The 57,671-nt window shown below is 64.8% G+C and carries 52 protein-coding genes and 2 tRNA genes (2 of these 54 cut by a window edge); 31 read left to right on the top strand and 23 right to left on the bottom strand.

The annotated features are described in order from the left end of the window. On the top strand, positions 1-623 hold the 3' portion of the coding sequence (locus MOV80_RS01290; RefSeq protein WP_118266897.1) for a helix-turn-helix transcriptional regulator. 133 nt of this gene lie to the left of the window's left edge; 623 of the gene's 756 nt are visible here — the last part of the coding sequence; its start codon lies off the left edge, out of view; it ends in the stop codon at positions 621-623. A 133-nt stretch (positions 624-756) separates the two neighbouring features. On the opposite strand, the gene MOV80_RS01285 is transcribed toward MOV80_RS01290, so the two are convergent. Beyond that, positions 757-2,160, bottom strand: a complete 1,404-nt coding sequence (locus tag MOV80_RS01285) for an FAD-dependent oxidoreductase (protein ID WP_118266895.1) — start codon at positions 2,158-2,160, stop codon at positions 757-759. Positions 2,161-2,310: 150 nt separating this feature from the next. On the opposite strand from MOV80_RS01285, the gene MOV80_RS01280 reads away from it, so the two are divergent. Continuing rightward, on the top strand, positions 2,311-2,877 hold the full coding sequence (locus MOV80_RS01280) for a GNAT family N-acetyltransferase (RefSeq protein WP_107731785.1): 567 nt from the start codon (positions 2,311-2,313) through the stop codon (positions 2,875-2,877). 150 nt (positions 2,878-3,027) lie between these two features. Next, complete coding sequence (locus MOV80_RS01275; RefSeq protein ID WP_118266893.1) at positions 3,028-4,617, top strand: hypothetical protein; 1,590 nt, start codon at positions 3,028-3,030, stop codon at positions 4,615-4,617. Between the two features lie 33 nt (positions 4,618-4,650). On the opposite strand, the gene MOV80_RS01270 is transcribed toward MOV80_RS01275, so the two are convergent. The 11 genes from MOV80_RS01270 to MOV80_RS01220 all read right to left on the bottom strand — a co-directional run bounded on the left by MOV80_RS01270 (position 4,651) and on the right by MOV80_RS01220 (position 13,004). Then, positions 4,651-4,950, bottom strand: a complete 300-nt coding sequence (locus MOV80_RS01270; RefSeq protein ID WP_019103245.1) for a putative quinol monooxygenase — start codon at positions 4,948-4,950, stop codon at positions 4,651-4,653. A 264-nt stretch (positions 4,951-5,214) separates the two neighbouring features. Then, a tRNA-Pro gene (locus MOV80_RS01265) sits at positions 5,215-5,291 on the bottom strand. Positions 5,292-5,321: 30 nt separating this feature from the next. Next, on the bottom strand, positions 5,322-5,675 hold the full coding sequence (locus MOV80_RS01260; RefSeq protein WP_019103244.1) for a MerR family transcriptional regulator: 354 nt from the start codon (positions 5,673-5,675) through the stop codon (positions 5,322-5,324). Then, the gene (locus tag MOV80_RS01255) at positions 5,656-5,958 is read right to left on the bottom strand and encodes an integration host factor subunit alpha (protein ID WP_019103243.1); all 303 of its coding nucleotides are present in this window, start codon (positions 5,956-5,958) and stop codon (positions 5,656-5,658) included. Before MOV80_RS01255 ends, MOV80_RS01260 begins: the two co-directional genes overlap by 20 nt. Positions 5,959-6,033: 75 nt before the next feature. Further along, the gene (gene pheT / locus MOV80_RS01250) at positions 6,034-8,391 is read right to left on the bottom strand and encodes a phenylalanine--tRNA ligase subunit beta (protein WP_118266891.1); all 2,358 of its coding nucleotides are present in this window, start codon (positions 8,389-8,391) and stop codon (positions 6,034-6,036) included. 21 nt (positions 8,392-8,412) lie between these two features. Further along, positions 8,413-9,396 (bottom strand): phenylalanine--tRNA ligase subunit alpha, encoded by a 984-nt coding sequence (gene pheS / locus MOV80_RS01245; RefSeq protein ID WP_019103241.1) that lies wholly within the window; start codon positions 9,394-9,396, stop codon positions 8,413-8,415. 152 nt (positions 9,397-9,548) lie between these two features. Continuing rightward, on the bottom strand, positions 9,549-9,908 hold the full coding sequence (gene rplT, locus MOV80_RS01240; protein WP_019103240.1) for a 50S ribosomal protein L20: 360 nt from the start codon (positions 9,906-9,908) through the stop codon (positions 9,549-9,551). A 12-nt stretch (positions 9,909-9,920) separates the two neighbouring features. Further along, on the bottom strand, positions 9,921-10,118 hold the full coding sequence (gene rpmI / locus MOV80_RS01235) for a 50S ribosomal protein L35 (RefSeq protein ID WP_019103239.1): 198 nt from the start codon (positions 10,116-10,118) through the stop codon (positions 9,921-9,923). Between the two features lie 167 nt (positions 10,119-10,285). Then, positions 10,286-10,810, bottom strand: a complete 525-nt coding sequence (infC, locus tag MOV80_RS01230; RefSeq protein WP_081556240.1) for a translation initiation factor IF-3 — start codon at positions 10,808-10,810, stop codon at positions 10,286-10,288. 41 nt (positions 10,811-10,851) lie between these two features. After that, positions 10,852-12,753, bottom strand: coding sequence for a threonine--tRNA ligase (gene thrS / locus MOV80_RS01225; protein ID WP_019103237.1), 1,902 nt, complete (start codon positions 12,751-12,753; stop codon positions 10,852-10,854). A gap of 174 nt (positions 12,754-12,927) precedes the next feature. Then, positions 12,928-13,004: transfer RNA gene (locus MOV80_RS01220), tRNA-Val, on the bottom strand. Between the two features lie 160 nt (positions 13,005-13,164). On the opposite strand from MOV80_RS01220, the gene tgt reads away from it, so the two are divergent. From tgt to MOV80_RS01175, 8 genes are all read left to right on the top strand, one after another. Next, the gene (tgt, locus tag MOV80_RS01215; RefSeq protein WP_019103236.1) at positions 13,165-14,280 is read left to right on the top strand and encodes a tRNA guanosine(34) transglycosylase Tgt; all 1,116 of its coding nucleotides are present in this window, start codon (positions 13,165-13,167) and stop codon (positions 14,278-14,280) included. Positions 14,281-14,411: 131 nt separating this feature from the next. Continuing rightward, positions 14,412-14,738, top strand: a complete 327-nt coding sequence (gene yajC, locus MOV80_RS01210; protein WP_019103235.1) for a preprotein translocase subunit YajC — start codon at positions 14,412-14,414, stop codon at positions 14,736-14,738. Between the two features lie 68 nt (positions 14,739-14,806). Beyond that, positions 14,807-16,654 (top strand): protein translocase subunit SecD, encoded by a 1,848-nt coding sequence (gene secD, locus MOV80_RS01205; protein WP_043591625.1) that lies wholly within the window; start codon positions 14,807-14,809, stop codon positions 16,652-16,654. 9 nt (positions 16,655-16,663) lie between these two features. Further along, positions 16,664-17,599, top strand: coding sequence for a protein translocase subunit SecF (gene secF / locus MOV80_RS01200; protein WP_019103233.1), 936 nt, complete (start codon positions 16,664-16,666; stop codon positions 17,597-17,599). An 81-nt stretch (positions 17,600-17,680) separates the two neighbouring features. Next, positions 17,681-18,325, top strand: a complete 645-nt coding sequence (locus MOV80_RS01195) for a DedA family protein (RefSeq protein WP_039756039.1) — start codon at positions 17,681-17,683, stop codon at positions 18,323-18,325. A 212-nt stretch (positions 18,326-18,537) separates the two neighbouring features. Beyond that, positions 18,538-20,439 (top strand): DNA mismatch repair endonuclease MutL, encoded by a 1,902-nt coding sequence (mutL, locus tag MOV80_RS01190; RefSeq protein WP_039756038.1) that lies wholly within the window; start codon positions 18,538-18,540, stop codon positions 20,437-20,439. Positions 20,440-20,442: 3 nt separating this feature from the next. Next, a complete protein-coding gene (locus MOV80_RS01185; protein ID WP_019103230.1) occupies positions 20,443-21,264 on the top strand; it encodes an MBL fold metallo-hydrolase in 822 nt (273 codons plus the stop codon). 356 nt (positions 21,265-21,620) lie between these two features. Beyond that, positions 21,621-24,002 (top strand): glycosyl hydrolase family 18 protein, encoded by a 2,382-nt coding sequence (locus MOV80_RS01175; protein ID WP_019103229.1) that lies wholly within the window; start codon positions 21,621-21,623, stop codon positions 24,000-24,002. Here the strand turns inward: MOV80_RS01175 and MOV80_RS01170 are convergent. Then, a complete protein-coding gene (locus MOV80_RS01170; protein ID WP_019103228.1) occupies positions 23,990-24,193 on the bottom strand; it encodes a hypothetical protein in 204 nt (67 codons plus the stop codon). The two genes, MOV80_RS01175 and MOV80_RS01170, sit on opposite strands and share 13 nt — an antisense overlap. A gap of 89 nt (positions 24,194-24,282) precedes the next feature. Between MOV80_RS01170 and sgrR the strand changes: the two genes are divergently transcribed. The 4 genes from sgrR (at position 24,283) to MOV80_RS01150 (ending at position 28,305) form a co-directional block, all read left to right on the top strand. Continuing rightward, a complete protein-coding gene (gene sgrR / locus MOV80_RS01165; protein WP_118266889.1) occupies positions 24,283-25,962 on the top strand; it encodes an HTH-type transcriptional regulator SgrR in 1,680 nt (559 codons plus the stop codon). 128 nt (positions 25,963-26,090) lie between these two features. Further along, complete coding sequence (locus MOV80_RS01160; RefSeq protein ID WP_019103226.1) at positions 26,091-26,636, top strand: MarR family transcriptional regulator; 546 nt, start codon at positions 26,091-26,093, stop codon at positions 26,634-26,636. After that, positions 26,633-27,841: a cyanate transporter gene (locus tag MOV80_RS01155; RefSeq protein ID WP_118266887.1), complete on the top strand. Its 1,209-nt coding sequence runs from the start codon at positions 26,633-26,635 to the stop codon at positions 27,839-27,841. Before MOV80_RS01160 ends, MOV80_RS01155 begins: the two co-directional genes overlap by 4 nt. A 47-nt stretch (positions 27,842-27,888) precedes the next feature. After that, positions 27,889-28,305, top strand: coding sequence for a RidA family protein (locus MOV80_RS01150; RefSeq protein ID WP_118266885.1), 417 nt, complete (start codon positions 27,889-27,891; stop codon positions 28,303-28,305). A gap of 55 nt (positions 28,306-28,360) precedes the next feature. Here MOV80_RS01150 and MOV80_RS01145 read toward each other — a convergent pair whose 3' ends face one another. The 8 genes from MOV80_RS01145 to MOV80_RS01110 form a co-directional block, all read right to left on the bottom strand. Next, a complete protein-coding gene (locus MOV80_RS01145) occupies positions 28,361-29,833 on the bottom strand; it encodes an FAD-binding oxidoreductase (RefSeq protein ID WP_081575787.1) in 1,473 nt (490 codons plus the stop codon). Positions 29,834-29,896: 63 nt separating this feature from the next. Next, entirely contained in the window at positions 29,897-31,093 is a 1,197-nt protein-coding gene (locus MOV80_RS01140; protein ID WP_240333858.1) for a flagella assembly protein FlgT middle domain-containing protein, read from the bottom strand. Between the two features lie 74 nt (positions 31,094-31,167). Continuing rightward, a complete protein-coding gene (locus MOV80_RS01135) occupies positions 31,168-31,812 on the bottom strand; it encodes an LPP20 family lipoprotein (RefSeq protein WP_039756774.1) in 645 nt (214 codons plus the stop codon). 109 nt (positions 31,813-31,921) lie between these two features. Then, the gene (locus MOV80_RS01130; protein ID WP_043591635.1) at positions 31,922-32,839 is read right to left on the bottom strand and encodes a helix-turn-helix domain-containing protein; all 918 of its coding nucleotides are present in this window, start codon (positions 32,837-32,839) and stop codon (positions 31,922-31,924) included. Continuing rightward, the gene (locus tag MOV80_RS01125; RefSeq protein ID WP_249604773.1) at positions 32,829-33,737 is read right to left on the bottom strand and encodes an EamA family transporter; all 909 of its coding nucleotides are present in this window, start codon (positions 33,735-33,737) and stop codon (positions 32,829-32,831) included. Before MOV80_RS01125 ends, MOV80_RS01130 begins: the two co-directional genes overlap by 11 nt. Then, positions 33,724-33,942, bottom strand: coding sequence for a DUF1737 domain-containing protein (locus MOV80_RS01120; RefSeq protein ID WP_118266881.1), 219 nt, complete (start codon positions 33,940-33,942; stop codon positions 33,724-33,726). Before MOV80_RS01120 ends, MOV80_RS01125 begins: the two co-directional genes overlap by 14 nt. 109 nt (positions 33,943-34,051) lie before the next feature. Further along, a complete protein-coding gene (locus MOV80_RS01115) occupies positions 34,052-34,603 on the bottom strand; it encodes an isochorismatase family protein (RefSeq protein WP_249604772.1) in 552 nt (183 codons plus the stop codon). A 70-nt stretch (positions 34,604-34,673) separates the two neighbouring features. Next, on the bottom strand, positions 34,674-35,381 hold the full coding sequence (locus MOV80_RS01110; protein ID WP_118268596.1) for a LysE family translocator: 708 nt from the start codon (positions 35,379-35,381) through the stop codon (positions 34,674-34,676). A 232-nt stretch (positions 35,382-35,613) separates the two neighbouring features. On the opposite strand from MOV80_RS01110, the gene MOV80_RS01105 reads away from it, so the two are divergent. The 12 genes from MOV80_RS01105 (at position 35,614) to MOV80_RS01050 (ending at position 53,164) form a co-directional block, all read left to right on the top strand. Then, positions 35,614-37,062 carry a PLP-dependent aminotransferase family protein gene (locus MOV80_RS01105; RefSeq protein ID WP_081575790.1) on the top strand — a complete coding sequence of 483 codons (1,449 nt, stop codon included), beginning with the start codon at positions 35,614-35,616 and terminating at the stop codon, positions 37,060-37,062. A gap of 201 nt (positions 37,063-37,263) precedes the next feature. Then, complete coding sequence (locus tag MOV80_RS01100) at positions 37,264-40,536, top strand: EAL domain-containing protein (protein WP_118266878.1); 3,273 nt, start codon at positions 37,264-37,266, stop codon at positions 40,534-40,536. Between the two features lie 419 nt (positions 40,537-40,955). Further along, the gene (gene infA / locus MOV80_RS01095) at positions 40,956-41,225 is read left to right on the top strand and encodes a translation initiation factor IF-1 (protein ID WP_019104365.1); all 270 of its coding nucleotides are present in this window, start codon (positions 40,956-40,958) and stop codon (positions 41,223-41,225) included. A 9-nt stretch (positions 41,226-41,234) separates the two neighbouring features. After that, entirely contained in the window at positions 41,235-41,456 is a 222-nt protein-coding gene (locus MOV80_RS01090) for a hypothetical protein (protein ID WP_019104364.1), read from the top strand. A 378-nt stretch (positions 41,457-41,834) separates the two neighbouring features. Continuing rightward, positions 41,835-43,160: a glycoside hydrolase family 19 protein gene (locus tag MOV80_RS01085; protein WP_118266876.1), complete on the top strand. Its 1,326-nt coding sequence runs from the start codon at positions 41,835-41,837 to the stop codon at positions 43,158-43,160. A 431-nt stretch (positions 43,161-43,591) separates the two neighbouring features. Next, complete coding sequence (locus MOV80_RS01080) at positions 43,592-44,182, top strand: ANTAR domain-containing protein (protein WP_019104471.1); 591 nt, start codon at positions 43,592-43,594, stop codon at positions 44,180-44,182. A 17-nt stretch (positions 44,183-44,199) separates the two neighbouring features. After that, positions 44,200-45,297, top strand: coding sequence for a CmpA/NrtA family ABC transporter substrate-binding protein (locus tag MOV80_RS01075; RefSeq protein WP_052052058.1), 1,098 nt, complete (start codon positions 44,200-44,202; stop codon positions 45,295-45,297). Positions 45,298-45,601: 304 nt separating this feature from the next. Then, entirely contained in the window at positions 45,602-46,804 is a 1,203-nt protein-coding gene (locus tag MOV80_RS01070; protein WP_019104473.1) for an MFS transporter, read from the top strand. Between the two features lie 19 nt (positions 46,805-46,823). Continuing rightward, positions 46,824-49,256: a nitrite reductase large subunit NirB gene (nirB, locus tag MOV80_RS01065; protein ID WP_107731774.1), complete on the top strand. Its 2,433-nt coding sequence runs from the start codon at positions 46,824-46,826 to the stop codon at positions 49,254-49,256. A gap of 7 nt (positions 49,257-49,263) precedes the next feature. Further along, positions 49,264-49,593: a nitrite reductase small subunit NirD gene (gene nirD, locus MOV80_RS01060; protein ID WP_019104475.1), complete on the top strand. Its 330-nt coding sequence runs from the start codon at positions 49,264-49,266 to the stop codon at positions 49,591-49,593. 16 nt (positions 49,594-49,609) lie between these two features. Then, positions 49,610-52,303 (top strand): nitrate reductase, encoded by a 2,694-nt coding sequence (locus tag MOV80_RS01055; protein WP_249604771.1) that lies wholly within the window; start codon positions 49,610-49,612, stop codon positions 52,301-52,303. An 84-nt stretch (positions 52,304-52,387) separates the two neighbouring features. Beyond that, positions 52,388-53,164 (top strand): transporter substrate-binding domain-containing protein, encoded by a 777-nt coding sequence (locus MOV80_RS01050; RefSeq protein ID WP_161523430.1) that lies wholly within the window; start codon positions 52,388-52,390, stop codon positions 53,162-53,164. Between the two features lies 1 nt (position 53,165). Here MOV80_RS01050 and MOV80_RS01045 read toward each other — a convergent pair whose 3' ends face one another. Beyond that, positions 53,166-53,954: a DinB family protein gene (locus tag MOV80_RS01045; protein ID WP_019104176.1), complete on the bottom strand. Its 789-nt coding sequence runs from the start codon at positions 53,952-53,954 to the stop codon at positions 53,166-53,168. A gap of 207 nt (positions 53,955-54,161) precedes the next feature. On the opposite strand from MOV80_RS01045, the gene MOV80_RS23400 reads away from it, so the two are divergent. Next, the gene (locus tag MOV80_RS23400) at positions 54,162-55,271 is read left to right on the top strand and encodes a methyl-accepting chemotaxis protein (protein ID WP_043591649.1); all 1,110 of its coding nucleotides are present in this window, start codon (positions 54,162-54,164) and stop codon (positions 55,269-55,271) included. Then, entirely contained in the window at positions 55,264-55,728 is a 465-nt protein-coding gene (locus MOV80_RS01030; protein ID WP_019100303.1) for a GNAT family N-acetyltransferase, read from the top strand. The genes MOV80_RS23400 and MOV80_RS01030 overlap by 8 nt, the downstream gene beginning before the upstream one ends. Before the next feature lie 10 nt (positions 55,729-55,738). On the opposite strand, the gene MOV80_RS01025 is transcribed toward MOV80_RS01030, so the two are convergent. Continuing rightward, positions 55,739-56,170, bottom strand: a complete 432-nt coding sequence (locus MOV80_RS01025; RefSeq protein ID WP_019100302.1) for an anti-virulence regulator CigR family protein — start codon at positions 56,168-56,170, stop codon at positions 55,739-55,741. A gap of 140 nt (positions 56,171-56,310) precedes the next feature. On the opposite strand from MOV80_RS01025, the gene MOV80_RS01020 reads away from it, so the two are divergent. After that, positions 56,311-57,240 carry a chromate resistance protein ChrB domain-containing protein gene (locus MOV80_RS01020; protein WP_205422985.1) on the top strand — a complete coding sequence of 310 codons (930 nt, stop codon included), beginning with the start codon at positions 56,311-56,313 and terminating at the stop codon, positions 57,238-57,240. 2 nt (positions 57,241-57,242) lie between these two features. Continuing rightward, positions 57,243-57,671 carry the start of a chromate efflux transporter gene (gene chrA / locus MOV80_RS01015; protein WP_249604770.1) on the top strand. The gene runs 918 nt beyond the window's last position, so only the first 429 of its 1,347 coding nucleotides appear in the window; it begins with the start codon at positions 57,243-57,245; its stop codon lies beyond the right edge, outside the window.

The following is a 57,671-nucleotide window of genomic DNA, read 5'->3' as shown; positions in this document are numbered from 1 at the left end:
TGCCGCCCGGCCACTTGGTCTGGATTCCTCCCGGCGTGCGCCATGCCTCGCATCGTCACGGCCTGATAGACGGCATCAGCCTCCGCCTTGCCGCAGCGGCCTGCGACCGGCTTCCCGCCTACGCGCAAGCCATCGCCTGCGATGCGCTGCTCCCTGCCATCATGCGGCGCGCGCTGGACTTCGCCGTTCCGCCCCTTCCCAGAGAACAGCGGCTGCTGGGGGTCTTGCTGGACGAATTGGAGCAAAGTCCATCCTTGAGCTTGAGCCTGCCGCTGCCGCAAGACCGGCGCGCGCGCCGCGTCGCCGACGCCCTGACGGAAGCGCCCGATGACCCCCGCTCGCGCGACGACTGGGCGCAATGGGCCGGCCTCAGCGGGCGCAGCCTGAGCCGCCTGTTTCCAGAACAAACCGGGCTCAGTTTCCAGGCCTGGCGCCGCCGGTTGCGGCTATTGAAGTCCCTGGAATATTTGTCGGCCGGCCAAGCCGTCGGTGTCGCGGCCTGGCGCTGCGGCTACGACAGCCCCAGCGCCTTCATCGCCGCCTTCCGCCAGGCCTTCGGCCACACGCCAACCCAGTTGCTGGGCTGGCCCGCGGACGCCTTCAGCGAAAACTCAGGCTCTTGAACCCACTGAACTGCCCAGCCAACGCCTCGATCAACAACCTACCCTGTAGAGCCAGTTCACGATCTCGTGAGCAAGGGCGAGACCACAAGAAGTGCGTCGCGACATGAGCGGCGGCCATATCGCATGCCCGCCTTCAAGCCAGCAGCGACTCCAGCGCCGCGGCCAACTTGCCCGCGCTCCGCCGAGCCCATGCGGGCGCGGAGCCTCCGGCGCACAGCCTCTCCTCTAGCGCGTAGGCGCTGCGCACCAGATGATAGCCAAGCCATGGAACCGGTTCCGGAGCCCAACGGCGCACCCGCTCCAAACGCCCTTCAGACATAACCCAGGGCATGGTGGTCAAATCGCCGTCTCGCTCCAGGATCAATTCCGCCAGCGTGCGCCCCATCAAGTTAGACGCCCCCACGCCCTCGCCGCCGTAACCGCCGGCCATGGCGATGCCGGCCCGCCGGTCATACAGCGCATAGGGCGTGAAAGCGCGCGCCACGCCCAAGGTGCCGCCCCAGCGGTACTCAACCTCCGTAGCGCCCAGCGCCGGCAACAATTGACGCAGCAGACGCTCGCGCCAAGCGAACTCATCGCTGCCCGGATCAAAGTTCCATCGTTCACGGCCGCCCAGCCGGTAGCCCCCGCGCGCGCCAAACACCAGGCGGCCGTCCGCGCTGCGTTGCCCGTAAGTCACCATCCGGCTCAAATCGCCGAAAGCCTGACGATCAGCCAGGCCAATCTCATCCCATTGAGCAGACGACAACGGCTCAGTGGCCAACAGCAGGCTCTGCACCGGCAGCAGGCAACGCGCCAAGCGGGAAAACTGCCCGGCCGCGCCTTCCAGGGCAGGCACGATGACGTCGGCGCGCAACTCGCAGCCGTCCAGCCTGGCCACCCCGGGAGCGAGCCGACGCACCGGGCTGCGCTCATGAATCCGCACCCCCAACCGCGCTGCGGCCCGCGCAAGGCCTTGCGCCAGCCTGGCCGGCTGAATCACCGCGCAATGCGGCGAGAACACCCCGCCGCGCACGTCGCGCGCGCCCAGCTGCTCTTGTGCCTCTTTGCGGTCCAGCCATCGAAAGTCGGCTTCGCCGTGCCCCGCCCGTCGCAACTCCCGCAGCCACTTCCGCCCCATTGCCTCCTGCTCGGGATAGCGCGCCGCCGCATACAACACCCCGCCATGGACAAAGTCGCAATCGATGCGCTCCCGCGGCAAGATCTCGGCCACCTCGTCGACAATGCCGAACAACCGCCGCCGCGCTTGTTCACGCCGCTCGCCGTCCAGCCTGAGCAAATGGGCATCCTGATTGGCCAGTCCTCCGATCAGCCAGCCTCCGTTGCGCCCAGACGCGCCATAGCCGCAAGTTTCGGCTTCCAGCACCGCCACATCCAGCTCCGGCGCCATGCGCTTGAGGTAGTAAGCCGTCCAAAGGCCGGTATAGCCTCCACCGATTACCGCCACATCGCAGCGCGCCGATTGCGTCAACGGCGGCCAATGCGGCTCGGCGGGGCTTTGATCCAGCCATAGACAGGCTTGAGTCAGTGAGGACATGCGCTCTCCTTGTTGCGGCCAACCGGCTAAGAACCTGTTTACGATATCGCGAGCAAGGGCGAGATCGTAAACAGGTTCTTAAGCTCGGCCGTGTCGCCAACGCTGTTATCATGAAGGTCGACCATACCCGTCCATTGCGAGAACCAGCTTATGGAAATTCTGATTTTTCCCGAAGCGGAAGTGCCCGCAGAACTGCGCATGCAAGTTCTCGAACTGCAAAACCTGGCCTGGCCTGGCGAACCGCCAACCCGCCCCGACCCCATCCACGATCCCGCGCTGGGGCCGCTGTCGCTGTTGCTGGTGGAGAACCGTCGGGTGCTGTCGGCGCTGGACATCCTCAGCAAGCAGCTAAGCCACGCGGACGAGAACTTCCAGGCCAGCGGCATCAGCTGCATGGTCACTCAGCCCGAGGATCGCAGCCGCGGCTTGGGGCGACTGCTGGCCGCCTCCGCTCGCGAAACCATGCAAGCCAATGGCGCAGATCTCGGCATCTTCACTTGCGACCGGCCCTTGCGGCGCTTTTACCAAAGTTGCGGCTGGAGCGAACTGCCTGGCGCCGTCTTGATCGGCGGCACGCCGGCCTCGCCGTTTTCCAGCAACCAATTCGACAAAGCGACGATGGCCAGCTTTTTCAGCGACAAGGCCAAGCAAATGGCCGCGCGCTTCGAACATTGCGAGATTGCGCTCCATCCCGGGAACATCGACAGGCTTTGGTAAGCCGCGAGACGCCGTCAGGCCGAAGCAAACGACGGTCCGGCGCGATCAAAACACCAATGCGGAGCGGTAGAATCATTCCTTCCGCGACAAACGCCAGCCTCAGTCCCTACCGGCGCTCTGTTCCGCCAATCCGCAAGCGACCCAGCCACCATGATCGAAACGCCCGACATCATCGAAATCGAGTTATCCGCGCCCTACCGAGTCCAGGGCGAAGCCGCCCGCGGTCAGTCCGTTTGGCTGTTGGCCCGTCTCTGGCATGCCCACCATTTTGGCGACGGCTCGGTGTCCGCAGCAGCCTTGCGGCTCGGCTTCCCTGGCCAAAACAATATCCGCATGCTGATCTCGCGCGCTTTCGCCGATTTCGCGCGTTGGGGCGTGCAAGCGGGCTGGGGAGCCGCTCACGGCCAGCCCATCGCCACCCTGCCGTTGAACGGGCGCAGCCGCGGTCCATTCTGGCTGACGGCCGACATGGCCTCGCGACTGCGTTTCAGCGCCGGCGGTGTAGAGGTGGAGCGAGATTGGCTGGAACACTTTCTGGGCCTGCGCAGGGAGCGGGCGGAAAACCCGGCCGGCGATCTGTCCTACCTGATGCGCGACATGCGCTTCTGGCAGCAGATGGCGCAAGCGATCCGCGATGAATACGACGGTTTCGGACGCCGCCCCAGCCGTCAGATAGCTGAATCCTTCCACGTTGCGCGCCAGTTCGCCGATGACGATTTTCAACAGGCTCTGGCTTTGATGAAGGAAAGCCTGGCCTGGCGCCGCAGCGCCCAGTTGGACGGCAGCCGCAGCGCGCTGAAACGGCTGGACCGAGTGCTGGACGCCGGCAGCGTGCATCACGCCCACCCTACTTTCGCCGCCATGGCCTGCATCGTCAGAGCCTGGGAACGCTACACGCATGGCGATGCCGAAGCGGCTCAGACCATGCTGGAGCATCTGCAAACCTCGCCGGAGCTGCAACCGGTATTCCGCTACAACCCGCGGGTACGCTTCGAATGTCTGAATCTGATGGCGCTGTTGCACAAGCACGCCGCCACCAGCGGCGCGGGCATAGCGCGCCAGCAAGACCAGGCCGGCGCGGCTCTGCAAGCGCTGAGCGGCGCACTGGAGGCAGCTTACGAGGCGGATTCGATCGACGCCGCCCAACATGTGGCCGCCAATATCGGTTGGTGCTTGTGGCTGTTCTGGCAGCAAGGTTTGATCGACCCGGAACGAAAACAGCAGGTGAGCGCGGTGCAACTGCAAGCAATGCGCTGGCTTGGCCTATCCGAATGGATTTGCGACCGTTTCGGCTACGGCAGCGGCTCCGCCTGGAACCTGATTTTCATCCTGCGTATCGCACGCGGCAACTGTCCGCCACCGCGCTCGCGCAGCTTGGCCGCTTTCCGCGCACAACAGCCGCTGGCGCTGGAAACCGCCATCGCCGCCCTGCATCCCTTGCACGCCTCCTTGTCCCCGGCCAAGGGCTTTAGCCGCTGGTCCTCGGCGGCGGTCCTGGCGCTGGACGAGCAGCTAGCCGGCAAGGCCGCCTTCCCTCCCTTGCAACAAGCCAATCTATTGCTGGAAGCCGCATGGTTCCTGTTGCATGAGCAGGGCGCCGGACAGAAAGCTGCCGACACGCTCTCCCGCCTCCAAGCCTTGCTTCCCTCCTTGCGCCGCAGCGAGCGCAGCTTTTTCAACGGAGAGTTGCAACGGCTGCCCATAGAAGCGCCGTTAGCCGAGCCCTGCCCAAAAAAATAGCCGGCAAGGCCGGCTGAACACGGGTAGGCCGGTCTAGACCGGGCTCAACACATGCACGGACAGTCCGGCCACCGCGCCCTCGGTCGCGGCGATGAAGCCCCGCAGCGCCGGCGCGTCCAGATGCCGATCCAGCGCGGCCTTGCTTGCCCATTTTTCCATTACCACCAAACTGTCCGCCCCAAACGGCTGCGGAGAATCCGCATGGTCCAGAGCCGGGCCGTATTCAATGCAACCCTCTTCCTCGCGCACCAGGGGCACGATCGCATTCAGCTCTTGCAAGATTACGGCGCGCTGCCCCGGTTTGGCGGTAATCACGGCAACTACATGCAACATGGCAATCCTTACATAAAGTCAACGACACGCCGCCGCGCGCATTCGCGGCGGCCACTGAAATACGGCAAGCGCCAAGACAAATGGTTCGGCTCCGCCTCAAGCGATAAAAACATATAGACGGAATGACCGGCTGAGTTAGACCGATTCATTGCGCCTAACCTGCCGAGTTTGATGTTACTGGAGGAATTTCTAAATTTCGGAGGGGAAAATAAAAAAAGCTCTGCAAATGCAGAGCTTTAAATATTTGATACTTTTGGAATTCTTTGGTCGGGGCGAGAAGATTCGAACTTCCGACCCCCTGCACCCCATGCAGGTGCGCTACCAGGCTGCGCTACGCCCCGACTCGAGAGAAACGTATTCTAAACTGCTTTTTAATTTTTGCCAAGCCCTGAATCGAGCCATTCTAAAATCGCCTCCAACTCGGTCCTCACCTCCTGGGCCGTTGCCGGGCGCACTTCCTGGCCGTCCGCGCCCAATCGCTGGCGGGCTCCGTGAATGGTAAAACCATCGTCATATAACAAGCCGCGAATGCGTCTGACCAATAACACTTCGTGATGTTGGTAGTAACGGCGGTTGCCGCGGCGCTTCACCTGACGCAGCTGGGAGAACTCCTGCTCCCAATAGCGCAGCACATGCGGCTTGACGCCGGTGAGCTCGCTCACTTCGCTGATGGTGAAGTAACGCTTGGACGGTATCGACGGCAGATCAGCCTTGCTTGTTGGCATGGAATTGCTCGACCATTCCCTTGAGTTTCTGACTAGCGTGGAACGTTACCACACGTCGCGCGGTGATGGGAATCTCTTCCCCGGTCTTGGGGTTGCGACCCGGACGCTGCGGCTTGTCGCGCAACTGGAAATTACCGAAACCGGATAATTTGACGGAATCTCCGGACTCCAAGGCCTGGCGAATTTCTTCAAAAAACGATTCAACCATGTCCTTGGCTTCACGCTTGTTCAGACCCACTTGATCAAACAGCATGTCGGCCAGCTCAGCCTTGGTCAAAGTCATGTCACCCTCTCACACATCAATATTTCTAATCATTCAAAAGCCCGCCGACAAGCCGGCGGGCTCCACGCCTTGGGCTCAGCGCAGCTGAGCGCCCAGCTCGGCGGCAACGCCGTCCAGCAGGGCTTTAAGCGCCGGCTCCACATCTTCGTCGGTCAGCGTGCGGCTATTGTCCTGCAACATCACGCGGAAGGCCAGACTCTTCTTGCCTTCTTCCACGCCTTTGCCGCGATAAACGTCAAACAAAGCCACTTCGCTGACAATGGCGACGCCGTGCTTGGCGAAGCAGGCCAGCAATTGCTCCGTTTCCACCGCCTCGTCCACCACCAGCGCCAGATCGCGGCGCACCGCCTGGAACTTGCTCACCGGTTGCGCCTTGATAGGCTGCCGAGCTTCCACAGCGGCCAGATCCAATTCAAACAACACCGGAGCGCTGGACAAATCATATTGCTGCGCCCACTTGGGATGCAGTTCGCCAATCACGCCCACCGCCAGGCCATTCACCAGCACCTCGGCGCAGCGGCCCGGATGGAAGGCCGGGTGCTCTGCCTTGCGGAAGCTGGCTTGCTGCGGATGCAGCAGGGCTTCGACATCGGCTTTGACATCGAAGAAGTCGACTCGCTCCGCCTTGACCCCCCACTGCTCGGGCAAGCGCGGCCCCCAAGCGAGACCGGCCACTTTTTCCGGCTGGTCGAACCAGTCGGCGGATTTCTTGAACACGCGCGCCACTTCGAACACGCGCACGCGCGGCTGCTTGCGGTTGATGTTGCCGACCAACACGTCCACCAAGCCGCCGATCAAGGTGGAGCGCATCACGCTCATCTGCGAGGCGATCGGATTGATCAGACGCACCGGCTGCTCGTTGGCGGCGAAATCACGCTCCCAGGCTTCGTCGACGAAGGCGTAGCTGACGATTTCCTGATAGTCGCGGGCCGCCAGCAGATGGCGGATTTGATCGCGGGGCCGCAGCTCTTCCCGCTGCGCCAGCATGCGCATGCCGGAACGCGGGGCGTCTGCAGGAATCGCGTCGTAGCCGTAAACCCGCGCCACCTCCTCGATCAAATCTTCCTCAATCGCGATGTCGAAGCGGAAAGACGGCGCCTCCACGGTGAAAACCTCGCCATCCAGGCGGTGAGTCAAACCCAGCCTGCTTAGAATTTCACCGATCTGTTCGCTGCTCAGCGTCACGCCCAACAGCTTGGCGCAACGCGACACGCGCAGCTTGACCTCGCCGCGGCGCGGCAACTCGGCCGCGGCTTCCACCACCGGGCCCGGTTGCCCCCCGCAGATGTCCAACACCAGGCGAGTGGCGCGCTCCATCGCATCGCGCTGTAGCTGGAAGTCCACGCCGCGCTCGTAACGGAAAGAGGAATCCGAACCGAAACCCAGCTCGCGCGCTTTGCCGGCAATCGCTTCCGGAGCAAAGAAAGCGCTTTCCAGGAAAATGTCTGTGCTGCCGGTGGTCACGCCGCTGTGCTCGCCGCCCATGATGCCGGCGATGGCCAGTGCTTTGCTCTGGTCCGCGATCACCATGTAGTCCGGCTTGAGCTTGACGGTTTTCTCGTTCAGGCACAGCAGTTCTTCGCCGTCCTTGGCCATGCGCGCGACGATGCCGCCGTCCAGCTTGGCCAGGTCGAAGGCGTGCATCGGTTGGCCTTGTTCCAGCAACACGTAGTTGGTGATGTCGACCACGGCGGAAATCGAACGCAGGCCGGCGCGCTCAAGGCGGCGGCGCATCCATTCCGGCGTGGCGGCGGCGGCGTTGACGCCCCTGAGCACGCGCCCCAGGTAACGGCCGCAGCCCGACTTGGCGTCTATGCTCACCGGCAAGGCGTCGTCGATCACCGGCGCCACCGCGGGAATGGCCACCGGCGAGAGTTCCGCGCCGGTCAGCGCCGCCACTTCGCGGGCGATGCCGCGAATGGACAGACAATCGGCTCGGTTGGGGGTGATTTTCAGCGTGAACAGCTGGTCGTCCAGGCCGAGGTAGTCGCGAATGCTCTGTCCCGTCGGCGCATCGGCCGGCAGCACCAGCAGGCCGTCGGCCTCGTCCGGCACACCAAGCTCCTTGCCGGAACACAGCATGCCGTTGGATTCGACGCCGCGCATTTTGGTCGGCTTGATCTTGAAATCACCGGGCAGCGCGGCGCCGGGCAAGGCGCAAGGCACCTTCAGGCCCACGGCGACATTGGGCGCGCCGCAGACGATCTGCACCAGTTCGCCAGTTCCCACGTCCACCTTGGTCACACGCAGGCGGTCGGCGTTTTCATGCTTGGCCACTTCCTTGACTTCAGCCACCACCACCCCGCTGAAGGCCGGCGCGGCGGCGTTGACTTCCTCCACCTCCAAACCCGCCATGGTCAGCAGGTAGGACAGTTCGTCGGTGCTCAGCGACGGATTAACCCAGCTTCTCAGCCATTGTTCGGAAAATTGCATAGTATTCGGCTCCGTACGCGATCAGTTGAACTGTCTCAGGAAGTTGAGGTCGTTCTCGAAGAACAGCCGCAGGTCGTTGACGCCGTAGCGCAGCATGGCGAAACGGTCCAGACCGATGCCGAAGGCGAAGCCGGTGTACTTCTCCGGGTCGATGTTGACATTGCGCAACACATTGGGGTGCACCATGCCGCAGCCGCCCACTTCCAGCCAGCCGCGTTCGCCCAACACGTCGATTTCCGCCGACGGTTCGGTGAACGGGAAGAAGGACGGACGGAAGCGCACTTGCAGATCGTCGCGCTCGAAGAAACGGCGCAGGAAGTCGGTGACCACCGCCTTGAGATCGGCGAAGGACACGCCCTCTTCCACCCACAGGCCTTCCATCTGATGGAACATCGGCGAATGGGTGGCGTCGGAGTCGACGCGATATACGCGGCCCGGAGCCACGATCTTGATGGGCGGCTGATTGCTCATCATGAAGCGCGCCTGGATCGGGCTGGTATGCGTGCGCAACACGTCGCCGCCTTCCACGTAGAAGGTGTCGGCCATCGCGCGCGCGGGATGGTTTTCCGGGATGTTCAGCGCTTGGAAATTATAGAAATCGGTTTCGATCTCTGGACCGTCCGCCACTTCGAAACCCATGGTGCGGAACAGGCCGGCGATGCGCTCCAAAGTCAGCGCCACCGGATGCAAGCCGCCGCCGTTGCTGCCGCGCCCTGGGAGGGTCACGTCCAGCGCCTCGGCAGCCAGTTGCGCCTCCAGCTTGGCGGCGTTCATTTGATCAAGGCGCTGTTTGTGCGCGGCCTCAAAAGCCTGCTTGGCCACGTTGATGGTGGCGCCGGCGGCCTTGCGCTCTTCAGCGGGCAGTTTGCCCAGCTGCTTCAGGAGTTCGGTCAACTCGCCGCTCTTGCCCAGATAGCGGGCCTTGACCTGCTCCAATTCAACGAGATCGGCCGCCGCGGCTAGCGCGGTCAGGCCGGATTGGAGAATCGCGTCAACGTTGTTCATCGTGTTCCACACCGTATGCGAAAGAAAGCTGGCCACACGCGCCCCAGAACCCGAGCGAGTCTGGCCAACCGTCTTGATCTTGAATCATGCTCGCGGCTTGGCCGCATTAAAAAAAGGGAGGCATGTGCCTCCCTTTTGATCCGTCCGGGCGATTAAGCAGCGAGGCTTGCTTTCGCCTTTTCGACGATCTGTGCAAAAGCCGGCTTGTCGAACACGGCCAGGTCGGCCAGGACCTTGCGGTCGATTTCGATAGAGGCTTTTTTCAGGCCGTTCATGAATTTGCTGTACGGCAGGCCGTTTTCACGAGCAGCTGCGTTGATACGAGCAATCCACAGTTGACGGAACTGACGCTTTTTCTGACGACGGTCGCGGTAAGCGTACTGACCGGCTTTCATCACCGCCTGTTTGGCGATGCGATAGACGTTCTTCCGGCGGCCGCGATAGCCTTTCGCCAGTGCGAGGATTTTCTTGTGACGAGCACGAGCGGTTACACCGCGTTTTACGCGTGGCATATTTTAGTCTCCTTAAGCGTAGGGCATCATTGCGCGAACAGAAGCCATGTTGGTGCTATCTACCATGGTAGTGCCACGCAGTTGGCGCTTGTTCTTGGTGGTTTTCTTGGTCAGGATGTGACGCTTGAACGCGTAAGAGCGCTTTACACCACCATTGCCCAGTACTTTGAGACGCTTTTTCGCGCTCGACTTGGTTTTCATTTTCGGCATGGACTGCTCCTGCTGAATTTTGATTAGATTAGACGCGAGGTGGTTGCCAGACGGATCTGGAAACGCTTGAAAAACCATCGTGTCACGCTTTTGGGCAGATCGTTGCCGACCTACAAAATCAACACGGCAGAGCGAACCCTGCCGTGTCGATTTGATGATTATACCGATTATTTCTTCTTCGGCGCAATCATCATGACCATCTGGCGGCCTTCGAGCTTGGGAAACTGCTCAACAACCGCAATTTCGGACAAGTCGGCTTCGACTCGCTTAAGCAATTCCAAACCGATGTTCTGGTGGGCCATCTCACGACCGCGGAAGCGCAGGGTGACCTTGGCCTTGTCGCCGTCAGCCAGGAATCGGGTCAAGTTGCGCAACTTGACGTTGTAGTCGCCGTCGTCGGTACCCGGACGGAACTTGATTTCCTTGATCTGAACCTGTTTCTGCTTCTGCTTGGCTTCGTGACGCTTCTTGGACTGCTCGTACTTGTACTTGCCGTAGTCCATCAGCTTGCATACCGGAGGCTGCGCGGTTGGGGAGATTTCCACCAAATCCACGTCACCTTCCTCCGCCAGCGCCATTGCCTCACGCAGACTGACAACACCAATCTGCTCACCTTCTTTACCTACCAGACGAATTTCACGGGCGGTAATCTCGCCGTTGATCCGTGCTTCGCGTTCCTGAGCTATAGCCAAATCTCCTATTAATCTAAACTCAATGCCTGCCGCCGCCGGAATCAGGCCTCAGGCATCTCAGCCTTGAGGCGCGCAATGAGCGCATCCAGCGTAAGCTGCCCCAGGTCTTCCCCGCGGGAGCGTACGGCAACCAACTCGCCAGCCTTCTCCTTGTCGCCGACGATAATCTGGTACGGCAACTTTTGCAGGCTGTGCTCGCGAATTTTATAGCCGATCTTCTCGTTTCTCAAGTCAAGATCAACGCGGAAGCCTTGTTCGCGCAGTTTCGCGGCCACATCGGCCGCGTATTCTGCCTGCGCTTCGGTGATATTCATCACCACCATTTGCACCGGAGCCAGCCACAAGGGGAAGGCGCCGGCATGGTTTTCGATCAGGATGCCGAGGAAACGTTCCAGCGAACCCAACGCCGCGCGATGCAGCATCACCGGGCGCTTGCGACTATTGTCGTCGGCCACGTACTCGGCATCCAGACGCTCCGGCAGCATGAAGTCCAACTGCAGGGTGCCGCACTGCCAGGAGCGGCCCAGCGCATCCTTGATATGATATTCGATCTTGGGGCCGTAGAACGCCCCCTCGCCCGGCAACTCTTCCCACTCCACGCCGCATGCGCGCAGCGCTTCGCGCATGCCTTCTTCAGCCTTGTCCCAGGTTTCTTCGGCGCCGATGCGCTTTTCCGGACGCAGCGCCAGCTTGATCGCCACCTTGTCAAAGCCGAAGCGCTCGTACACTTCCATCACCAGACGATGGAAATCCTTGGCCTCTTGGTTGATCTGATCCTCGGTACAGAAAATGTGACCGTCGTCCTGCACAAAGCCGCGCACGCGCATGATGCCGTGCAGCGCGCCGGAGGGCTCGTTGCGGTGGCAGGAGCCGAACTCCGCATAACGCAGCGGCAGGTCGCGATAGGAACGCAGGCCGCTGTTGAATACTTGCACATGGCCGGGGCAATTCATCGGCTTGACCGCGTAGTCGCGCTTTTCCGACTCCGTGATGAACATGTTTTCGCGGTAGTTGGCGGCGTGACCGGAACGCTCCCACAGATGGGCGTCCATCATCATAGGGGTACGGATTTCCTTATAGCCTTCGCGGTTCAGCTTGTCGCGCATGTATTGCTCGACGCTCTGCCACAACTGCCAGCCCTTGGGGTGCCAGAACACCATGCCCGGCGCCTCGTCCTGCAGGTGGAACAGGTCCAACTGCACGCCCAGTTTGCGATGATCGCGCTTTTCCGCCTCTTCCAGCATATAGAGATAGGCGTCCAGGTCTTCCTTCTTGGCCCAGGCGGTGCCGTAAACCCGCTGCAGCATTTCATTCTTGCTGTCGCCGCGCCAGTAAGCGCCGGCCACCTTCATCAGCTTGAACACTTTGAGCTTGCCGGTGGACGGTACGTGCGGGCCGCGGCACAGATCGGTGAATTCGCCCTCGCGATACAGGCTCAACACCTCGCCTTGCGGGATGGACTCAATGATCTCGGCCTTATAGGCCTCGCCTATGCTCTTGAAGTAGGCAATGGCCTCATCGCGCGGCAGCTCGTAGCGCTCCACCGGAATGTCCTTTTTCGCCAGCTCGGCCATTTTCTTTTCGATGGCGGCCAAGTCTTCCGGCGTAAACGGGCGCTTGTAGGCGAAGTCGTAGTAGAAGCCGTTCTCGATCTCCGGCCCGATGGTGACCTGAGCCTCCGGGAACAGTTCCTTGACGGCATAGGCCAGCAAGTGAGCGGTGGAGTGACGAATAATGGACAGACCGTCCGCATCCTTATCGGTGATGATGGCCAGATCGGCGTTGCGAGCGATGGTGTGGGAAGTGTCCACCAGCACGCCGTCGACGCGGCCGGCCAGCGCCGCGCGCGCCAACCCGGCGCCGATGGACGCAGCCACTTCATGAACCGTCACCGGTTTATCGAACGAACGGATCGAGCCGTCCGGCAAGCGAATGTCTGGCATGTCAACTCCAACAAGGCGAGAGAGAAATTTTTAGAAAGCGAAGGATAAAAAAAAAGTGCGGCCTGAGCCGCACTTTTTTTGCATGGAACAACCCGCAAGGCTCAGCTAGCGTGAGTATGTCGGGTTGTGGTAGTTCGCAAGTTGTACACTTGTAACGCTCCATGCGTTTGAATTTGGTAGGCACGATTGGACTCGAACCAACGACCCCCACCATGTCAAGGTGGTGCTCTAACCAGCTGAGCTACGTGCCTGTCGTCGAGTTGCGAATACTAAACAAGCCCACCTGTCTTGGCAAGCGTTTTTTTCATCGGCCTCAAGGGGGAAATGGGAACAAAGCCCCAGCGGACGCGGCTTACGGTATACTAGCCGGCTGATTTTGCTAAACAAACATACCAGAGCAACCCCCGAATCATGCTGAAGTTTACCGTACATAAAACCTCCGGCGGCGCGCGGCGCGGCACGCTGGAGCTGAACCACGGCACCGTGGAGACGCCGGTGTTCCAGCCGGTGGGCACTTACGGCTCGGTCAAGGCGATGAGCCCGGTCGAGTTGAACGACATCGGCGCCCAGATCATCCTGGGCAACACCTTCCACTTGTGGCTGCGCCCGGGACTGGAGATCGTCGAACAGTTCGGCGGCCTGCACGAATTCATCGGCTGGGACAAGCCTATCCTCACCGACTCCGGCGGCTTTCAGGTATTCAGCCTGTCCGATATGCGCAAGCTGACCGAGGAAGGCTGCACTTTCCAAAGCCCGATCAATGGCGACAAGCTGTTTCTGAGCCCGGAAATCTCGATGAAGATTCAAACCGTGCTCAACTCAGACATCGTAATGCAGCTGGACGAATGCACGCCGGGCCAGGTGGACCACGCCACCGCGCAGAAGTCTCTGCAGATGAGCTTGCGCTGGGCCGAGCGCTCCCGCCGCGCCTTCGACGATCTGAAAAACCCCAACGCGCTGTTCGGCATCGTTCAGGGCAACCTATATACCGATTTGCGCCAGGAGTCGCTGGAAGGCCTGATGCAGGTGGGCTTCGACGGCATCGCCATCGGCGGCCTGTCGGTGGGCGAGCCCAAACCGGAAATGTACCGGATGCTGACCGAGCTGAAGGACATGCTACCCGCGGAAAAACCCCATTACCTGATGGGAGTGGGCACGCCGGAGGATCTGGTGCACGGCGTGGCCAACGGCGTGGACATGTTCGATTGCGTAATGCCAACCCGCAACGCGCGAAACGGCTGGATCTTTACCCAGTGGGGCGACGTCAAAATCAAGAACGCGCGCTACAAGGACGACAAGCGCCCGCTGGATGAAGAGTGCGAATGCTACGCCTGCCGCAACTTCAGCCGCGCCTACCTGCACCACCTGCACCGCGTCGGCGAAATTCTGGGCGCCCGCCTCAACACCATCCACAACCTGCACTATTACCAGGAATTGATGCGCCAGATGCGCCGCGCCATCGAGGAGGATCGTTTCGAAGACTTCCGCCTGGAGTTCGCCGCCAAGCGCGCCCGCGGCGTCAACTGAGGAACCACCTGCGCGGTCGGCCTGTCACAGGCCTGACCGTTGCAAGCATTGGAAAAAGCGGACCAGCATGGCTACAATGGTCCGTTTATTTTGACCAGCCATAACAATACATAATCTAAGGGAGTAGTTTGATGTCCTTTATCAGCCCCGCCTTCGCCAACACCGGCGCCGCAGCAGGAGGTTTCGATCTGATGGGTTTCCTGCCGATGATCGCCATCTTCGTGCTGTTCTGGTTCCTGATGGTTCGCCCTCAGCAGAAGCGCATGAAAGAGCATCAGAAGATGCTGTCGGAAATTCAGAAGGGCGATGAAGTCGCCACCCAAGGCGGCATCGTTGGCCGCGTAGCCAAGATCGGTGAGCAGTTCCTGACCCTGGAAATCGCCAACGGCGTGGAAATTACCGTTCAGCGCGGCTCGGTTTCCGCCAAGCTGGAAAAAGGCACGCTGAAGTCGCTTTAAGGATTCAGCCGACGGCCACCGCAGCGCGCTGCCGGTGGCCGGTTCATTTTCTTTTCCCGAACTAAAACATGAACCGCTACCCTCTTTGGAAATACCTCGTCATTGCGGTGGCCCTGATCCTTTCCGCGATCTACACGCTGCCCAATTTCTACGGCGAGACTCCCGCGGTCCAGGTCTCCAGCTCGCGCCAATCCATTCCGGTGGACACCGCCGTGATGACGCGCGTGGAAGAGGCGCTGAAGGCGCAGAACATCTCTCCCGACGGCCTGTTCCTTGACGGCGCCAGCCTGCGAGTCCGCTTCAAGGACGCCGACACCCAGTTGAAGGCGCGCGACGCCATCCAGCACGCGCTGGGCGACAATTACATCATCGCGCTGAACCTCCTGTCCGCCTCCCCCGCCTGGCTGACCAGCCTGAAGGCGCATCCGATGTTCCTCGGCCTCGACCTGCGCGGCGGCGTGCACTTCCTGCTGGAAGTGGACATGAAGGCCGCCATCGACAAGACGATGGAACGCTACGCCGGCGACCTGCGCCGCGAGCTGAAGAACAAGAAAGTCCGCTACGGCGCGATCAAACGCAACGGCAATACGCTGGAAGTACAACTGCGCGACGCCGACACGCTGAAGTCCACGCAGGACGTGGTCTACCGCAGCCTGCCCTCGCTCACCGTCAAGAGCGACGACAGCAACTACCGGCTGACGCTGACCCTGAAGCCGGAGGAGATCACCAAGATCCAAGGCGACGCGGTCAAACAGAACATCACCACGCTGCATAACCGCGTCAACGAACTGGGCACTTCCGAGCCCATCATTCAGCAAAACGGCCCGAACCGCATCGTCGTGCAGTTGCCCGGCATTCAGGACACCGCTCGCGCCAAGGACATCATCGGCCGCACCGCCACCCTGGAAGTGCGCATGGTGGAGGATGACCCGAGCAAGATGGCCGACGCCATGGCCGGCAACGTGCCTGCGGGCTACGAGCTGCTGGACGAAGCCTCTTCGCGCGGCGTGCAGAAAATCCTGGTGCGCAAAGACGTTGAGCTGACCGGTGACAATATCAACGACGCCCAGGCCGGCTTCGACGAAAACGGCGCGCCCGCCGTCCACATCAACCTGGACTCCGCCGGAGCCTCCATCTTCCGTCAGGTAACCGCTGAGAACATCGGCAAACGCATGGCGATGGTGCTGGTGGAAAAAGGCCGTGCCGAAGTGGTCACCGCGCCGGTGATCCGCTCCGAAATCGGCGGCGGTCGCGTACAGATCTCCGGCAGCATGAACCCGGCCGAAGCCAACGACACCGCGCTGCTCTTGCGCGCCGGTTCGCTGGCCGCGCCGATGAACATCGTCGAAGAGCGCACCGTAGGCCCTAGCCTGGGTCAGGAAAACATCGAGAAGGGCTTCCACGCCACGCTGTGGGGCTTCGCCGCCATCGCCACCTTCATGATCCTGTACTACGGCATGTTCGGCGTGTTCTCCGCGCTGTCGCTGGCGATCAACGTGTTCCTGCTGCTGGCGCTGTTGTCGATGATCCAGGCCACGCTGACCCTGCCCGGCATCGCCGCCATCGCGCTGGCGCTGGGCATGGCCATCGACGCCAACGTGTTGATCAACGAGCGCATCCGCGAGGAACTGCGCAACGGCGTGCCGCCGCACTCGGCGATCCAGGCCGGCTACACCCACGCTTGGCACACCATTCTGGACTCCAACGTCACCACCTTGATCGCCGGCCTTGCCCTGCTGATCTTCGGCTCCGGCGCGGTTCGCGGCTTCGCCGTGGTGCACAGCCTGGGCATCCTGACCTCGATGTTCTCCGCGGTAGTCGTTTCCCGCGGCTTGGTCAACCTGTGGTACGGCCGCCGCCGCAAACTCACCACGCTGGCTATTGGCCAAGTGTGGAAACCGGAAAACAAAGGATAAGGACCGGACATGGAGCTTTTCCGCATCAAACGGGACATCCCGTTCATGAGCTACGGCCGGCTCACCACGACCATCTCGCTGGTGACCTTCATCCTGGCCGTGTTCTTTCTGGCCACCCGCGGCCTGAACTACAGCGTGGAGTTCACCGGCGGCACCGTGCTGGAAGTGCAGTACCAGCAGTCCGCCGATCTGGGCGCCATCCGCGACAAAGTGGATGAGCTGAAGCTGGGCGAATCCACAGTGCAGAGCTTGGGCAGCAGCCGCGACGTGATGATACGCCTGCCCAACAAGCCGGGCGTCACTTCCGCCCAGCTGTCTGAAAAAGTGATGGGCATGCTCAAGGCCGCCGACAGCGGCGTACAGCTGCGCAAAGTGGACTTCGTAGGTCCCAGCGTGGGCGAGGAACTGGTGACTCATGGCCTGACCGCTACTATCCTGGTGTGCGTGGGCATCATGATCTACCTGGCCATTCGCTTTGAATGGCGTTTCGCCATCGCGGCCATCATCGCCAACATGCACGACGTGGTGATCATCCTGGGTTGCTTCGCCTTCTTCCGCTGGGAGTTTTCGCTGACCGTGCTGGCCGGCATCCTGGCGGTGCTGGGTTACTCGGTCAACGAATCGGTGGTGGTGTTCGACCGGATTCGCGAGAACTTCCGCAAACCGGGCATGAAGGGCCATAGCGTGGCCGAGGTCATCGACAACGCCATCACCGCCACGATGAGCCGCACCATCATCACCCACTTCTCCACCGAGATGATGGTGGTGTCCATGCTGCTGTTCGGCGGCCCGGCGCTGCACGGCTTCGCCATGGCGCTGACCATCGGCATCGTGTTCGGCATTTACTCGTCGGTGCTGGTGGCCAGCCCGATCGCCCTGTGGCTGGGCGTGAAACGCGAGCACATGATCAAGCCGGTGAAACCAAAAGAAGAAGCGGTCGTCTGATCATTTCTCCAAACGCTGGCCGGCTTGTCCGGCCAGCGTTACTTCCAACCCAAGTACCCCCAGACCGAGCGCAACGACATCATGGAAGCCATCACTTTTCTGATCGACTTCATCCTGCACATCGACACTCATCTGTCCCAGCTGGTGGCCGCCTACGGCCCCTGGATCTACGCCATCCTGTTCCTGATCGTGTTCTGCGAAACCGGGCTGGTGGTCACCCCCTTCCTGCCCGGCGACTCGCTGCTGTTCGTCGCCGGCGCGCTGGCGGCCATGGGCCAGATGAACCCGCACTTGCTGGTGCTGCTCCTGATCGTCGCCGCCATTCTCGGCGACGCGACCAATTACGCCATCGGCCGCAATGTCGGCATGAAGCTGTTCGAGAAATTCCCGCGCATCCTGAAACCGCAATACCTGGACCGGACCCACGCCTTCTACGAACGCCACGGCGGCAAGACCATCATCTTCGCCCGCTTCGTGCCCATCGTGCGCACCTTCGCGCCCTTCGTCGCCGGCATCGGCAAAATGCACTACCCGCAGTTCCTGCGCTACAACGTGGTCGGCGCCATCGCCTGGGTGGTCGGCTTCACTTACGCCGGCTACTTCTTCGGCAACCTGCCCTTTGTGCGAAAAAACCTGGAATTGCTGATCTTCGGCATCATCCTGGTTTCCTTCCTGCCGGGGTTGATTGAAATCTGGCGCCACAAGCGCGCGGCCGCCCGCGGCTGATCCGTAGTAGAATCGACAAGGCCGCCCAAGACCTGTTCTAAAGTCTCGCGAGCCAAGGCGAGACAAGGCGAAAACGACTGAAGAAGCGGAGTGTACAGACGGTACATGAGCATTCTGAAGACGATTTCAACGCCGTATCGCCGACGCGCAGCAGACATTGAACAAGCTCTTCGCGCGGCCTTTTGCTTTGACATCAAGCCCCAATGCCGCCCATGAAACGCATCCAACGCCTGCCCGACCACCTCGTCAACCAGATCGCCGCCGGCGAAGTGGTGGAACGCCCCGCTTCCGCGCTCAAGGAAATACTGGAAAACAGCCTGGACGCGGGCGCCTCCAAGATCACAGTGGACCTGGCCCAGGGCGGCATCAAGCTGCTGCGCGTCACAGACAACGGTAGCGGCATCGCGGCGGAAGACTTGGCGCTGGCGCTGGACCGCCACGCCACCAGCAAGATCGCCTCGCTGGACGATCTGGAAAACGTCTCCACGCTGGGCTTCCGCGGAGAGGGTCTCGCCAGCATCGCCTCGGTGTCGCGGCTGACCCTGGTCAGCCGGCCGCCGAACGCGGAACACGCTCATCAAGTCATCGCCATCGACGGCGCGCTGCACCCGGTGGAGCCTGCGGCCCACTCGCCCGGCACCAGCGTGGAAGTGGTGGATATCTATTTCAACACTCCGGCCCGGCGCAAATTCCTGAAAAGCGAGAATACCGAATACGCGCATTGCGAAGCCGTTTTCGAACGCATCGCACTGGCGCATCCGCACGTTGAATTCATGCTGCGTCACAACGGCAAGGTCATCTGGCGCCTGCCGGCGCAAAGCCTGGCCGAACGCGTGGCCGCGATGCTGGGCAAGGACTTCGTCGCCGCCGCCATCGAAATCGACACCGCCGCCGGTCCGTTGACGCTCAGCGGCTTCGTCGCCTCTCCCACTTATTCCAAGGCCAGCCGCGACGCCCAGTACTTCTACGTCAACGGCCGTTTCGTCCGCGACAAGACCGCACTGCACGCGCTGCGTCAGGCCTATCGCGACGTGCTGCACCACGAGCGCCACCCCGCTTACGCGCTATTCCTGACCATGGAGCCGTCCGGTGTCGACGTCAACGTGCACCCGACCAAAATCGAGGTGCGCTTCCGCGAATCGCAGGCCATCCACCAATTCCTGTTCCACAGCGTGCACAAGGCCTTGGCCAGCACCACCGCCGGCGCCGCGCCTACCGTTCAGATCGCCAATGCGGATAACGAAGCGGCGGCCGCTCCCGCGCTGACCCAGGGCGAATCCGCGCCGCTGTTCGACAAATCATTCAGCCGCCCCGCCGCTCCTCCTCCCGGCGGCTCCTCGCCGCAAACCGGCTTCCGCTACCAGCAGCAGGCGATGCCGCTGCACGTGGTCAGGGAAGCCACCGGCATCTACGACAAGCTGTTCGGCGGTCTTCGCGAGGAAGAGCGCGCCCAGGCCGCCGCGCCGGCGCCCGTGGAATACAGCCTGCCGCCGCAGCGCGTGGCCGCGCTGCCGCAAAGCACGGACGGCATTCCGCCGTTGGGCTTCGCGCTGGCGCAGCTACACGGCGTCTATATCCTCAGCCAGTGCGAAGACGGGCTGATTCTGGTGGATATGCACGCCGCCCACGAGCGCATCGTCTACGAACAACTAAAAACCGCGCTGGAAGCCGACACCATTCCAATGCAGCCCTTGCTGCTGCCGGTATCCTTCGCCGCCGATCGCATGGAAGTGGCGACCGCCCACGAACACGGCGAGGAAATGAAGCGGCTGGGCATCGAACTGGCGCCGCTGTCCCCCACCCAGATCGCCGTGCGCGGCGTGCCGGTGTGGCTGAAGGACGGCAACCCGGTGGATCTGGCGCGCGCAGTGCTGAAGGACGTGCGCGAATTCGGCCTCAGCCAGGTGCTGACCGAGCGCCGCAACGAACTCTTGGCCACCATGGCCTGCCACGGCGCGGTGCGCGCCAACCGACAGCTGACGCTGCCGGAGATGAACGCGCTGCTGCGCGACATGGAAGCCACTGAACGCTCCGGCCAGTGCAACCACGGCCGCCCCACCTGGACCCGGCTGTCCATGCGCGAGCTGGACAAACTGTTCATGCGCGGCCAATAAACGATGCGCGTCACCGTTCTGGCGGAAAACCACAGCCTGCGGCCGGACCTGATCGCCGAACCCGGCCTGGCGCTGCTGATCGAGGACGGCGAAGAGCGCATCCTGTTCGATACCGGCCGCAGCGACGCGCTGCTGTACAACGCCAGCCAGCTGGGCGTCGATCTCGCCACGCTGAGCCGGGTAGTGCTCTCCCACGGCCATTACGACCACAGCGGCGGCCTGCCGGCCTTGAGCCGCTTGCTGCGCGAACGCGCGGCGCCGCCGCTCCCGCTGCTGGCCCACCCCGAGGCCTTCCGAGCGCGCGAAGCGCGGCTGGGGCCAATCACGCTGCGCAAGCTGGGCGCGCCGCTTGCCGCCTCCGAACTGGAAACCAGCTTCGAGCTGCAACTGCACGCCCAGCCTCACGCCTTCGCCAACCGCTATGTCTTCCTCGGTCAGATTCCGCGGCTGCGCCACGCCGAAGGGCGCGGCGCGCTGGGCCGGCTAATCGACGCGCGCGACCACCGGCCGGACCCGGTGGCCGACGATTCGGCGCTGGTCCGCCGCGGCGAGCAAGGCCTGATCATCTTCAGCGGCTGCGCTCATTCCGGCATCCGCCACATCGTCGACTACGCGCGCGAAGTGTGCGCCGAACCCCGCGTCCACGCAGTGATAGGCGGCTTCCACCTGCGCAGTGCCAACCCGTGGCGCGTCTGGCGGACCCGCCGCTACTTTCAGCAATTGGCGCCGGACCGCTTGTTCGCCTGCCACTGCACCGGCTACGCCCGCCACGCGCTGGCGCGCCAGCACTCCATCGCCGCCGGCAGTCAACTGAGCTTCGACTAAACCGGTTTCGACAGTTCCTGCCGCGAAAAAACGACAGTTCCCTCGCTTCGCCATTATTCACGGCCGACGTGCCGCATTGCAGCATTCCGCCCGCCGCGCCTCCCCTATCCCAAGCCTCCAAACAGCGTAAGCGCCGCCCAGCCGGGCTTTGACCGGTTGGGAAAATCGCTCCCGCTCTGGCACTAGCAAACAGCCGCGTAAATACACCTGAAAAAAAGAACAGGTGTGTGCTTAGTCCCTCCATGCACATGCTTAGACCCAATACCACTTACATACAACTTTAATACAACTTAAATACAAGTCGGCGCTTCCCGCCGGCCTTTCGCCCCCGCCTTTTTCCAAGAAGGAGATGGACTGTGAGCAAAGCCTTACTGCTGCTGAAAACCGGCCTGGCCGGCACCGCCGTGGCCGGCGCCGCGCTGCTGGCCGCCCAGCACGCCCCCACCGCCGCCAAAGCGCCGGCCTCCGCCGCGCGCGACAGCCTGATCAGAACCGCGGCCGCCAGCTGCGCGGACCCGGCCTGGAGCTCCGGATCGATCTACACCGGCGGCCAGCGCGTCAGCTACCAGGGCCAGACCTGGGAGGCCAAATGGTGGACTCAGGGCAACACGCCCGCAGCCGGCGATGCCAGCCCGTGGAAGCTGATAGGCCAGTGCGACGGCGGCGGCGGAAACCCGACCGAACCGCCGCTGGTGCAAGTGCCGCCGCCCACCGGCAACGCGCTGTGCCGGCCGGAAGGCCTGGCGCGCACCGACGGCGTGGACGTGCCGTATTGCGCGGTCTACCAAAAAGGGGGCGCCGAACAACTGGCCAACGGCAGCCGCAAGCGTCTGATCGGCTACTTCACCAGCTGGCGCACCGGCAAGAACGGCCAGCCCGCCTATCTCGCCAGCGACATCCCCTGGGGCAAGCTCACCCACATCAACTACGCCTTCGCCCACGTGGACGGCAACAACCGCCTGTCGGTCGGCGAGAACAATCCCGGCAACCCGGCCACCGACATGAGTTGGCCGGGCGTGCCCGGCGCTGAGATGGACGCCAGCCTGCCCTATAAGGGCCACTTCAACCTGCTGACCCAGTACAAACGCAAATATCCGGGCGTCAAAACCCTGGTTTCGGTGGGCGGCTGGGCCGAAACCGGCGGCTACTTCGGCGCGGACGGCAAACGGGTCAACAGCGGCGGCTTCTACAGCATGACCATCAACGCCGACGGCAGCGTCAACCAATCCGGCATCGACGCCTTCGCCGACTCCGCCGTCGCCTTCCTGCGCAAATACGGCTTCGACGGCGTGGACATCGACTTCGAATACCCAACCTCGATGAACGACGCGGGCAACCCGCTGGACTGGAGCGTGGCCAACGCCCGCCGCGGCTCGCTGAACAAGGGCTTCAACGCGCTGACGCGAACGCTGCGCGAACGGCTGGACCGCGCCGCCGCCCAAGACGGCCGCTACTACCAGCTCACGGCCGCGGTGCCGGCATCCGGCTATCTGCTGCGCGGCATGGAGGCCTTCCAAAGCCTGCGCAACTTCGACTTCGTCAACGTGATGTCCTATGACCTGCACGGCGCCTGGAACGAGTTCGTCGGCCCCAACGCCGCGCTCTACGATGACGGCAAGGATGCCGAACTGGCGCGCTGGAGCGTGTACACCACCGCGCAATACGGCGGCATCGGCTATCTGAACACCGACTGGTCCTACCACTACTACCGCGGCGGCCTGCCGGCGGCGCGCGTCAATATCGGCGTGCCCTACTACACCCGCGGCTGGAAAAACGTCAACGGCGGCAGCAATGGACTGTGGGGCACTTCAGTGGGCGGCAACTGCCCGACCGGGCTGAAAACCTGCGGCGACGGCGCAGTGGGCATAGACAATCTGTGGCACGACCTGGACGAACAAGGCCGTGAAGTGGGCGCTGGCTCCAACCCGATGTGGCACGCCAAGAACCTGGAGAAAAACCAGGCCGGCAGCTATCTGTCCGCCTATCTGGACCCGAGCAAGCCGGAAAACCAGCTCAACGGCAGCTACCAGCGCTTTTACAACGACACTCTGAGCGCGCCGTGGCTATGGAACGCCGGCAAGAAGGTATTCCTGTCCACCGAGGATGAACAATCCATCGCCAAGAAAGCCGCCTGGGTCGACGCCAACAACGTCGGCGGCGTGATGTTCTGGGAACTGGCCGGCGACTACGACTGGAAACAGGACCGCAACGGCGGCAAGGGCGAGTACTTCATTGGCACCACGCTGACCAGCCTGCTGTACAACGCCTTCAGCAAACCGGCCGCCGTCAGCGTCAAGCCCGCCGCCGCCGCGCCGGCAGCCACCGCGGCGATCGACGTGGGCTTCTCGCTTGACGGTTTCGCGCTGGGCGACAGCAATTATCCGATCAACCCCAAGCTGACCATCACCAACCGCTCCGGCAGCAGCCTGCCTGGCGGCACTGAGTTCCAGTTCGACGTGCCCACCTCGGCGCCGTCCAATTTCGCTGACCAGTCCGGCTTTGGGCTCAAGGTGATCAGCGTCGGACACAGCGGCAACAATATCGGCGGCCTGAAGGGCGACGCTCATCGTGTCTCGGTCAAGCTGCCGTCGTGGCAAACGCTGGCCCCGGGTCAGAGCGTCAGCCTGGCCGTGGTCTACTATCTGCCGATCTCCGGTCCGCGCAACTTCAGCGTGACCCTGGCCGGCAAGACCTATGCCATCCGCGATGAGGCGCCCTACCTGCCTTACTTACGCTGAACTCCCTCGTTCTCCTCAGTACCTTCCAAGCCGGGTTCGCCCGGCTTTTTTTCTGCGCCGTCTTCCGACGGCAGTTGCCATTGCATCAGCTCGTTCAAGCTGGCCAGCGCCGCTTGCGGCGTCAGGCCGAGCACCGGCTTTTTGCCGTCGAGAAAGCGTCGGTAAAACAATAAGATCTGTTCGGTTTTCATCGCTGTGGACTCCCGCTGTGGATGCGAGTATTGTCGGCGCAATATGAGGCAATAAAAATTGCTGACTTTTAATCAGGAAATTTCCCCTTATGTCCGCGCGGCTCACCCAGCAATACCAAAAACTCCACCGCCATTTCGCCGGCCAGGCCGAGGCCGTCTCGCTGCAGCAGCTGGCGGACCTGCTGTTCTGCACCCGCCGACACATGCGCAGCCTGCTGCAACAGATGCAGGCTCAAGGCTGGATAGCATGGCAAGCGCGGGCCGGCCGAGGCATGCGCTCGCGGCTGAGCTTTCTGCAAGCTCCGGAGCAGCTGCAACGGGAACGCGCCGCGCAACTGCTGGAGCAAGGCAAGGTGGAACAGGCGGTGGACCTGCTGGGCGACGACCGCGGCGAACTGGCGCCCTTGCTGCTGGCGCGGCTGGGTAAACGCTGGAGCCAGGACCGCCAGGTACTGGGCGTGCCCTACTACCGGCCGTTGCCCAATCTCTACCCCGGCACGCCGCTGCGCCGCTCGGAACGCCATCTGGTTGGGCAGATTTTCAACGGCCTAACCCGGATAAACGAGGAAAAAGGGGAAGTGGAAGGCGATCTCGCCCATCACTGGAACCAGCACAGTCCGCTGGAATGGCATTTTCACCTGCGCCCGGCGGTACGTTGGCATGACGGCGTCGAACTCAGCGTCGCCGATGTCCAGGCCTCGCTGCTGCGGCTGCGCGCGCAGCCGCTGTTTTCCCACCTGGCCGCGGTGCGGCCGCTGTCGCCGCGCAGCCTGGCGCTGGAATTGAGCGAGCCCGACCAGTGGCTGCCCTGGCTGCTGGCCGACAGCGCCGCTCTGATCTTGCCCGCCGACCACGCCTCGCGCGCCGACTTCGCCTCCCGCCCGGTGGGCACCGGTCCCTATCGCGTGGCCGCCAATACCCGCCATCAGCTATGCCTGCAAGCCTTCGATGATTACTTCGGCTACCGCGCGCTGCTGGACCAAGTGGATATCTGGATGGTGCCGGAGCTGGGCGAGCAGTTGGAGCACGGCGACGGCCAAGTCTGCGGCCTGGAAGTGCGTATCAACCCGCGAGAGCCCAGCGTGCAAACCGAGATGGCGCTGGAGTCCGGCGTGTATTTCTTGCTTGCCGACAGCCGCTCGCCCCTCATGCGCGATACAGCGCTGCGCGACTGGCTGGCCCAAACGCTGACCCCGTTGGCCGTCATGCACGAAACCGCGCCGGCGGTGCGCCAGTACTGGGCCCCGGCCGCGGGCTTGCTTCCCAACTGGCACCACGCCCAGCCCCCCCTGAACCTGCAGCCGCCGGCGGGGCTGAGCATGCTGCGGCTGGCCTATTACGAACAGCATCCGGAGTACCAATTGATCGCTGCCGCGATGACTCGCTGTCTTCTGAGCCGCGGCGTGGCGCTGGAGTGCCGCGCGCTGCCTTACGCCGACTGGGAACAGGGACAGGCCGAGGCCGACTTATGGCTGGGTTCGGTCAACTTCGCCACCCGGCCGGAATACTCTGTGGCCGCCTGGGTGCTGGGTACTCCGCTGCTGCGCTGCTGCCTGGAGCCGGCGCTGCCGCTGGCGCAATGGCGCCAAGGCTGGCGCCAGGGCCTGTTCCACGCCCAGGACCTGTCCGCCGCCGTGGTCCAACAACGCTGGATGCTGCCGCTGTTTCACAACTGGCTGCGCTTGCAGGGCCCGGCCCAGATGCAGGGCGTGCGCCTCAACAGCCTGGGCTGGTTCGATTTCAAATCCGCCTGGCTGCAGGACGGCTGAGCGCCTGTCAACGCTCATCCGCGGGACGGCGCCGCCGTAGGCCCCCATTCCGATCAAATAATTTCATATAAAGATACTTTAAGTGAAATATCTTCCAAGGAATACATATCCATGACATAATCGCCGCCATGGACAAGATCGACACCATCATTTCCCAGTGGCGACGCGAGCGCCCCGACCTCGATAGCGCCAGCATAGGCGTCATCGGCCGGCTGGCGCGGCTGGTCACTCATGTCGAGCGCGCGCTGGCCGACAACTTCGCCCGCTTCGGGCTCAAGGACGGCGAATTCGACGTGCTGGCCACGCTACGCCGCGCCGGCGCGCCCTATCAGCTCTCCCCCACCATGCTGTACACCACGCTGTTGCTGACCTCAGGCGCGGTCAGCAAGCGGCTGGACCGGCTGGAAAACGCCGGCTGGGTGGAGCGCCTGCCCGACCCCAACGACCGCCGCGGCATGCTGATCCGTTTGAGTCCGGCCGGGCTGGAGCTGATAGAACGGGCGATGAGCGCCCACATCGCCACCCAAGAAGCCGCGCTGTCCGCGCTGGCCGAGCCGCAACGCGAGCAACTGGCCGCGCTGCTGAGCCAATGGCTGCAAAGTTTCCCCGGAGAAGCGCAAGCCGAGCCGGACGTCATGCCCAGCACCGCCCCCACCGAAAGAAAAACCTCATGAAGCAAGACACTCCCGTTCAGCGCCCGCTGTGGCTGGCGCTGTCCATCATCCTGGTGGGCCTCAACCTGCGCCCCACCCTCGCCGCCATTGGTCCGCTGCTGGATCAGTTGCGCCACGCCACCGGCATGAGCTTCAGCGACGCCTCCCTGCTGACCACGTTGCCGGTGGCCACCATGGGCGCCGGCGCCTTTTTGGGCAGTTGGCTGGAACGCCGCGCAGGCGCGCGCCAGGGGGTGGTCATCGCCCTGCTGCTGATTCTGCTGTCCAGTGCGCTGCGCTGGCTGCCCGCCAGCTTCGGCGCGTTGTTGGCCACCGCCTTGATGGCCGGCGTCGGCATCGCGCTGGCCCAAGCTTTGATTCCCGGCTTCATCAAGCAGCATTTCCCGCATAAGGTCTCCGCGTTGATGGGCTTCTACATCACCGCCATCATGGGCGGCGCCTCCCTGGCCGCCGCCGGCGCGCCGTGGCTGGCCTCGCATAGCGCGCACTGGCAGAACGGGCTGGCCGCCTGGGCCGCGCTGGCCATATTGGCGCTGCCCTGCTGGCTGCTGAGCGCGCCGCGCGGCGCCCCCGGCGGCGGCTCCGCCGCCCGCGCGCCGCAATTCAGCCAGATTCCGCGCGCCTGGTTGCTGGCCTTCTATTTCGGCATCGGCACCGCCGTGTACGCCAGCTCGCTAGCCTGGTTGCCGGCCTTGTTCGTGCAATTGGGATGGAGCCAGCAGCAAGGCGGCCTGATGCTCAGCTTCATGACCGGCATGGAAGTGGTGTCCGGCCTGACCATTCCGCTGCTGTCTGCGCGCAGCCATGACATGCGCGGCTGGCTTACCCTGGTATTGCTGGCGGTGCTGGCCGGCTTGCTGGGCATGGTGCTGGCGCCGCACGGTGGCCTGCTGTGGGTGGCGCTGCTGGGCCTGGGCGTGGGCGGCCTGTTCCCGCTGACCATGATTCTGACGCTGCACCACTATGAAGACGCGCGCAACGCCGGCCAGCTGTCGGCTTTCGTGCAGGGGATCGGCTATCTGATCGCCGCGGTGGCGCCGTTCGCCGCAGGTTGGATCCGCGATGCCACCTCCAGCTTCAACCTGGCCTGGCTGTGCCTGGCGCTGTTGATCGCCGGCCTGCTGGTGCTGACCCGTCGCTTTGCACCGCAGGGCTACGCCGAGGCGATGCAAACCCCCGCCGCCGTCGCCGCGCAAACCCGCTAACCCCAGGGCGGCGCTACGCCGCCCGGCAAACCAGCAGGAGAAAGCAGATGAGCAACGCAATCCCCTTCAGCCTAAGCAATCCCGCCGGCCTCTACGACCCGGCGCCCAACGGCTATTCCCATCTGGCCATCGTCAACCCCGGCAGCCGCATGTTGCTGGTGGCCAGCCAGGGCGGCGAAAACGCCGCCGGCGAGCTGGCAGACGGCTTCGAGGCGCAAGTGCGCCAAGCCTTGGCCAATCTGCGCACAACGTTGGCCGCCGGCGGCGCCGATCTCGTCCACGTCGCCAAGCTGACGGTATTGATCGTCGATCACAGCGAGGCGCGGCTGCAGGCCTTCGGCGCGCTGTTGAGCGCCGCCTGGGGCGCGCTGCCAACGCCGACCTGCACGCTGATCCCGGTGCCGCGGCTGGCCTTGGACGGCATGCTGTTCGAGATCGAGGCCACCGCCTTCCTGCCCGCTTGAGGCGGAGCCAACCCGCCATGAACTTGTTCAAGCGCAGCAGGCTTTAAACAGACTATTAGACCATCAGATATTTATTCCACAGCTGATTGCGGAAACGGCTGGCAGGATCCAATACCCGCTTCAGTGCCAACAGCTTTCCGGCGTCGGGATAGGCCTGGTGGAATTGCTCGCGGCTGGCATGCAGCTGATAAGGCAGGTAATAGCTGCCGCCCTGAGCCAGCGCGGCGTCTATCAATTGGCGGGTCCATTGCCCCACTTGGCGCCGCGCGGCTTCGTCCTTTCCTTGCCGGTAATACAGCACCAGCGAGAACACCTCCTGCCGCGCCCAGGCCAATACGGTGCCAGCGTCCGCCGGTGAATGCCGAATCGACACATTGAGTGCGGCCACCTTGTGCGTTTCCAGAATCGTCGCCATCGCGGTGACAAAATGCTCCAGCTTAGCCACCGGGACAAAGTACTCCTGCAACACGAAGCTGTGCTCAGCATCCGCGATGCGGCCCAGCGAGGCCACATCCAGGCTGGCCTCCCTGTTGCGCCAGAGCACGGCGGCGCGGGCGAAGCGCAACGGATCCGCGATCTTCTTGCGCAAGACTGGCCCGCCAGGCAATTCTGCCCAGGCACGGATCGCGCCCTCTTGCAGCCAATAGCGCAGCCCTTGAGGCGTTAGCCGGCGGCTATCCGTCAGCGATTTATCACTCACGCGCCAAGTCACTGCGGTCGCCATCTGGAAATAAGGCGGCGCCAGATCGGCGTTGTGCATCAACGCACGGCTGTCAGCGCGGACATGCTTGAAGAAGAAATCGCGGTAGTCATTCAGACTCATGCGATTGACCTGCCGCTCCAACCGCTGGTTGTCCGTCAGTTCCAGCTCTACTTCGCAGATCACGCCTAGCGCGCCATAAGCGCCTATCGCCGCAAAAAACACCTCCGGCCGCTGTTGGCGGCTGGCCGATAGCAAACTGCCGTCGGCCAACGCGATCACGATGGAGCGCACGGCGTTCACCAGCGGCCCCAGGCCGACGTAACGGCCGTGGGCGTTTACCGACAATGAACCGCCAATGCTGAAGTTGGCATAGCTCTGCATGATTTTCACAGCCAACCCATGCGGGTCTATCCATTGCTGCAGCTCACGCCAGCTCATGCCGGCCTGAACCCGCGCCAAACGCAAGCGCGGCTCCAGGCTGAGTAGGCGATTGAAGCGTCGCATGTCCAGATGCAAACTACCGGGACTGGCTATCTGCCCGCCCATGCTGAAGCGGCCGCCGCCTATCGACACCGGGCCGGGCCACTGCCGCAGCGCTTGCTGAATGTCAGCATTGCTGCGCGGCGTCGCCACTTGCGTCACAGTCACCGGATTCATACCGGTGATGTCGTTGACCACTCCACCGGTGACTGTCGCCCCCCAGGCCAGCAGCGGCTGGCATAGCGGCGCCGCCGCACTCAACAGCCCGGCTTTGAGCAGGGCGCGGCGCAGCGGATCGACAGTGGAGGGAGGGACGGGACGGGGGGTAAAGGGAGGCTTCGGCATGCGCAGCAGTCTACGGACAGCCCGATGTCATGACAAGCCGGCGCGGCACGTGCCGGGTCCGCGTCAACGCCGCGGCATGAAGCGCACGTAGTCCCCTTCGCTCACCTTGCCCTGCGACTGCACCGCGCCGACGGCGAAATTAGGCTGCACCTGGCTGATGATGACATCGCCGGCCAAGGTCTCCGGCACGCCCAGTTCGCGCCCGGAGATCAGATCCCGCACCGGTTGCGCGCTCTTGCGCTGGTAGACCAGGAATTTGTCGCCGACCGCAACGCCGTCCAGCGAGCCGGCGTTGATATACACCTGACGCGCGTCGACCAGTTTGACGATGCGGGCGGAGAACGGAATGCAAGAGATTACGTTTCCAATCCGGCTCACCGCCTGATCCAGCGCCCGGTTCACCGCCTGGCCGTAATCGCTCTGCCAGAACGCCGCCGAGGCAAATGGCCGCGGCGGATTGGGCGTCACGTCGCCCTTGGCCAGTTCCGACACCCGGTCTCTGGCCAGCAGCGCGCCGGTCAGCGCGTCGTAAACCCAGACTTCGGCGTCGAACTGGCGCTCAGTGGGCACGTACTTGACCCCGCCGCCAAACAGGCCGGCGAACGGCCCGTTGTAGAAGGTTCCCTGCTGACTGGTGTTATTGGACTCGTAGAGGGATTTGCGCAGCCCCTTGGCGGTGGCGCCGGTGGCGAGCACCCGCCCGGCCACCACGAACTGAGCGTCTTCGGATTGGCCGATGCGTCGGGCGATCTCCGCGCCGGCGGCCGGCTCGGCCACGCGCGAATCCGGCAGCACTGACACCGTGTTGGCGTCCAGCAGGCTGTACATGCGGTTGGCGCCCAGACGCCGCGACAGCTCGGTGGGCAGCCCGGTGGCCAGCTCCGGCATGTCGGACGCCTCCGCCGGCCGGTCCACCTGGAAATAAGTGGTGACGATCTTGCGACGCAGGCTGCGGCCCGGCGGCATCGCGCAGGCGGGCTCCTTGCCGCGCGCGGCGCCGGAGGGCTTGCCGGTGTCCACCTCCACCAATACATGGTAGAGCTTGCCCTGCTGGAATTCCTGCGTCACCTTGACCGCGCCCTGCGCCGGCGCCAACGGCGTCAGCGAGCCGGACTCGCTGCTTTTGCCGTAATCCAGCCCCTGCGAAGCCTCTACTCGCGCGCCCTGGCGCAGCGCCACCATCTTGAGCGCGTCCTGCAACGCCTGCTCGCGCGCGGCGGCCACGCCGTTGTCCAGCGAGGCCACGCCTTCGGCGCGCATGACCTCGGCGCCGACCGGACAAACAAAAGCCGCCGCAAACGCGGCGGCCAACAGGGTACGGAAACGAAACCGCATCATTGAGCCATGTAGTAGTTGCTGTTGTAGCGCGCCGCGCCGCAATTGCCTTCCGCGCACTGCAGGCCGGAAGTGGCGTTCTCCTGCGAAGCCTTCATCACGCTGCCGCCGGTCTTGTCCAGCGCCTGGCGGAATTGTTTGTAGAAATCCTGATCCAGCGTGATCTCGGCCACGGCCTCGCTGGTGCCATCCGGCTTCATGCTGTTGGAAACGATGTTGACCCCGCGCAGATAGGCGTCCACGTAAGTGCGGAAGCTGTCGCTGTTGGCGATCATATTGGACACCGAGCTGTTGCCCACCAGCTTCATGCCCTGCACCTGTTCGGCGATGGCGCGGAAAGCGTCCAGCCGGGCGGCGCGCAGCGCCAGCAGCTTGCGCTGCGACGGCGTCAGGCTGGAGGTGTACGGCGCCGCGCCGCTGCCCACCACCCGCACCACGATGGGCTGATAGGGGTTCACCTCCTTGACCACCACCTTGGGGGCCTCGGTTTCAATGCCCGGGCCGACGAAACCGACGCCGCTCGGCGTCATTCCCGCGGCGGCTCGCGGCGCTTCGGCGGCCTGCGGAGGACGCTCGGCGGTGGCGCAGGCGGACAAGCCCAGCAAGACGGACAGAAAGCAGGCAATACTGGGAATCGTTTTCATGGCAAATACCGTTGGATGTTGCTGGAATTATGAAGCGATCTAAGCGAACGTCAACCGCAACATCGGCATTCCTATGCAAAACTTGAATAAAAACAAAATCCAGATCGCGTCAGCAAGCGCCTACGCCGGCCCGGTTCAACTGCCGCGCCGAGGAAAACCCGGCAGCCAGCGCGGCCTTCTCCTTGGACAGCCCGGCGCCGCGCCATTGACTGGCCAGCGCCAGCCGCAGCCCGGTGTGATAGTCGTGCACCGATACGCCGGCGTGCTCGCGGAACAAGCGCGACAAATGCCTGGCGCTGACGTGCACCTGGCCGGCCAAGTCCTCCACCCTCCAGGCGCGGGCCGGATCAGCGGCGATCAGGTCCTGCGCCTTGTGCACCGCCGGGTGCAAATGGTTGCGGTGCGTCAGCCACGGCGACAACTCCGGGTCGCCGGCGGAACGGCGGAAATACACCACCATGTGGCGCGCCACATCGCGCGCCAGCCCCGGCCCGGCCAGCTCTGCGATCAACTGCAAGGCCAGGTCCACGCCGGCGGTGATGCCGGCGCTGCTGCTGATCGGCCCGTCCTGCACGAATACGCGGTTCTGCTGCACCCTGGCCTGCGGCGCGAGTTGCTGCAGGCGCTCCAGCAAGGTGTGGTGAGTGGTGCACTGGCGGCCGTCCAGCAAACCGGCTTCCGCCGTCAGCAGGCTGCCGGAGCAAATGCTGGCCACGCGCTGGCGGCTGGGGTCCACCTTGCGACGCAGCCAACGCACGATCTCGCGCGCCTCTGGCCGCGCGTAAGCCTCGATCGAATGGGCGGCGCCGCTGATCACCACCAGCGCCTCGTCCGGCAGAACCTCAGGCAATGGCGAGGCGCCCTCAAGGCTCAGGCCCAGCGAGGTGGGCACGCCGGATACCGGCGCGATGAAGTGTGATCGAAACGACGCCCCCAGTTGCGCGGCGATGCGAAAAGCGTCGGCCGGGCCGGCCAGATCCACCAGCAGCAGATTGGGCGGCAACACGAAAAAGACATCAAGCGCCACGCGCCGCCTCCCCCCCGCGCAAGCGCGCCAGCCAGCGCGCGCCGAACACGTTGACCGCCAAGCCGGCCAGCAGCAGCAGGCTGCCGGCGGCTTGCAGCGCGCTCAAGCGCTCGTCCAGCAACACACCGGACGCCAACACGCCCACCACCGGCACCAGCAGCGAAAACGGCGCCACCTTGCCGGCCGGGTGGCGCGACAGCAATCGGCTCCACAAGCCGTAACCGAACAAAGTGGCGACAAAGGCCAGATAGGCCACCGCGAACCAGGCCTGCGGCGTGAAATGCCCCAGAGCGGCGGCGATGCGTTCGCCCCCCTCCAGCCACCAGGACAGCAGGAAGAACGGAATCGGCGGCACCAGGCTGGACCACACCACCAGTCCCAACGGCTGCACGCGGTAGCCGGCGCGGCCCATCTGCCTCACCACCACATTGGACAGCGCCCAGCTGAAGGCGGCGGCGATGGTCAGCCCCAGACCCACCGCCGTCATGCTGCCGCCCTTGCTCAGGCCGATCAAAACCAGGCCGCCCAGGGCCAGCAGCAGCCCGGCCATCTGGCTGGCCTGCCAGCGCTCGCGCAGCCACAAACCGGCCAGGATCAAGGTGAAGAAAGCCTGCGATTGCAACACCACCGAGGCGAGGCCGGCGGGCATGCCCAGCTTGATGGCGGTGAACAGACAGGCGAACTGGCCGACGCCCACGCTGAGGCCGTAGGCCAGCAGATAGCGCCAGGGCAACGCCGGCCGACGGATGAAGAACAAGGCCGGCACCGCGGCCAGACAGAAGCGCAAGCCGCCCAGCAGCAGAGGCGGCACATCGGACACGCCCCATTTGATCACCACGAAGTTGACGCCCCACACCAGCACGATGGCCAGCGCCTGCAGCAAATCACTCCACGGCATCGCCGTCTCCTTGCGCCGACGCCCCCGGCCACAACACCGCCTGGGCGACGATGACGCGCTCGCCGTCGAAGGTTGCCGCCGGCGAGCCGTGCAGCCGGTAACCCAAGGCCAGCGCCTCGCTGACGCGGCGGCAGAAGCCGGCGTCGTCCGGGCCGCTCAGCAGACGATAGGCCGGCATGCCGTCAGGGGGAAGGGTGGGCCGCATGCAATTCTCCCATGGCTGCGCGGCGGGCCCTGCCCGCCGCATTCATTTTAGATAGCGCTTCACAGTACCATCAGACAGTCGCGATGGCGACGGTCAAATACCCGCTCGCTCAGCGCGCCAGCTTGGCCAGCGCCTGCTCCACGCTGACGATATCGGCGAAGCGGCCGGCCAGCACCAGCTCGGTCTTGGCCCGGATTTCCGCCGGGCTGAACACCTGGCCGCTATGCGGATGAGTCATCGCGAAGGTCAACGTGGCCTCGGTGACGAAGTCCACCTCGTAACCCAGGTCGGACGCCACCCGGGTGGTGGTTTCGCAGCATTGCTCGGTGCGGATGCCGGACACGATCAAGCGCTGGACGCCGTGGCGGATCAGCCAGGGCTGCAGGCCGGAATCGGTCAGCGCGTTGTGCACGTGCTTGACGAAGGTGGCGGCCGGCCGGTGGCGCAGCCATTCCAGCGGCCGCACCAGGCCGGAGGCGGCGGAAAAGGCCTCGTCGCCGTCTTCGTGCAGGATGTTGATCACCGGCGCGCCAAGCGCGTCCGCACCGGCGATCAATTGCTGCAGTTTGTCCTGAAAAGCCGGGATCTCGTCTTCCTTCCAATACGGGCGGTGGCGGAATGATTCTTGTGCGTCAATCACCAGCAAGGCGGTTTTCTTCATGGCGGTTTCTCCCTCGCGTCCAGGCTGGACGCTGTTGAACACAGCCCGAATGCTACGGACTCGCGCGCCTTTATTTAACGCTGATTACGGACAAGCCACTGTCAAAAACGGACATCGTGCCCACCGCTTGCGGCGCCGCCGGCGCGGCCGCGATCTCGGCGGCCCTGGCCAGACCGTGCGGCTGGAACTCGTCGTACAGCAACCACAGCGCGGTGGCGGCCATCAATACCCCCATGCTCAGATTAAAACCCAACAAGGCGCGCGGGCTGGCGAGCCAAGCGCGCAAACGTTCGCCGGCCCAAGCCCAGACGCCGATGCACGGCAGGTTGACCACGGCGAACACCGCCGCCAGCATGGCCGCGCCCAGCCAGCGCTGACCGTCCGCAGCCGGCATGAACAGGATGGCGGCGTTGATCACCATCACCCAGGCCTTGGGGTTCAACCATTGAAACAGTGCCGCGCCGACAAAACCCAGCGGCCGCGCCGCCGCACCCGCCTCAGGTTGGCCGGCGCGGGCAATCTTCCAGGACAGCCACAATAGATAGGCGCACCCCATCAAGGCCAGCGGCAAGCGCGCGGTCTGGATGCCGTCCAGCAACAGCGACAACAGGCTGCCCACCAGGAACACTTGGAAGGCGCAACCCAGGCTGATGCCCAGCATGTGAGGAATGGTGCGGCGAAAACCGAAATTGACCCCGGACGCGGTCAACATCAGGTTATTGGGGCCGGGGGTGATGGACATCACCGCAACGTAGGACAATAGGGCGAATTCAGGCATGGCGGGCTTCTCTTTCACTTGCTCCGCGCCGTCCATCGACGCGGCATGGCGATGCAAGGGGCCGACGCGGCCCCGTTTTCCCCATCCATGCTACGCAGCGGCTCGCAACGCCAACAGCCGCAGCTGTCACCTTTCGCAGTGGTAACAGCGCGGCATTTCCTCAAACTGTCACCATCACCTATCATGGGTACTGTGTCTGTCTACCGTCGCCCAAGCGCGGCAAGCTGTCCTCATGGAACCCATTGTCGCTCCCCAAGCCCCCACGCTGTATCAGCAACTGGCCGACGATCTGTCGCTGGCCATCAAGCGCGGCACGCTGCCGCCCGGCGCCAAATTACCGTCGGTGCGGCGCACCTCGCAAAGCCGCCAGCTCAGCCTGAACACCGTGGTGGCCGCCTACCGGGTGCTGGAGGACCGCGGCTTGATCGAGGCCCGGCCGCAATCCGGCTACTACGTGCGGGCGCGGCTGCCGTCGCCGGCTCGGCCGGCGGCCACCCTAAGCAGCCCCGCCGCGCCCACCCGCCCACAGGTCCTGGGCCTGATCGACACCGTGCTGGAGGCGCAGCAGAATGAGGACTACATCGACCTGGCGCTGGCCTGTCCGCATGGAGGAGACTTCTATCCCGGCAGCAAGCTGGGCCGGCTGATGGGGCAGATACTGCGCCGCCAGCCCGGCATGGTCAGCCGTTACGCACTACCGCCGGGCTCCTTGCGGCTGCGCACCCAGATCGCGCGCCGCGGCCTGGAACTGGGCATGACCCTGCAGGCTCAGGACATCGTGCTCACCCACGGCTGCATGGAAGCGCTGCAATTGGCGCTGCGCGCGGTCACCCGGCCCGGCGACACCGTGGGGCTGGAATCGCCCACCTATTTCAACCTGCTGCCGCTCATCGCCAGCCTGGGTCTGAAAACGGTGGAAATTCCCACCGATCCGCAAACCGGCCTGTCCATCGACGCGGTGGAACTCTTGCTGGCGGAAAAGCGCATCAACGCGCTGGTGGCGATGCCCAATGTGCACAACCCGCTGGGCTCGACCATGCCGCTGGAAGCCAAGAAGCGGCTGGCGCGGCTGATCACCCGCCACCAGGTGCCGCTGATTGAGGACGCCTTGTACGCCGAGCTGCAGTTCGGCGACACCCTGGCGCCGGCTGTCAAGGCCTTCGACGACGAAGGCTGGGTCATCGTCTGCTCCAGCTACACCAAGACGCTGGCGCCGGACTTCCGCATCGGCTGGATGGAAGGGGGCCGTTTCGGTCACACGCTGCGCCAGCTCAAGTTCGCCTCCTCCGTGGCGGAGCCGGCGGTGCTGGCGGAAACCCTGGGCGCCTTCCTGGAGTCCGGCGGCTACGACCATCATCTGCGCGCGCTGAAGCGACGCTACGCCGCCCACGTGGAGAAGGTGCGCGGCATGATCGCGCGCCACTTCCCGGCCGGCACTCACGCCACGGCGCCTTCCGGCGGCTTTCTGATCTGGGTGGAGCTGCCCGAGAACATCGACGCGGTGGCGCTGTTCCACGCCGCCATCGCGGAGAAAATCAGCATCATGCCCGGCCCGCTGTACTCCCCCAGCGGCCGCTATCCCAACGCCCTGCGGCTGTCCTGCTGCTATCCGCTGGACGAACGCTATCTGGCGGCGCTGGCGCGCGTCGGCGTTCTGGCAGGCCAGCTCCGGCGTTCATAACCCCCGTCGGCAACGCCTCTGCGCGTCGGGCCCGGGCATGCCCGCGCTTCGTCGCGCGCGACGACATGCCTAAAGGCGCCCGAGGGTTTTTATGAACCGCTCATATTGCTATTAAGTAGTTGGCCTTTTTGCAATCCATGCCTAACAATTAAACAAGACCTGAGCGCGCCCGCAGCGGGCTCGAGCGCAAAAAGAGACTTCATGCCGACGACCAAGAAACCAGCCGCCGACAGCAGGTCCGCCGCCGGCAAACACCAGCGCCGTCTGCGCGATCTGCTGAATCGCTACGACGCCGCCTTCTCCGCTGGCGCGTCGCTGGACAGCTTGTTACGCCAACTGGAACAACTGCGCGATTACGCGCTGCGCCACGCCATCGGCGAAGCGCAGATCTTGTCCGCGCTGGCCGCCCAACCCTTCCTGCCTCAGGACAGCGCCGCCGGACGGCAGGCGCGGCAGATGCTGACGGACATGACTCACAATCTGGGACGGCAACTGCTGCAGCCGGCGCAGCCCTCCTCCGCCAAGCCGCTGTCGCCGGCTCAGGCCATGCTGGAACAATTGGAAGACGGCGTGCTGCTGCTAGAGCCTGCAGGCCAGCAAGTGCTGTACGCCAACGCCGCGCTAATGGAGTGGCTGGGCCTCGCCAACGCCCCCGCCTATCCTGTCGCACTCTCCGCGCTGGCGCCCGGCAGCGGGCTGACCGAAGCGTTGCGTCCGTTGCTGGCCTTGCCCAAGGACAAGCCCAGCCAAATCGCCGCTACCCCGCTGCGTCGGCCAGGAGGCGAAGTCGGCCATGCCGACATCCGCGCGCGGCCGTTGCGGGCGGATGATCATGACTGCCTGTTGCTGACCTTTCACGACGCCACCGACCGGCTCACCTCTGAACAATTGCTGACACGCCATCTGGACATTCTCGCCCAACTGGCCGGCCTGTCCGCGGAACTGGCCAGCCAGCCGGCCGAAACGCTGTGGGCGCGCATGAGCGGCCTGCTGGAGCGCGTGGGCCGCTTCCTCGGCGCGGATCACTGCCTGTTGGCCCTGCTTGATATCGACGGCAAGCAAGTGCGCATCGCACGCGAGTGGCGGCGCGAAGCGCGAGGAGCCGGCCCTCCGGCCGAAACGCCGGTCATTCCTCGTTCCAAGCTCTACTGGCTGGAACAACAACTGGGCCAGCAGCGCACGTTGCAGCTGAACGACAGCGCCGACGCGCCGGAAGCCGCCGCCGTCCTGCGGCAATTGCTGGGCGACAACGGACAGAGCGCGCTGCTGGCCACGCTGCGGCCTCGCCAATGCTGGCGCGGCGTGCTGGCGGTCAGCGCGCCGGCCCCCCACAGCTGGCTGTGGATAGAACAGCACATGCTGCAATCGGTGGCGGACATGCTGTCCAACTTCCTGGATCGCAGCCAGCACCACAGCGATGCCCAACGCCGCCAGAGCGAGGCGTTGGCCCAGGCGCGCATCGGCCATTGGGAATGGCGGCGCGGCGACTCCGCGCCGCATTGGTCCGACGAGCTGTATCAACTGTGGCGGCTGGACCCTGCGCGGCCACCCCCGCCGCTGACGCAATTGCCCGCGCTGCTGCCGCCCGGCGACTGGCAGCCGCTGCGCCGCTGCCTGCGCCAAGTGTTGCGCCGGCGCGAAACCGCTCAACTGGACCATCGCATCCTGCTGCCGGACGGCGGCAACCGCTACGTGCGCCATCACATCGCGCTAGAACAGGATGACCGCGGCCGCGTCCTCCGCCTGAGCGGCACCTTGCAGGACATCAGCGAATTCAAGCTCCGCGAGCAGACCCTGCAACAAGCCGCGGCGGTCTACGAGCACACGCTGGAAAGCGTGATGATCGCCGACGCCGACCTGCGCATCCTCGACGTCAACTCCGCCTTCAGCGCGCTCACCGGCTACGCCCGCGCCGATCTTCTGGGGCAAAGCCCGCGCTTATTGCACTCCGGACGCCACGACGCCGGCTTCTACCGCCGGCTATGGCAGGCGGTGGCGGAACACGGCCGCTGGCAAGGCGAGATATGGAATCGGCACAAGGACGGCAGCGTGGAGCCGGCCTGGCTCACCGTCACCGCGGTGCGCGACGGCTACGGCGCGGTGCGCAACTATGTCGGCGTGTTCTCCGATATCGCCCAGATCAAGAAATCCGCCGCCGAAATGGCGCATCTGGCGCATTACGACTCCTTGACCACTCTACCTAATCGGCTGCTGTTTCTGTCGCGGCTGGAGCACGCCATTCAGACCGCCAAGCGCGAGCACCGCCGTGTGGCGGTGCTGTTCATCGATCTGGACAACTTCAAGCAGATCAACGACACCCGCGGCCACGGCGCCGGCGACCGCCTGCTGGTGGAAGTGGCTGCCCGGCTCAAGGACTGCCTGCGCGCCAACGACACAGTGGCCCGCATCGGCGGCGACGAGTTTCTGATCCTGCTGGAGAACCAGAAAGCAGACAACCCGGTCATCGACATCGCCAACAAAATCGTCAAAGCCTGCGCCCGGTCGTTCCGGCTGGAAGAACAAGAGGTGGAAGTGGGCTGCAGCGTGGGCATCAGCATCTACCCGCGCGACGGCCAAGACGCGGACACCCTGATGCGCAACGCCGACGCCGCCATGTACCAGGCCAAAAACGACGGCAAGGGCGCCTTCCGCTTTTACACCGAGGAGTTGACCCAGCGCGCGCGGCTACGGGTGGAACAGGAGCGAGAACTCCGCCTGGCGTTGGAGAGGCGAGAGCTGTTTCTGGTGTTCCAGCCCAAATACCACCTGCAAAGCGGCGCCCTAGTCGGCGCCGAGGCCTTGCTGCGCTGGCAACATCCAAGCCTGGGTCTGATTGGGCCGGACACTTTCATTCCGCTTGCGGAGGAAACCGGCCTGATCATTCCAATCGGCAGCTGGCTGATCCGCCACGCCTGCGGCATCTTGCGCCGCTGGCAGGATGCCGGCATCTCTCCGGGCGTGCTCAGCCTCAATATCGCCGGGGCGCAAATCCAGCGCGCCCCCATCCTGCAAACGCTGAAACAGGCGCTGCGCGACTGCCGGATTCCGCCGAGGCAGATCGAACTGGAAATCACGGAACGCTTCGTGATGAGCAATCCGGACGCGCATCTGAAAGTGCTGCGCGAACTGCGCCAGCTGGGAGTAGGCCTGTCCATCGACGATTTCGGCACCGGCTACTCCTCGCTCAGCTATCTGCGCCAACTGCCGGTGCAAACGCTGAAAATCGACCAATCCCTGGTGCGCGGCCTGCCGGACCACGAACACGAGGCCAGCATCAGCTTGGCCATCATCTCGCTAGCCAAAACCCTGCGTCTCGGCTTGGTGGCCGAAGGCGTGGAGAACGAGGCTCAGCGTCGCTTCCTGCTGGACGCCGGCTGCGAGCACGGACAAGGCTTTCTCTACGCCCGGCCGCTGCCGGAAGACGAGTTCGCAGAACTGGTCAAAAACGGCGGCTTGGCCCCGCTCCGCCCCTGAGAACCTGTTCAAAGTCTCGCGCGCCAGGGTGTGACGCTGAACAGACGCCATGCCGCCAAGGCGAAGAAACCGACTTGCCGATCAGATTTTCAACACAGCGACGGCGGCGGCGGATAAATCCATCTCCCTGATTTTTTGGTGAAAACCTCCTCTTCGCCGCGCCTGATTCGGCCATTGCCGGAAAAATCCTTGTATTTTTCTGACAAATCAGTGCGTTAGATATATAATACCGTTCGCCTCAGATTTTCTGATCGTTCCGGCAGCTGCCTGCTGGACGCTCCGCCTTGCCTGAGGGCTGCCTGTGAAGCCAGCCCCTCCCTAGCTTGGTTACCGAATAGACGCGCCAATAGCACCCGCTCGCGGCAGTCCACGTGACTGCCGCTGTGGCTGTTGGCCTACCGTATTAGAAAGGAATCGTAATGTCCAAAGAAGACATGATCGAACTGGAAGGTGTTGTCATTGAAATGTTGCCCGAGTCCCGCTTCCGCGTGCGCCTGGACAACAACGTCGAAATCCTTGCCTATGGCTCGGGCAAGATGAAGATGCACCGTATTCGCGTTCTGGTAGGCGACCGCGTCACTGTAGAGATGTCGCCCTACGACTTGACCAAGGGCCGCATCAATTTCCGTCATCCGACGGCGCCGGCCGGCGGCGGCACTCCTCGCCCGCATCACAACCGACGCCGTTGATCTGCCGGCATGATCCGCTATCGCGGTCATGCCCTGGAGCAACATTTGCGAGTCAATGAACTCAAACCAGGCGATTACATCGCCGAACAACACGATAGCGCCGCGATCACTTTTACCGTGATTGCGGTCCATGCAGCAGGACGTCACTGTCACATCACCTTTTCGTCAGAATTGGGGCTGGATTCCGCCAGTTACCCGCACGACGCCTGGATCAACGCCTCTCGCCCCTGAGACGGCCGCACAGTTACGATTGACGCCTAAAGCCGCACCCTGCCCGGGATCTCACCCCGGCGCCAGCCGCGGCCGCTTCCGCCTTGTTTGTCCGAACCCGGCTTAGCCTCGGGTCGGCCGCATTGCCGCGTCAATCTGATTCTCCCTAAAAAAGTCATTTGACATATCAAAAATTGGTTCCATAGTGGTATCTATGCCGTGCGTCGCGCACGGCAGAAAACCACCTAAGGGGCCTCGAAAAAACCATCGCGAGCGGTTTGTTAAGTACGGCGCGACGACGCTGCCGGACCGCGCACTGGGTTTGTCCAGGCCCCCATAAACGGCTGCCCCGATTCCACGCGGCACCCACCGCGTCGGCAGCTCGACAAAGGAGCCAACATGCGCAAACCCTTCTCCGCCCTGCTGCTCGGCCTGGCCTGCCAGGCCGTATTCGCCGCGCCCTGGAACGCCGGCGCTGCCTACCAAGCCGGACAACAAGTCCAATGGCAAGGCCAGGACTGGCAGGCGAAATGGCGCACCCGCGCCGAAACGCCGGCCGCCAATCCTAGAGGCAGTTGGACGCCGGTGGCGGCGGCCAAAGCCGCGGCGCAGGCCGAACCGGGCCAGCCTCAGCCGCCCACTCTGCAGCAAGCGCTGCAATACGAGGCAGCCCTGACCGATACCGCTTTCTTCCGCAACGTCAAAGCCTCGATCCGCACCTTGCCCAACGCTCAGGTGGAGCAAGTTGCGCCCGGCAGCGCAGCCAATCCGCTGAACGTGCGCCGGGTGGAACGGCTGCTGCCGGCGGCCAAGTGGGAGTATTACTTCTCGCGCCGCGACGCCAGCTACAGCTACCAGCGCTTCCTGCAGGCCATCGCCAAGTTTCCCGCCATTTGCGACGACTACAGCGACGGCCGCGACGGTGACGCCATTTGCCGCCACAGCCTGGCCACCATGTTCGCCCACTTCGCCCAGGAAACCGGCGACCACAACCGCAGCGACACGGTGCCGGAATGGCGCCAGGGCCTGAAATATCTACGCGAGATGGGTTGCGACGAAACCGGCCCCGGCTGCGGCTACAACACCGAATGCGCCGACCCGGTGTTCAACAAGGTGTGGACCTGCGGCAAGAACGCCGATGGCAGTTGGAAGAAATACTTCGGCCGCGGCGCCAAACAGCTGTCCTACAACTACAACTACGGCCCCTTCTCCCAGGCCATGTACAACGGCGACCAGTCGGTGCTGCTGAAGAACCCGGACCTGGTGGCCTCCACCTGGCTCAATCTGACCTCGGCCACTTTCTTCTTCGTCTTCCCGCAGCCGCCGAAACCATCGATGCTGCACGTGCTGGACGGCACTTGGGTGCCCAACGCCGCGGACAAGGCCGCCGGGGCCGGCAACAACTTCGCCACCACCATCCAGATCATCAACGCCGAGTGCGGCGGCGGCACCGAACGTCAAGCGGCGCAGAATCGCATCGACTACTACCGCCAATTCGCCAAAGATCTAGGCTGGGACTACGGCAACGAACAACTGTCCTGCGCCAATATGCAGCGCTTCAGCGCCGCCAGCTCCGCCGCCTACAACATCTATTGGGAAAAGGACTGGAAATGGGGCAATGACTACAAATGCCAGTTGGTGAATTACCAGACACCGTACAGCGCGCTGCAAGCCGGCAACTACCAGCGCTGCGTCGAGGACAACTGGAACGTCAAGCTGAAATGAAATCGGCCGGCTCCGCTCACGCGGGGCCGGCCTCGCCAACGACTCTTGTTCACCCGTGCGTCACCTCCCTGTCCATTGGCCATGTCTCGGCTCCACGATAGGTCATCACGGCTAAACGCCGCGTCAATCCGGCGGCGACCACTCTAAAAATCGCATCAAGAACCTCAGCCCCTGCGCAAAGTCCGCTGTACTTCCTGAGCCCTGCTCTTACGAGCCTGTTCAAAGTCCCGCGAGCGAGGGCGAGACAAGGCGAAAACCACTGAGAGAGCGGAGTGTGCACGTGGTACATAAGCATCTCGAAAGCGATTTCAACGCCGTATCGCCGACGCGCAGCTGATCGTAAACAGGTTCTAAAGCCCAGCGGACTTTGGACAGGGTCGCGGGCACGGCGCTTGCTTCAACCAAGCCGTCCCGTTCTCCCCGGTGCCGCAATGTCCGCCCCTCCGCCGCTGCGCCTGCTGCTGGTCAACGACCACGCCAAAACCATCGCTTCGCTGCGCCAGGCGCTGGCGCGCGCCGGCTACGCCGTCGCCGCCGAAGTGGACGGAGCCGCGGCCTTGCTGCAGGCGGTGGAAGGGCTGCGGCCCGACGTGGTGATCGTGGACACCGAATCGCCATCACGCGACACCCTGGAGCAGCTGGCGCTGCTAGGCGAAATCGCCCCGCACCCGGTGGTGATGTTCGCCGATCAGGGCGACCTGCCCACGATAGAAGCCGCGGTCCACGCCGGCGTGGCCGCCTACGTGGTGGACCAGGCCGACGCCGCGCGGCTGGCGCCCATCATCGACCTGGCCCGCGCTCGCTTCGCCGAGGATGGCAGGCTGCGGCGACGGCTGGCGGCGGCGGAACAACAGCTGGCCGAACGCAAGCTGATCGAGCGCGCCAAGGGCATTCTGATGGACAAACGCCGGCTCAGCGAAAACGACGCCTACCAGGCGCTGCGCCAGCAGGCAATGCGCGAGGGCCTACGCATCGCCGAGCTTGCCCGGCAACTGATCAAAGCAGCCGAGTTGCTGGGCTGAACCATAAGGACACTCCCATGACCGCCCCGTACCGCCTGCGCCTGGGCTATCTGCCGCTAACCGACAGCGCGCCGCTGATCGTCGCGCGCCAGCTGGGGTTGGACCGCCGCCACGGCCTGGAATTGGAACTGCTGCGCCAGCCTTCGTGGAGCGCGGTGCGCGACAAGCTGCTGGACGGCCGCCTGCACGCCGCCGCGGCGCTGTACGGCCTGGCCTACGGCATGAAACTGGGCCTCGCCGGCCCGCAAGCCGACATGGCGCTGCTGATGACGCTGAACCAAAACGGCCAGGCCATCACCCTCAGCCACCCGCTGGCCGACGCGCTGACCGCGTCGCCGGAACAGGCACTGCGCCGCCGCGTCCGTCAAGACGGCCCGCCGTTGACGCTGGCTCACACCTTCCCCGCCGGCACCCATGCCTTGTGGCTCAATTACTGGCTGGCCGCGCAAGGCCTGGACCCACGGAGCGACGCGCGCCTGGTGGTAATTCCTCCGCCGCAGATGGGCGCGGCGCTGGAAGCCGGCCAGTTGGACGGCTTTTGCGCGGGCGAGCCCTGGCACCAGCAGGCGGCGGCGCGTCAGGCCGGCCGCATCGTCGTCGTCAGCGGCGAGATCTGGCCAGGCCACCCGGAGAAAGCCCTGCTCTGCCGCCGCGATTTCGCGCAAAAAGAGCCGGCCGCCTCCGTTGCGCTGATCATGACGCTGCTGGAAGCCTGCCGCTGGCTGGAGCACAGCGAACACCGCCGCCAAGCGGCACGCTGGCTGGCGCGGCCGGAACACATTGGTCTGCCGGAAACGCTGATCGCCGCCACCCTGCCCTCGGTCGCAGCCGGCGCGACCGCGCTGCGCTTCTTCGACCAAGGCCGGGTCAACTATCCCTATCCGTCCGACGGCATCTGGTTCGTCGACCAGTTCCGGCGCTGGGGCTGGCTGCGCGGCGACGAGGACGCTCAAACCGTGGCCGCCGAGGTCAGCCAGACCCGGCTCTACCGGCAGGCGGCGGACGCGCTGGGCCTGCCGCTCCCGGCCCGGCCGCAGCACAGCGGCCGCTTGTGCGACGGTGTGGACTGGGACGGACAAGCGCGCTACCCCGCAGCCTTGGGCCTGCCTGGCTGAGAACCTTCATGCTGCAACGCACAAACACAGTGCGCGGCTGGCTCTTTTCGCACCAGCGCGGTGCGCTTTTTCCACCGCAAGCCTAGATAAAGCCAGGCTTTCCTCCACCCCATGGCTGGCACGGCGTTTGCATAAGTCAAGCCGGGCCTGGCACAAAGACGTGCCGTGCCCACCCCAAATGCTTGTCCGGCCAATGGCGGCCGGGACGGCAACGGACAACGGCGTCCGCTCCTGCTATCACCGAGGAGCGAACGCCGTTTTTATTTTGGCCGGCCCCCGGCCGCTCGCGGCACAGGAGTTTCGCATGGACCGTTCTTTCTGGCACAGCGGGCACAAGCCCACCTTGCTGTCCGCCTTTCTCTATTTCGACCTCAGCTTCATGGTCTGGTACCTGCTGGGCCCGTTGCAGGTGCCCATCGCCGCGGCGCTGGGCCTGGACACTCGCGAACGCGCGCTGATGGTGGCCACCCCCATTCTGGCCGGCGCGCTGCTGCGGCTGGCCGTCGGCATGCTGGCGGACCGCATCGGCGCCAAGCGCACCGGACTGATCGCTCAGATCATCGTCATAGCCGCCCTGCTGGCCGCCTGGCGCGTCGGCCTCTCCAGCCTGGGCGGCGCGCTGCTGCTGGGCCTGTTCCTGGGCGTGGCCGGCGCCTCCTTCGCCGTGGCGCTGCCGCTGGCCTCGCGCTGGTATCCGCCAGCCCATCAGGGCACGGCGCTGGGCATCGCCGGCGCCGGCAATTCCGGCACCGTGCTGGCGGCGCTGTTCGCGCCGGCGTTGGCGCTGCACTTTGGCTGGCAGAACGTGTTCGGCCTCGCCTGCCTGCCCTTGCTGCTGGTTCTGCTGCTGTTCGCCCGGATGGCCAAGGACGCTCCCGGCTCGCCGCCGCCCAAACGCTGGGCGGATTACCTGGCGGTGCTGGGGCAGCGCGACGCCTGGTGGCTGATGCTGTTCTACGCCATCACCTTCGGCGGTTTCGCCGGCTTCGCCAGCGCGCTGCCCGGCTATTTCCACGACCAGTTCGGCTTCGACGCCAAGACCGCCGGCCTCTACACCGCCGCCTGCGTGTTCGCCGGCTCGATGATGCGACCGCTGGGCGGCGTGCTGGCGGACCGCGTAGGCGGCACCCGCTCGCTGCTGGCCGTCTATCTGGCGGTGGCGGCGCTGTTGTTCGCAGCCGGCCTTGAGCCCGGCGGCGCCGGCGGCGCGCTGCTGCTGTTCGTGCTGGCCATGCTCTGCCTGGGCGCCGGCAACGGCGCGGTGTTCCAGCTGGTGCCGCAGCGCTTCGGCGACGAAATCGGCGCGGTCACCGGCCTGATCGGCATGGCCGGCGGCGTCGGCGGCTTCCTGCTGACGGCCGGCCTGGGCGTGATCAAGCAGGCCAGCGGCGGCTACGCCATCGGACTGTGGCTGTACGCCGCGCTGGCGCTGGCGGGCTGGGCCGGCCTGGCCGGGCTGCGCCAACGCTGGCGCGCCGGCTGGTCTCTCGCCAGCGCCCGACTCTGAAACCGCGAGGACACCCATCATGAACAAACCCAAACTGGTGGTGGTCGGCAATGGCATGGCCGGCATCCGCACGGTGGAAGAACTGCTGACGCTGGCGCCGGACCTCTACGACATCACCGTGTTCGGCGCCGAGCCGCACCCCAATTACAACCGCATCCAGCTGTCGCCGGTGCTGGCTGGCGAGCAGACCTTCGACGACATCGTGCTCAATCCGCGTAGCTGGTACGCCGAGCGCGGCATTGCCCTGCACACCGGCAAGACCGTGGTGGAGCTGGACCGCGCGCGTCGTCTGGTGCGCGCCGACGACGGCGGCGTCGCCCACTACGACCGTCTGCTGCTGGCCACCGGTTCGCTGCCGGTGATGCTGCCGCTGCCCGGGGGCGAGCTGGCCGGCGTCATCGGCTACCGCGACATCCGCGACACCGAGGCCATGCTGGCGGCCAGCGCCGACGGCGGCCGGGCCGTGGTGATAGGCGGCGGCCTGCTGGGCCTGGAAGCCGCCTACGGCCTGAAGCAGCGCGGCATGGATGTCACCGTGGTCCATCTGGCGGACTGGCTGCTGGAGCGGCAACTGGACCCCGCGGCCGCTCAGTTGCTGCAGGCCTCGTTGGAGACGCGCGGCCTGCGCATCCTGCTGGGCCGCCAGACCGCGGCGCTGCTGGACGACGGGCGCGGCGCGGTGGCGGCGGCGAAGCTCTCCGACGGCGAAACCCTGGAAGCCAAACTGGTGGTGATGGCGGTGGGCATCCGCCCCAATATCGCGCTGGCCGCCGGCGCCGGCCTACACTGCGAACGCGGCGTGGTGGTCAGCGACGCGCTGCAGACCTTCGACCCGCGCATCTACGCGGTGGGCGAATGCGTCAGCCACCGCGGCGTCTGCTACGGCCTGGTGGCGCCGCTGTTCGAACAGGCCAAGGTCTGCGCTAACCATCTGGCCCAGCTGGGCAGCAGCCGCTACCAGGGTTCGGTGATGGCCACCAAGCTCAAGGTCACCGGCATCGACCTGTTCTCCGCCGGCGACTTCATCGGCGGGGACGGCTGCGACGAGATCGTACTGTCGGACCCGGCCGGCGGCCTGTACAAGAAACTGGTGCTGCGCGAGGACAAACTGATCGGCGTCTGCCTGTACGGCGACACCGCCGACGGCGCCTGGTACTTCAAGCTGCTGCGCGAACAGCGCGCGATAGGCGATCTGCGCGAGCGGCTGATCTTCGGCGAAACCGCCATCGGCGACGTAGGCGTGCAAGGCCAGAGCCGCGCCGCCGGCATGCAGGACAGCGACGAAGTCTGCGGCTGCAACGGCGTCAGCAAAGGCGCCATCGTCAAGGCGATCAAGGAAAACGGCCTGTTCACCCTGGACGAAGTCAAACAATGCACCAAGGCCGGCAGCTCCTGCGGCTCCTGCAGCGGCCTGGTAGAGCAGATCCTGATGAACACGGTGGGTGCGAGCTTCCAAGAAGCGCCCAAGACCAAGGCCGTCTGCGGCTGCACCGATCACAGCCACGCCGAGGTGCGCAAGGCCATCCGCGACCACCACCTGCTGGATCACGCCGCGGTCTACCACTTCCTGGAATGGCGCACGCCCAACGGCTGCGCCAGTTGCCGGCCGGCCATCAACTACTACCTGCTGTCCACCTGGCCGCGCGAGGCGGTGGACGATCCGCAAAGCCGCTTCGTCAACGAACGGGTGCACGCCAACATCCAGAAGGACGGCACCTTCTCGGTGATCCCGCAAATGAAGGGCGGCGTCACCAACGCCGCCGAGCTGCGCCGCATCGCCGACGTGGCCGACAAATACCAGGTGCCGATGCTCAAGGTCACCGGCGGCCAGCGCATCGACCTGCTGGGCATACGCAAGGAAGACCTGATCGAGGTCTGGAAAGACCTGGGCATGCAGTCCGGCCACGCCTACGGCAAATCCATCCGCACCGTGAAAACCTGCGTCGGCAGCGAGTTCTGCCGCTTCGGCACCCAGAACAGCACCCAGATGGGCATAGACCTGGAAACCATGCTGGCCAATATGTGGGCGCCGCACAAGGTCAAGCTGGCGGTGTCCGGCTGCCCGCGCAATTGCGCAGAAGCCGGCATCAAGGACGTGGGCGTGATCGCGGTGGACTCCGGCTGGGAACTGTACGTGGGCGGCAACGGCGGCATCAAGACCGAGGTGGCGCAATTCCTGTGCAAAGTGAAAACCGCCGAGGAAGTGAAGGAATACAGCGGCGCCTTCCTGCAACTCTACCGCGAGGAGGGTTATTATCTGGACCGCACCGTCCGCTACATCGCCCGCGTCGGCCTGGACTACGTCAAGGCCCGGGTGGTGGACGACGCCGCCAACCGCCAAGCCTTGTACCAACGGCTGCTGTTCGCGCTGGAGGGCCTGCCCGACCCCTGGGCCGCCCGCATCGCCGGCGCGCAACGCCAGGAATTCATCCCCTTGAAAGTCATCGCCTGAGGCCGCCATGGAACCCACCCTGCCCCCTTCCTCCCGCTGGCTGCGCGTGTGCGCGCTGGACGACATCCCTTTGCTGGGCAGCCGCGTGCTGGCGCGCGACGGCGGCGACATCGCCCTGTTTCGGCCGCAGCCGCAACAAGTGTTCGCGCTCTTGGACCGCTGCCCGCACAAGGGCGGCCCACTGAGCCAGGGCCTGGTGCACGGCGCGGCGGTCACCTGCCCGCTGCACGGCTGGACCCTCAATCTGGACGACGGCGAGGCCCAAGCGCCTGACCGCGGCTGCGCGCGACGCTTTCCGGTCAGCCTGCGCGACGGCGACGTCTACCTGCAACTGTGAACCCGGGGACCGCGCCATGACCACCACCCCCTCCACCTGCTGTTACTGCGGCGTCGGCTGCGGCGTGCTGATCCACAGCGACGGCGCGCGCGTCACCGGCGTGGAAGGCGATCCGGCCCACCCCGCCAACCACGGCCGGCTTTGCACCAAGGGCCTGGCGCTGGCGGACAGCTGCGCCAGCCTGTCCGGCCGAGCGCTGCACCCAGAACTGCGGCTGACCCGCGACGCCGCGCGCCGGCGCGTGGACTGGGACAGCGCGCTGGACACCGTGGCCGAACGGCTGGCCGGCGTCATCCGCCGCCATGGTCCGGACGCGGTGGCGGTCTACGCCTCCGGCCAGTTGCTGACCGAGGACTACTATCTATTCAACAAGCTGGCCAAGGGCTTGATCGGCACCAACAACATCGACACCAACTCCCGTCTGTGCATGTCCAGCGCCGTCAGCGGCTACAAGCTGGCGCTGGGCGCCGACGGCCCGCCCACCTGCTACCAGGATCTGGACCTGGCCGACTGCGTGCTGCTGTCCGGCAGCAATACGGCCTACGCCCATCCGGTGCTGTTCCGTCGGCTGGAAGCGGCCAAAGCGGCTCGGCCGGACACCAAGTGGATCGTGGTCGACCCGCGCCGCACCGACACCGCCGCGCTGGCGGACCTGCATCTGCAGATCCAGCCGGGCAGCGATGTGGCGCTATTCAACGGCATGCTGCACCACCTGATCTGGGAAGGGCTGATCGACGAGCGCTACATCGCCGCCCACACCGAGGGCTTCGACGCGCTCAAGCGCCTGCTGCGCGACTACTCGCCGCGCCAGGCCGCCGGCCTGTGCGGCATCGCCGAGGCCGAGCTGACCACCGCCGCCGAATGGTTCGGCCGCAGCCCGGCCAGCCTGTCGCTGTACTGCATGGGCCTGAACCAGTCCCGCCACGGCACCGCCAAAAACCTGGCGCTGATCAATCTGCACCTGGCCGCCGGCCAGATCGGCCGCCCCGGCGCCGGCCCGTTCTCTCTAACCGGCCAGCCCAACGCCATGGGCGGCCGCGAAGTGGGCGGCATGGCCACCATGCTGGCCGCCCACCGCGACATCTCCAACCCGCGACACCGCGCCGAAGTGGCCGCCCACTGGGGCGTGCCGCCGGAGCGGCTCTCCAACCGCCCCGGCCTGCCGGCCATCGCGCTGTTCGACGCGCTCAAGGCCGGCCGGGTCAAGGCGGTGTGGATAGTCTGCACCAATCCCGCCCACTCGCTGCCGGACCTGGAACAGGCGCGCCAGGCGCTGGCTCAGGCCGAATTCGTCATCGTTCAAGACGCCTACGCCGACACCGACACCGCCGCCTGCGCCGACGCGCTGCTGCCTGCCGCCAGTTGGGGCGAAAAAGAAGGCGCGGTCACCAATTCCGAACGCCGCGTCAGCCGAGTGTGCGCCGCCGTGCCGCCGCCGGGCGAGGCGCGCGCCGACGGCTGGATCGCCGCAGAAGTGGGCCGCCGGCTGGAACGGCTGCTGTACCCGGACGCGCCCAGCCTGTTCCAAAACAGCGAGCCGGCCGCGGTGTTCGCCGAACACGCGGCGCTGACCGCCGGCCGCGATCTGGACATCAGCGGCCTCAGCCACGCGCGGCTGGAGCGGGACGGCCCGCAACAATGGCCATACCCGGCCGGCGCCGCCGCCGGCCAGGCACGGCGTTACGAAGACGGCCGCTTTCCCACCGCCAACGGCCGCGCGCAGTTCCACGTCACGCCCTATCGTCCGCCGGCTGACGCGGTCAACGCCCGCTACCCCTTCCGCCTGCTCACCGGCCGGCTGCGCGACCAATGGCACGGCATGAGCCGCAGCGGCAGGGTGGCGCGCCTGTTCTCCCACGCGCCGGAACCCACGCTGGACATGCACCCGGCCGACGCCGCCCGTCGCGGCCTCAAGGCCGGTGAACTGGTCAGCGTGGAAAGCCGGCGCGGCAGCCTGGTGCTGCCGCTGGCGCTCAGCGAGGACTTGCCCGGCGGCTGCGTGTTCGCCGCCATGCACTGGAGCGGTCAGCACCTGAACAGCGGCGGCGTCAACCAGGCCTGTTCACCGGCGGTGGACGCGCAATCCTTCCAGCCCGAACTCAAGCACGCCGCGGTACGGGTGGAGCGCGCCGAACTGCCGTGGCGGGTGCGCGCCGCCAGCCGCCACCCGGACCTGCCGGCGCTGCGTGCCCGGCTGCAGCCCTTGCTGGCCGGCTGCGGCTATGCCGCGCTCAGCCTGCGGCCGCCGGACATCCTGGTCTTGAACGCCGCCCACGCCCAAGCGCGGCCGGACTGGCTAAGCGAGCTGACTCGGTTGCTGGATCTGGACGGCGGCCCGCAATTGCAAACCTTCAGCGACGCGCGCCGCGGGCTGGAACAACGCATCGCCTGGCGCGACGACGCGCCCTGGGCCTTCGTCTTCGCCGGCGGCCAGGACGACGGCGCGCGGCTGTTGGCCGCGATGCAAAGCGGCCAGCCTTGGCCCGGCAACCGGCTCAGCGCGCTGGTCCCCGGCGCCGCAAGCGCTCCCGCCGCCGCGCGCATCGTCTGCAACTGCCTGCACGTGGACGCCGAGCGCATCCAGACCGCCATCGCCGCCGGCGCGGACCTGGCCGGACTCAAGGCGCGACTGGGCTGCGGCGGCGTTTGCGGCTCCTGTCTGCCGGAGCTGAAACGGATGCTGACGCGACAGACAGAACGGGAATATTGAAACCCCGGCGCAGAACTCTATGCTAAGGAAGTCCGGCGCTGTTACCCTCTGCGCAGGCGATAGCGATGGATGCGTGGATTGGGCTTGAAACAGATAGGACTACTACTTGCTGCGCTGGCCGCGCAGACAGCGACGGCGACGGCGACGGCGACGCTGGACATGGTCTACGGCGCGGTGGCCTCGGACCCCTATATGAGCGGCGAAGGCGATCAGATGCCGCCCCACCCCGGCGCGGTGGTGGAAATGGCGCAGGCGGCGGCTAAGGGCTGCCGGATCGCGCTTAAGCTGTCGCGGCTGCCGGGCAAGCGCCTGCTCACCGAGATGCAGCACGATCAGCACGACGCCGCCTTCATGTTTTCCCACAATAAAGAACGCGAAGCCTATTTTAACTACCCGATGCAGGGCGACGAACCGGACCCGCGCTACCGGCTGACCACGCTGGCCTACTCCTTGTACGCGCTGAAAAACGCTCCGCCGGCCTGGAACGGTAAAAACCTGCCGGCGCTGGGCGCCATCGGCGTCAACGCAGGCTGGTCCATCGCCGACGATCTACGCGCCAAGGGCGCCAAGGTGGAGACCGCCAAAGACACCGAGATGAACTTCCGCAAGTTGAAGGCTCGCCACATCGCCGCCTACGCCACGCAAAACCATATCGGCGACCGCTATCTGGAAGACCACCCGCAGGCCGGCATCGTCCGTTTGCAGCCGCCGCTGTCGCGCAAGGACTACTACCTGGTGTTCGGCAAACGCTGGCACCGGGACAACCCTGCATTGGCGCGCTGCCTATGGCAGCAGATCGGCACACTGCGCGAGAGCCTGCTGCCCACACTGCTGCGCCAGCCCTGGTACCGGCAGCCCTGAGTCAGACCGACAAATCCCGCAACTCCGCCGTCAACTCCTCCACCTCCAGCAAGTGGGCGCGGTCGTGTTGCAGCATGTCCTCGACCAGATCCTCCAGGCTCATCCGCCGCTCGCCGCCGAACAGGCAAAGCCGCCCGCGCTGAGCCGGCTCCGCGCCGGCCAAGGCGGCGAGCAAATGCCGCCGCCCGGCCACAAAATCATCCAGCGCCGCTGACCCGTCCTGCTCCAGATAAGCCAGTTCTAGCGACATCTCGTTGCCGTCCACCGAAGCGATCTCCGGCATCTCTTCTGCCAATACCCGCGCCACCCGTTGGCAATAAATCCGGTCCAGATCGCGCAGATGGCAAGCATGTTCAACCGCGGCGAAATCGATGCCGTCCGGCCGCCGCCGCCAATCCACGGCCGGAATCGCGCGCAGCGCCGCCGCCAATTGCGCCGGCATCCCCCGCAAAGCCTCCAGCCGCTGCGCCCAGTCCAACTGTTGCGGCGTCGGCGTCCACACCACTCCATAAGTGAAATAGCCGCCCGGCACCCGGCCGCGCGGACGCAACACCTCGTGATGATGGCGGCGCATCACCTCCGCCACCATCGCGCCGCAGAACTGGCGCGCGCTGGCGTCCGCTTCCACCTCGGGAAACAGCTGACGCACATCATGGACGATGGCCGCCACCGCCGGTACTTCGGCGCGCGACAAGGCCGCGTATTCCACATACCGTTGCGGCGTGTCGATCAAGGCCTCCAGCTGGCGGCCCAGCGCCTGCTCGCGAAAGGCGTCGAAACGGGAGTGCATAACCATCCCCTTTGTAACGTATCAAAATGATACCTTAGTAAACCAACAAATAATCGTCAAGGCTGATTTTTGTCATAATAATTCTTATTTAAAAAAGACAAATGATTGCAGATTCATGACAGCATTCGGATAATGCTAAACGTTTATTTAAAATCATCCGGCGACATGCAAGTTCGTTCGTCCCGACCGGCATACAAGGAGATAGGAATGGGGTTCTGGAACAAGGCCGACACTGCGCGACAGCAAGCGGAGTTGCTGCAATGCAGGCAGGAAGCCGAGCAACTGCGCACGGAGCTGCGGCACACCCGCGCCCGCGCCGACGAGGCGGAAAGCCAGTTGGCGGCCAGCCAGGCCAAGAACCAGGAACTTCGCGGGCTGATCGCCAACCTCTCCGCCTTCGCCCAATCGATGACCGACACCCAGCAATCGCTGGCCACCCTCTCAAGCGTGATGAGCCAGGAGAAAGACCGCGCCGTCGCCGCTCAGGACATTTCACTGCATAGCCGCCAATCCATAGACCAGATCGCCGCCGATCTGTCCAAGCTGGCCGGCGCCTCGCAAGGCGCGGCGGAAAAAGTGGGGGAACTGGACGCGCGCGCCCAAGAGGTGGGCGGCATCGTGCAATTGATCCGCGACATCGCCGACCAAACCAACTTGCTGGCGCTGAACGCCGCCATCGAAGCCGCCCGCGCCGGCGAGCAGGGACGCGGCTTCGCCGTGGTGGCCGACGAAGTGCGCAAGCTGGCCGAACGCACCGCCACCGCCACCGCCGACATCGCCAAGCTGGTGGAGCAGATTCGCGGCGACAGCGCCGGCAGCCGCAGCCAGATGGGCCAACTGGCCGAGCAGGCCGCCCGCTTCAGCCAAGACGGCGAGGCCGCCGCCGGCACCATGAAGCAGTTGCTGGACATGTCCACCAGCATGGAAGGCAGCATCGCCGCCTCCGCGCTGCGCGGCTTCTGCGAACTGGCCAAGATGGACCACCTGATCTACAAATTCCGCGTCTACCAAGTCATGTTCGGCCTGTCGGACGAAGACATCGGCCACTTCGGCTCCCACCAGCACTGCCGCTTCGGCAAGTGGTATTACGAGGGCGAAGGCCGCGCCAGCTTCTCTCACCTGCCCGGCTTCCGTGAAATCGAAGCGCCTCACGCCAAGGTGCACACCGCCGCGCTGGACGCCTTGCGCGCCCACGCCGACGGCGACAGCCGGGCCGCGGTGGAACAGGTGGCGGCCATGGAAGCCGCCAGCCTGCAAGTGTTGGCCGGGCTGGAGCATATGGCCGGCGCCGGCGCCGCGGAGCCGCGCCGTGGCTGAGGCCGCGTTCGCCATCCGCCCTCTGCAAGCCGGCGACCACGCCGATTGGCTGCCGTTATGGCGCGGCTACAACGCCTTCTACGGCCGCGAAGGCGCGACCGCGCTGCCTGAGGAGGTGGAGAGGGAAACCTGGCGCCGCCTGCTCTCGCCGGCGGAACCGGTACATGGGCTGGCCGCGGTCGCCGGCGACGCGCTGCTGGGCATCGCCCATCTGCTCTACCACCGCAGCACCATCCAGATCCAGGATGCCGCCTATCTGCAAGACCTCTACGTGACGCCGGCGGCCAGGGGAAGCGGCGTCGCCCGCGCGCTGCTGCGGGCAGCCGCGGACCGAGCGCGCGCCGACGGAGCCGTGGTCCTGTACTGGCGCACCGCCGGCGACAATCACGCCGCGCGCCGCTTGTATGATCAGGTGGCGGAGCTGGCGGACGCCGTGATCTACCGCCAAGTTTTGTGATCCAACCGAATCAGCGCAGCACGTCCAGCAAGATATCCGCTATCAATCCGCTGGCCGCCACCAGCACCAGATCCGCGCCCACCGCCCGCCACTCATAGCCGGGGTGGCGCGGCAGTTGGCTCAGCAAGGGCGCCGGCAATACCTGCTTGGCGATGCCGGGCGGCAAGGGCTTGCCGCGTGCCAGACGCTTGCGCATGCCGGGCGGCAGCGACTTATAGCCGGTCACCCCGGAGTCTAGCGCCAAGCGCCGCGCCGCGGCGACGCTGATGCCCGCCGCAACCAAATCCTTGTCCGTCCGCGCCGGCGACGCCCTATCCTGATCTTTATTCTTGTGCTTGCCCTGTCCCTCGCCATGCCCCTTGCCTTCCGGCGGATTGGCCAGCGTCGGCGCGGCCAACGCCGCCGCCAACAACAGCGCCGCCCATGATTTCCATCGCTTCATCTTCGTCTCCCGTCGCGCAAAGTCCGCTTTGCATTATCGACCAGCCGAGGACAAAAATTGTCCCTCCCAGCCAATCCAACCAAAAATATATTGATCACTACATTAAATGTAGAATACGCTACAAAAAAATGGAGTACATCATGGACTGGCTGCTGCTGATCACTTCCTTGCCCACCGAAAACGCCACCGCGCGCATGCGCGCCTGGCGCGCCTTGAAAGCTTGCGGCTCCGCCGCGCTGCGCGATGGAGCCTATCTGCTGCCCGTCGGCGACGCCCGCCTGCAACAGCTCGAGGCCATCGCCTCCGATATCCAGCAACACGGCGGCGTCGCGCGCTTGCTGACCTGCCGCCCGTTGGACGGCAGCCATTTTCCGCCGCTGTTTCAGCGCGATGCAGACTATCAGCAGCTGCGACAGGACATTCAGGAACAGTTGCTTGGCCTGGACCCGGACAACGCCGCAGAGCGGTTGAAACAATGGCGGCGGCTGGGCAAGGCTCTGGCCGGCATCGCCGCCATCGACTTCTTCCCCAGCGCCGGCCAAGAACAGGCGCAGGCGGCCTTGCAACAACTGGAAGCCGCCATCCAGCAGCAATTGTCGCCGGGCGAGCCGCATAGCCTGGAGATGCGTATCCCGCGACGCGCCCTGGCCGAGCACCAGGGCCGGACCTGGGCCACTCGCCGCCGCCCTTGGGTGGACCGGCTGGCCTCGGCCTGGCTGATTCGCCGCTTCATCGATCCTCAGGCGCGCATTCTGTGGCTGGCCGCGCCCGGAGACTGTCCGCCGGACGCCTTGGGCTTCGACTTCGACGGGGCCGCTTTCACTCATATCGGCGACAAAGTCAGTTTCGAAGTGCTGCTGGCCAGTTTCGAGTTGGACTCGCCGCCGCTGCGGAGGCTGGCCGCGCTGGTCCATTATCTGGACGTGGGCGGCGCGCCGCCGCCGGAAGCCAGCGGCGTGGAAACCGTGTTGGCCGGCCTGCGCGCCGCGCTGAGCGACGACGATCAACTGCTGGCCGCCGCCTCAAACATCTGGGACGGGCTGTACCAGCAATTCGCCAAGGAAGCCTGAATATGCCGCCCGAGCCCCCCCTAACCGCTCCCGCCCCCGTCGGTTTCTGGCAAGCCGTCCGCTTTTGGCTCAAGCTCGGCCTGATCAGCTTCGGCGGCCCGGCCGGTCAAATCGCCATCATGCATCAGGAACTGGTGGAGCGCCGGCGCTGGATTTCCGAACGCCGCTTCCTGCACGCCCTGAATTACTGCATGCTGCTGCCCGGGCCGGAGGCGCAACAACTGGCCACTTATATCGGCTGGTTGCTGCACCGCGGCTGGGGAGGCGTCGCCGCCGGCGCGCTGTTCGTGCTGCCGTCCTTTTTCCTGCTGGTGCTGCTGTCCTGGATTTATGTCGCTTACGGCCACCTGGCTTGGATCGCCGGTCTGTTCTACGGCATCAAGCCCGCGGTGGTCGCCATCGTGGCCCAAGCGGCCTGGCGCATCGGCACG

It is taken from the genome of Chromobacterium sp. IRSSSOUMB001 (assembly GCF_023507765.1).
Classification (GTDB): Bacteria; Pseudomonadota; Gammaproteobacteria; order Burkholderiales; family Chromobacteriaceae; genus Chromobacterium; species Chromobacterium haemolyticum.
The sequence above is the reverse complement of the archived record's forward strand: the minus strand, read 5'-3'. Positions and strand labels throughout refer to the sequence as shown.

Coding starts and splice junctions, on each gene's coding strand:
- MOV80_RS01285 (WP_118266895.1), bottom strand. CDS start 2,160: ATGTCCTCACTGACTCAAGCCTGTCTATGGCTGGATCAAAGCCCCGCC.
- MOV80_RS01280 (WP_107731785.1), top strand. CDS start 2,311: ATGGAAATTCTGATTTTTCCCGAAGCGGAAGTGCCCGCAGAACTGCGC.
- MOV80_RS01275 (WP_118266893.1), top strand. CDS start 3,028: ATGATCGAAACGCCCGACATCATCGAAATCGAGTTATCCGCGCCCTAC.
- MOV80_RS01270 (WP_019103245.1), bottom strand. CDS start 4,950: ATGTTGCATGTAGTTGCCGTGATTACCGCCAAACCGGGGCAGCGCGCC.
- MOV80_RS01260 (WP_019103244.1), bottom strand. CDS start 5,675: ATGCCAACAAGCAAGGCTGATCTGCCGTCGATACCGTCCAAGCGTTAC.
- MOV80_RS01255 (WP_019103243.1), bottom strand. CDS start 5,958: ATGACTTTGACCAAGGCTGAGCTGGCCGACATGCTGTTTGATCAAGTG.
- pheT (WP_118266891.1), bottom strand. CDS start 8,391: ATGCAATTTTCCGAACAATGGCTGAGAAGCTGGGTTAATCCGTCGCTG.
- pheS (WP_019103241.1), bottom strand. CDS start 9,396: ATGAACAACGTTGACGCGATTCTCCAATCCGGCCTGACCGCGCTAGCC.
- rplT (WP_019103240.1), bottom strand. CDS start 9,908: ATGCCACGCGTAAAACGCGGTGTAACCGCTCGTGCTCGTCACAAGAAA.
- rpmI (WP_019103239.1), bottom strand. CDS start 10,118: ATGCCGAAAATGAAAACCAAGTCGAGCGCGAAAAAGCGTCTCAAAGTA.
- thrS (WP_019103237.1), bottom strand. CDS start 12,753: ATGCCAGACATTCGCTTGCCGGACGGCTCGATCCGTTCGTTCGATAAA.
- tgt (WP_019103236.1), top strand. CDS start 13,165: ATGCTGAAGTTTACCGTACATAAAACCTCCGGCGGCGCGCGGCGCGGC.
- yajC (WP_019103235.1), top strand. CDS start 14,412: ATGTCCTTTATCAGCCCCGCCTTCGCCAACACCGGCGCCGCAGCAGGA.
- secD (WP_043591625.1), top strand. CDS start 14,807: ATGAACCGCTACCCTCTTTGGAAATACCTCGTCATTGCGGTGGCCCTG.
- secF (WP_019103233.1), top strand. CDS start 16,664: ATGGAGCTTTTCCGCATCAAACGGGACATCCCGTTCATGAGCTACGGC.
- MOV80_RS01195 (WP_039756039.1), top strand. CDS start 17,681: ATGGAAGCCATCACTTTTCTGATCGACTTCATCCTGCACATCGACACT.
- mutL (WP_039756038.1), top strand. CDS start 18,538: ATGAAACGCATCCAACGCCTGCCCGACCACCTCGTCAACCAGATCGCC.
- MOV80_RS01185 (WP_019103230.1), top strand. CDS start 20,443: ATGCGCGTCACCGTTCTGGCGGAAAACCACAGCCTGCGGCCGGACCTG.
- MOV80_RS01170 (WP_019103228.1), bottom strand. CDS start 24,193: ATGAAAACCGAACAGATCTTATTGTTTTACCGACGCTTTCTCGACGGC.
- sgrR (WP_118266889.1), top strand. CDS start 24,283: ATGTCCGCGCGGCTCACCCAGCAATACCAAAAACTCCACCGCCATTTC.
- MOV80_RS01160 (WP_019103226.1), top strand. CDS start 26,091: ATGGACAAGATCGACACCATCATTTCCCAGTGGCGACGCGAGCGCCCC.
- MOV80_RS01155 (WP_118266887.1), top strand. CDS start 26,633: ATGAAGCAAGACACTCCCGTTCAGCGCCCGCTGTGGCTGGCGCTGTCC.
- MOV80_RS01150 (WP_118266885.1), top strand. CDS start 27,889: ATGAGCAACGCAATCCCCTTCAGCCTAAGCAATCCCGCCGGCCTCTAC.
- MOV80_RS01145 (WP_081575787.1), bottom strand. CDS start 29,833: ATGCCGAAGCCTCCCTTTACCCCCCGTCCCGTCCCTCCCTCCACTGTC.
- MOV80_RS01140 (WP_240333858.1), bottom strand. CDS start 31,093: ATGCGCGCCGAAGGCGTGGCCTCGCTGGACAACGGCGTGGCCGCCGCG.
- MOV80_RS01135 (WP_039756774.1), bottom strand. CDS start 31,812: ATGAAAACGATTCCCAGTATTGCCTGCTTTCTGTCCGTCTTGCTGGGC.
- MOV80_RS01125 (WP_249604773.1), bottom strand. CDS start 33,737: ATGCCGTGGAGTGATTTGCTGCAGGCGCTGGCCATCGTGCTGGTGTGG.
- MOV80_RS01120 (WP_118266881.1), bottom strand. CDS start 33,942: ATGCGGCCCACCCTTCCCCCTGACGGCATGCCGGCCTATCGTCTGCTG.
- MOV80_RS01115 (WP_249604772.1), bottom strand. CDS start 34,603: ATGAAGAAAACCGCCTTGCTGGTGATTGACGCACAAGAATCATTCCGC.
- MOV80_RS01110 (WP_118268596.1), bottom strand. CDS start 35,381: ATGCCTGAATTCGCCCTATTGTCCTACGTTGCGGTGATGTCCATCACC.
- MOV80_RS01105 (WP_081575790.1), top strand. CDS start 35,614: ATGGAACCCATTGTCGCTCCCCAAGCCCCCACGCTGTATCAGCAACTG.
- MOV80_RS01100 (WP_118266878.1), top strand. CDS start 37,264: ATGCCGACGACCAAGAAACCAGCCGCCGACAGCAGGTCCGCCGCCGGC.
- infA (WP_019104365.1), top strand. CDS start 40,956: ATGTCCAAAGAAGACATGATCGAACTGGAAGGTGTTGTCATTGAAATG.
- MOV80_RS01090 (WP_019104364.1), top strand. CDS start 41,235: ATGATCCGCTATCGCGGTCATGCCCTGGAGCAACATTTGCGAGTCAAT.
- MOV80_RS01085 (WP_118266876.1), top strand. CDS start 41,835: ATGCGCAAACCCTTCTCCGCCCTGCTGCTCGGCCTGGCCTGCCAGGCC.
- MOV80_RS01080 (WP_019104471.1), top strand. CDS start 43,592: ATGTCCGCCCCTCCGCCGCTGCGCCTGCTGCTGGTCAACGACCACGCC.
- MOV80_RS01075 (WP_052052058.1), top strand. CDS start 44,200: ATGACCGCCCCGTACCGCCTGCGCCTGGGCTATCTGCCGCTAACCGAC.
- MOV80_RS01070 (WP_019104473.1), top strand. CDS start 45,602: ATGGACCGTTCTTTCTGGCACAGCGGGCACAAGCCCACCTTGCTGTCC.
- nirB (WP_107731774.1), top strand. CDS start 46,824: ATGAACAAACCCAAACTGGTGGTGGTCGGCAATGGCATGGCCGGCATC.
- nirD (WP_019104475.1), top strand. CDS start 49,264: ATGGAACCCACCCTGCCCCCTTCCTCCCGCTGGCTGCGCGTGTGCGCG.
- MOV80_RS01055 (WP_249604771.1), top strand. CDS start 49,610: ATGACCACCACCCCCTCCACCTGCTGTTACTGCGGCGTCGGCTGCGGC.
- MOV80_RS01045 (WP_019104176.1), bottom strand. CDS start 53,954: ATGCACTCCCGTTTCGACGCCTTTCGCGAGCAGGCGCTGGGCCGCCAG.
- MOV80_RS23400 (WP_043591649.1), top strand. CDS start 54,162: ATGGGGTTCTGGAACAAGGCCGACACTGCGCGACAGCAAGCGGAGTTG.
- MOV80_RS01025 (WP_019100302.1), bottom strand. CDS start 56,170: ATGAAGCGATGGAAATCATGGGCGGCGCTGTTGTTGGCGGCGGCGTTG.
- MOV80_RS01020 (WP_205422985.1), top strand. CDS start 56,311: ATGGACTGGCTGCTGCTGATCACTTCCTTGCCCACCGAAAACGCCACC.